This is a genomic window from Bacteroidota bacterium (assembly GCA_016718825.1).
GTDB lineage: Bacteria > Bacteroidota > Bacteroidia > J057 > JADKCL01 > JADKCL01.
On record JADKCL010000002.1, the window covers coordinates 1 to 57671 of the forward strand.

Sequence of the window (57671 nt, forward strand, 5' to 3'; positions counted from 1 at the left end):
TATCAATATTGTTATCGATGGTGGTCATTGAACAATTGTAGGGAAAAGGAAACCACAGACATGAAATCGACTGAAAGACGGTCTAAAATTATCATTTATTTCATTCCGCTTAACATCGAAGGGAAAATGAAGATATGAATTTTCTTGATTCCCGCCATAGGATTTTTAGTCGCGGTTGAAATACTCCTTGAGATTCAATGCCTCTGTTGGCTTCAACCGTCCTGCACTGACCAACCGCAACTCCCGGCGACGCTGTGCACCCTCGTAAAACTTGATTTCCTTCTCCGTTTCAGGCTCCACAGGGATTACCGGAATCGGGCGGCCGGATTGATCCACTGCCACAAAGGTATAGTAGGCGCTGTTGCAGAAGCGTTTGCCATTCACCTGCTGCATGTTCTCGGCCCAAACATCGATGCGCACTTCCATCGAGGTCGTAAATGCACGTGTCACAAAGGCCTCCAACAAGACAATTTCGGCGAGGTGAATCGGCGAATTGAAATCCACAAAATCGACCGAAGCTGTCACGCAAATGCGGTTGCAATGCCTGGAGGCCGAAATTGCCGAGACAATGTCCATCCAATGCAGCAGTTTCCCACCCATCAGGTTGCCGAGAATGTTGGTATCGTTCGGGAAGACCAGTTCGGTCATCGTGGCAAAGGATTCACTGGGTTTTTTCGATTTCATGCTTCATTGATTTACACCGCAAATCTAGCAGGAAGTCTGGAGAAACGCGCATTCTGGACGGGTGATATGCCTCATCCAACGCATAACGCCCTTGCTGTGGAAAACGGACGTTCGTGGAGGCGGATTTGTGGCTAATTTTGAAGCCTTTGTAAAGGAATAGATGAAAGCATATCTGGACTTGCTCCATCATGTGATGGAAAATGGAACCGACAAGGGTGACCGCACCGGAACAGGGACAAGGTCGGTTTTCGGCTATCAGATGCGGTTTGACCTCGCCAAGGGCTTCCCGCTCGTGACCACCAAGAAGGTGCACCTGCGCTCGATCATTCACGAATTGCTTTGGTTTCTCAAGGGCGATTCCAACATTGCCTACCTCAAGGAAAACAATGTGAGCATCTGGGACGAATGGGCAGATGCGAATGGTGATTTAGGACCTGTTTACGGTGTGCAATGGCGGAGCTGGCCCACGCCAGACGGTCGCAAAATCGATCAGATCAGCCAATTAATCGACCGGATCAAGAAAAATCCCGATTCCCGCCGCCATATCGTAAGCGCTTGGAACGTGGCAGAGGTCGACCACATGGCCCTTCCGCCTTGCCATGCATTGTTTCAGTTTTATGTGGCGAATGGCAAGCTGTCTTGTCAGCTGTATCAGCGCAGCGCGGATTTGTTCCTCGGCGTTCCGTTCAACATCGCAAGTTATGCACTGTTGACGATGATGGTCGCGCAGGTTTGCAACTTGGAACTGGGGGACTTCGTACATACCTTCGGCGATGCACATATCTACTCCAATCATTTTGATCAGGTGAGACTGCAGCTGAGCCGGGAGCCGAGGCCGCTTCCACAGATGCAGCTCAATTCTAGTGTTCAATCCATCTTCGACTTTAAATTCGAGGATTTTGAGGTTGTGGGATATGACCCGCATCCGCTCATCAAAGCACCGATTGCAGTATGATCGTTTCAGCAGTAGTAGCCGTATCAGAAAACGGCGTCATCGGCAAAGACAACCAACTTCCTTGGAGGCTGCCCGCAGACCTTCGTTATTTCAAGCAGCTCACGACCGGGCATACCGTGATCATGGGACGCAAAACCTTCGAAAGCATCGGCAAGCCGTTGCCAAATCGCCGCAACATCGTCATCTCCCGCAATCTTGATTTCAAGGCGGATGGTATCGAGGTCATTTCCAACTTCGGCGACGCCCTCAAGGCCTGCATTGGCGAAGACGAAGTGTTTATCATCGGCGGCGCCACCATCTACGAAAAGGCTTTTGACCTTGACGTCGTAGATCGCATCTACATGACGATCGTCCATGCCGAATTCGAAGGCGACACCCGTTTCGAGATTCCAGGCGGCAAAAATTGGCTGATCGACCACAGCGAGCGCCATCCGGCCGACGAGAAGAATGCCTACGCGTTTAGCTTCGTTACCAAAGTCAGGCAGCGCGAAGCGCCGCTGCAGCGTGCTTCGGGCTTTGCTGGGTAGCAGCACACTTATTTACATTGCGCATTGTAGATCGTGATCAGTTCGTAAAAACTGGTTTCGTCGGCCTTATAATTGCCTTTGTAACGTTCCGTAAAGTTTTTGCATTGTTGTACATAAGGCTTGATCACTTTGTTCACATTGCCTTGGGTCACTTTGTAAAAATTACCGTCGGGCATTTGGAAAGTAAAGCGGTAATAGCCGCCAGTGTTTCCTGCGTCATTATAAACATAAGTGGTATTCACGAAATAGAGTTTGATTTTGCCGTCTGCCATGCGAGGTGCGTACCAAACAGGGCCATCGGTCTTATCCGCGAAAATGGGTACGCGGTCAAAAACAGTGTCTTTGGTAAAAAACGAGGTCACGTTGGGCAGGCCCTGCTCGGCCTCTGATCGGACTTTGCGTCCTTCGACATCAATGTATTGGGCGAATTCCAACGCCCCTCTGCGTGAATACCCAAAAGAGATTGATTTGCAGGGTATGGTATCGCCGTTTTGGATGACATAGGGACGATTGGATTGACCTTGAACCCATGAAGCCAAAGCGATGATGATTGCCACGATAGAAAATGCTTTTGATTTCATGATCCCTTTCGGTTTTTGGTAAATGGTAGTTCAAGTCTTTCTCAACAATGATCTTCCACGAATTTAGGCAGTGATTTGCGAATTGCAAGAGGTAGGATCTTGCACCTGTGGCTTGTGAACGCTCTACGATAGATTGGTTTTCGTCGCATGAACTTCCAAACACTTTCTTTCCTTTGCAGTTGGATTGATTTATCTCCTATCGCAGCACCTTGGAAGCTTCAAAAACCGGCATTCTTCTCGTCAATCTCGGCACGCCCGACAGTCCAGCAACGGCAGATGTGCGCAAGTACCTCGTTGAATTCCTCACCGACGAACGGGTGATTGACATCCCCGCCCTGCAACGCAATCTGTTGGTTCGCGGCATTATCGGTCCGTTCCGCGCTCCGAAATCCGCCAAAAGCTACCGCGAAATCTGGACCAAGGAAGGTTCTCCGCTGATGACGATTTCCGTCGCGTTGCGGGAAAAGGTGGCCGAGGCGCTCGGCGACAACTATCAGGTCGAATTGGCGATGCGCTATCAAAGTCCGTCAATTGCGAGTGCTTTGGAGCGCTTCAAAGGCAAGTTTTTGAAGAAATTGCGGATCATTCCGCTGTTTCCGCAGTACGCATCCGCCTCGACAGGCTCCGTGCACCAAGAGGTCATGCGCCTGCTTTCCACCTGGCAAGCCATCCCCGACGTCGAATTCGTCAACAGCTATCCGACCGATCCGGGGATGATTCAAGCCTTCGCCGAATTGGGAAGGGTGGAGAAACCCGAGACATTCGACCACGTCTTGATGAGCTTCCACGGACTCCCTGAGCGTCAATTGGTCAAGGCCGATACCCAAAACCATTGCTTGAAGGCCAAAGACTGCTGCCAAGTCTGGAACGAGAAGAATCAATATTGCTACAGCGCACAATGCTACGCAACGGCACAAGCACTTGCCAAGGAGCTGAACCTCAGTCCCGAACAATACACGGTTTGCTTTCAATCACGTCTCGGGAAGACCCCTTGGGTCAAGCCCTATACCAGCGAAGTCATCCACCAAATGGCCAAGGAAGGCAAAAAGCGCCTTCTCGTTTTCTGTCCGGCATTTGTTTCCGATTGTCTTGAAACCATCTTTGAAGTCCGCGTCGAATACAACGATGAATTCAAAGCCGCTGGCGGTGAGGAGGTTGTGCTTGTAGAGGGCTTGAACACTCATCCGACTTGGGTGAACGCACTTTCTGGGATTTGTCGAGGCTGATGGTTTAGCCTCAAAGGCACGAAGGCACAAAGATGAAGCCTATCGCTTCGTGTCTTTGTGCCTTCGTGGCAAGAAAACAGCGTTAACCTTGACCTTAGTTTCCGGTGCTTACGAGCTTCACGGCCCGTGCTACGCCATCCGACTCGTATTGCAAGAGCAGCATCCCGCTGCCGAGTTCAGGCAATTGCCAATCCAAGGCTTGGATTCCTTGTTGCACCTCCTTCGTTGCCAAGACGCGTCCCTGTAGGTCAATGAGGCGCAAAATGCCTTCCGATTCGCTGGAAATCCCCCAATCGATATGCAATCTGTCGTTGAAAGGGTTGGGACTGACCTCCATTTCGAAGGGAAGGTTTGCTTCTTCATTCCCGACAAACGTGCAGATCATCGTTGCTTCACCCGGCTCCATGAAGGTGGCGTAGTTGAGGGCATTGGCGATAATCGTGCTGTTGAATTGTGTCACCTGCGGCGTTACAATCGGGGGTTGATAGGAGGCAGGCGAAAGTTGCAACGGGCTTTCCGTGCAAATGCCGACGCCGGTCAGCGGGCTGATTTTTGCGATGGTGGACTTGTGCGTGAAGTCCCAAGCGCTGAGGTACATCATGCCCCCGGGAGCGGGCGCGACGCCAAAACTTTCTTGCGTGATCGCGCCGGTTCCCAGTTTTTGCCATTGGATATTGCCGGTGGCATCTGTTTTGACGAGCAATGCCTCCAGACCGTACGTCGAACCGGTGAGGAAAAATCCGCCGTCGGCCGTTTGGGTCAGCTTGCGGGGCTGCAATTGCTCGAAGTAGTCATAGACATGGTAGCTCAACCGGTTGCCGGTCGCATCAAAGGTCGTGAGCGTCATCATGCATTCCAGGCTTGCACCTTGGTAATTGGTGGTGATGCCCAAAACTGCCGTGCCGCCATCCTGCGTCTTTACGATGTCATAGGCTTCGTCTCTCGAAACCCCTTCGTCCATCATTTTGGCCCATTGGAAAAGGCCGTTGTCGTCCAAATTCAGGATGCCCCAGTCCAAGTCGCCGTTGGCCAGCGTACTGTACGTGGCGACATATTTGTTTCCGGGAGCCTGCGTCATCGCAGAGAAAAAGCCCGTGGCGGATTGCGTTAAGCCAGAATGCTCCTTGGTCCAGAGGATATTGCCAAGGCTGTCGCAACGTGTAGCGTAGAATTGAAGCGCGCAATTGCCACCGCCAAAAATGAAGCCTGCGCCATCGTGGCTCGCGCAGACAAACTGTGTGGTGAGGTCCCCAAATTGATGGGTATAGAGCTTTTGCCACTGCAAAGTGCCGTTTTCGTCCAGTTTGAAGGCACAAATACCGTCAAAACCTGTTGTTGCACCCAAGGCGATGAGGCCTCGGTCGGAGGTTTCTGCGATGCTGGAGAACTTGACCATGGCCGAAGTGTCGACAGCAAATGTCCAGAGCAAGTCGCCATTTTCATCCAGCTTGTGAATGCGGTGTTGCAAATAGGTGACGACCGCCACGCCGCCATCCGAAGTCGCAATGCAACCTTCGACGTAGGCAGTGCCGGGCAATTCCTTGTTCCACGTCGCTTGAGAAAATGAAAGAAAGGGAATGAGCAAAGGAAAACAGAAAAGGAGAAATTTTTTCATTGGATCAAATCATTCTAAAGTGGGTTCAATTTGGGCATTGCAAGCAACTGTAGCACCGACTGACGTTTGAAAGGAGAAAAATGGGGGTCAGCGGCTTTTCACCTTTGTCCAGGCAAAAGAATCTCGCGTCGGCCACAAGGAAACCGAGAAATCGCGTTCAGGCAGTGTCTTTTCTCATTGAGGCTTTCGAAGAATCCGCTGGATTGACTGCTTCGACTAAAATCCTGCATGCACCAATTTCAAAGTCCTAACAATTCCTTCATTTTCAAGCGTCAACAGCAGCATTCCGTTGGGCAGATGGGGAATGTCCATTTCCAATGAGGAAATCCCGGACGCAACTATAGCTTCGTGAACGATGCGGCCCTGCAAGTCATGGATGCGAAGGTGGCCTTCGGTCAACAGCGCGTCTCCGAATTCAACATTCAATGTGGAAGTAAATGGATTTGGACTTGCCACGAGCGGCGGAGTCAAGACCACCGGATTGTTGCTCACTTTGGTACAGAGAAATGTTGGCTGTTGCATTTCCGTATGGCTCAAATCCGCCATCGGAATTGCGTTGACAGTGCCATTCCACGGAGAACATGTCGCGGTCAAGATGGGTGTCGCTGGACTTGTGACCGTCAGTTGCACCGTATCTTCCGCGCAAAAACCATCCCCACCGGCTACACTCATCATATTGAGAAAGGACCAATGAACATCGTCATGGCCCGCAAGGTAAAACATCTCATCGCGCGCGGCCGCTAACCCCATACCAAATTGCCAAGCATATCCTCTTCCTGCCTTTTGCCAGATGATTCCGCCGAGGCTATCCGTTTTGACCAACAATACCCGCATGGTCGTAGCAACACAGCCGGTAAGGATGAAGCCTCCATCGCTGGTTTGGATGATCCCCTCCGGTTGAATACTTTCTGGATAATCATAGACATGGTGGCTCAGTCGGTTTCCTGCACTGTCAAAAGTGGTCAGCGTCATGTTTTGTTGTGCACCATTGGGAAGCTGTGTATTGTAGCTGACTCCCAAAACTGCAACTCCGCCTGTCGTCGTTGCTACCGTGGCCTTCACTACGTTGTTATACACTACATCATCAGAAACTTTTGCCCATTCAAATGCACCGGATCCATCGATTTTGATCAAACCCCAGTCCAAATCAGGCGCCACATAGTTGTTGAACGTGGCGAAATAGCCTCCGTCAGCGGCTTGAACCATGCAGTCCAAGTAACCCCCAAATTGTCCGGCAAGCCATTGATATTCACGCGTCCACATCACGGAGCCATTCGCATCACATCGGGTAGCGTAAAATTTGAGTCCGCATTCTCCACCTCCGAATAAAAAGCCACCGTCACCGTGGGCCGGACAAGCCCACTGGGCGGTCAAACCTCCCGCTGTCGTGGAATAGGCCTTTTCCCAAAGCTTATTGCCATTTTCGTCAAGCTTGACGACATAAGTCGAGGAATAGTCTGCGAAATTCCCAAAGGCGACAATCCCGTGGTCTTCGGTTTCCGTCAATGAAAACAACATCTGAAGTGAGCCACTGTCAATCACATAGGACCAGACAAGTGCCCCCGATTCATCCAGTTTCATGATGTTATTGGGCTGATAGGTCACAACGACCACGCCGCCGTCATACGTTGCCACCGACTCCCGGATGGGAGCTAAACCAGGCAAATCCACCGACCACGTGTTTTGGGCAACGAGAATGGTCGGAAACAAAAGTATGAAAATGAGGGCCTTAACCATGATGGGAACAGCTAATGTTAAAAGATGATCGAAAAGTTGGACTTTTTTTAGATCGCGTGGTGATTGAGGGCGTGAATGGTCTAAAATGAAGGACAATTTGTTCATTCGCTGGGACTCGCCCGCAGAGCGTTCAAAATTCAGGCTGATCAGAGAAACCCATTCGAAGGCCCTCTACCCCCATATCTCCGCCGCCAACCGGAACGTATTGCAATGCGCCTCCACGATGTCTTTGATGTGGGGACTATAGCCGCCGCCCATGGAAATTGTGAGCGGGATGCCCGTGGATTTCATCGTTTCCATAACGAATCGGTCCCTTTGTTTGCAACCTTCGCGGGTCATCGCCATCCTGCCCAGTTTGTCTGTCGCGAGCACGTCCACGCCCGAGAGGTAAAAGGCAAAGTCCGGCTGGAATTGGTCGATCAGCCTTGGTAAAGTCGCCTTCAATTGGCTGAGAAACAGTTCGTCGGTGGTTCCGGGAGGCAAGGCGATGTCGAGGTGACTTGTTTCCTTGTCCATGGGATAGTTGCCGGCGCAATGCATGGAAAAGGTGAACACATCCGTGCGGTCGTTGAAGATCGCTGCGGTTCCATTGCCTTGATGCACGTCGAGGTCCACGATCAGGATGCGGTGAGCGATTTGGTCCCGAAGCAGGACGTTGGCCGCCGTGGCAATGTCATTCAACAGGCAAAACCCCTCGCCACGGTCCGCGAAGGCATGGTGGGTGCCCCCGCTCACGTTCATGGCCACGCCGTGCGCCCGTGCATAATGCGCACATGAAAGCGTGCCTTGGTTGATGATACGCTCGCGCAAGACCAATTCTTCGGATTGCGGAAAGCCGATTTTACGGGCCTCTTTGGTGGTCAAGGTTTGGGTTTGCAGCTTTCTGAAGTAGTCTGCTGAATGGGTAGTGAGAATATCTTCTTCAGATTGAATGGCGGGCTCGAAAAAATTGGCCTGCGTCAACGTTCCTTCATACAGCAATTGCTCCGGGATCAGATTGTACTTCTCCATCGGAAATCGGTGGCCCTCCGGAAGGGGATGGGCATAAACGGGGGACCAAGCGACTTTGAGCATTGGGCGAATTTACATCAGACCCTGAAAACCTTGTGTATATGCAATGCTTGTTTCCATGCAATCAACCTTATCTTTGCGGCCAAATGCAGTTTTATTACCTGAAATAAGCGAATGGAAATCGATCAATGGATGCTCGAAAGGCTCCGTAGCTATGTAGCGCAGCGGATGACAGGTGTTTTTGACCTCGAATTTGAAAGCGAAGACCCTGAATTTCTGGCCTATATCGAGCGGATGGTGGACTTTCTGCATTTTCTCGCCGAATCGGAGCCGCCTGTGCAGCGGGTTTGCAATTACAAGCCGACCTCGTTTGCGACCTCCAAGCTCGCCCCGATGTTTGTCGAATGGTCCAAATCCAAGGAGCCGATGAATTTGGAAGGCTTGCCGGCACAGCTCCGCGCAAGATTCCCAAAAATTCCTTCAAGTTTTCCAGCCGGGCGAGATGCGTTTTTCATTCAGCAGCAGCGGTTTGAAGACAAGATGGATGACATCAAGCAGGTGCTTGGACCCGACTTTGAACCCGAACAACTGCGTCCGGATTGCGGTAGTTACCGCCACATGACCTTTCCGGCTCCTACGACTGAGGCCGACTTCAAGTGGATGGCGGAAGACTTTGTGGACGCCCTGCAAATCAAAGCCTTCGACTTCGGGCAACTGCGTCTGCTGGACCACAAACGCCGCATTCCCGGCCAACCTTCGGAGGTTGGAGCGGTCTTGGAAGCCATCGGCGAACGGTACCTTAAAACCATTCGCAAGGAAAAGGAACGCGTCCAAAAGAAGGAATTCCAACGCGTCCAAGCCGCCATCGAGCGCCTCCTAGCTGCCACCAAAGGCTTCAAATTCTACAGCAACGCCAACCCCGCCGACAACGGCCTGCCTTTGGAAACGGAATATACCTGTGAGACCGCCTCTGGCGGACAAAGTGCTGGTAAGTGTCTGTTGCTCATCGGGGTAGGAGCGGAGGAGTTGGTTTATTTGGCTAGCTTTTGGGGGTAGTTTTTTGGATCGCGTTGCCAACCCTATCGGCGCGCGGTGTTTGGGTTGGCAACGCTATTTTTTGTCCCCCGCGGTGCCAACCCTCTCAGTACGCGGTGTTTGGGTTGGCAATGTCATTTTGATGGCTCTATTTCAATACATCCTATAACGCCCGCTCCCAACCCGGATTGGCATGTGGTGGTTGGGTTGGCGCCGCTATCTTGACAACATTCGATTCTGCGCTCCAGCATCGCCGCTAGGTGATCCACCCTGCCATTTCATCCGCCGAATTGCCCGTTTATTCATCCAACCTGCCCGTTCATCCGCCAGGATGCCCGTTCATCCAATTTGGCGTTTTGGAAATTTTATCTGTTGCTCCTTTGCCTCGACGATCACAGGAAGTGGGACCGATTCCGGAAGATGTCCTGCCGACTGTGACCGCCAACAGATTTTATTCACCCAAAAACGCATTTTAAAATGAAAAAGCTATTACAAATCCTTGCTTGCCTCGCTTTACCCTTTGGGGTTCAAGCCCAGACCATTGACCTGTATCCAGACTACGATGCGGCACTTGGTTACCACGACGGTTACAATACCTCGAGTCAGAATTACGGAACGGCCACGCAAAATTCGGCCTACTGCATTCCCGGCGCGATCGGCGGTCTCAACATGAACCGCGCCTTGATCCACTTTGACCTCAGTCAGTTTACACCTGGCACCACAATCGTTTCGGCCACGCTTGATCTTTACGCTTTGGGCCCCAATGGCATTCTTCAAGGGCATACCGGCGCCAACAACGGTGCTTTTGTCAAGGCGGTGACTTCGGCCTGGCAAGAAATGTCGGTGACTTGGGACACGCAGCCGACCTATTCCAATACCAATCCTGCTGTTTTGGCCGCAAGCACGAGCATCACCCAAGACTACACCGGCATTGATGTCACGGACATGGTGCGCGACATGGTCAACAATCCCCAAACCAACTTCGGATTTGGCTTGATGCAGCAAAACGAGGTGGTGACAAATGCGCTTTGCTTCGCTTCGAATGACCATCCCAATCAACTCATCCGGCCGATTTTGCATGTGACACTTTGCAATGACAACTTCAGTTTTATCGCAGATTACGATGCTGCACTTGGCACGCACGATGGACAAAATACATCAGGAAACAACTACGGAACAGCCCCACAGAATGCAGCGTATTCGGTCACAGCGACAAATGGAACGCCGAGCGGCAACAGCAATCGGGCCTTGATTCATTTTGACTTGACCAGTATTCCTTCCAATTCTGTGGTCACTTCGGCAACGATGAAGCTCTATGCACGTGGCCAAAATGGCAATCTGAATGGCCATGCCGGGAATGCAAATACTTCGACCATTTCGACGGTTGCAAGCCCTTGGTCCGATGCAACGGTCACTTGGGACAATCAGCCCGCCCCTGGATTTGTGGTCGCCACATTGGCACAAAGCACAGGTCCACTTCAAGACTACACCAACATCGACGTGACGGCAGCAGTGCAAGATATGGTTGGCAACCCATTGACCAACAATGGATTCATGTTGCAATTGCTCAACGAAGTGGAGACTAATGCATTGATTTTCCAATCCCTCGAATGCGGTGACCCAACGAAATTTCCTGCGCTAGAGGTGACCATAGCCTGCGGCAAAGTGACAGCTGCGGATGCAGTGGTACACATTGAAGAAGGTATGCAATTGTTCCCGAATCCTACAGCTCAAACGCTGAGCCTTCGCCTCGACTTGGAAAAGCCATCTGCAGTCATGGTCCAATTGATTGACCTACAAGGCCGTGTGATTGGTCAGCATGAAGCTGGAGTACAATCCGCCGGGAAACAAATTTTCAACCTTGACACCTTGGTGTCGCAAGCTGCCGCAGGCATGTTCATCGTACGCGCACAGATCGGCGAGCAAGTTATCGACCGGAAGCTCGTCTTGACGGGGAATTGATCCGTTTTTTCTTAGCAACTATTTAATAATAAGAACCTTATGAAAAAGTTTAGCCAGTTTTTGGCAGTGATGCTGCTTGCCTTTACGCAGGTATTTGGGCAGAACATACAGACCTTCATTGCAGACTATGATGCCGTCATAGCTTTAACAACGAGCAATAATCCGACAGTACAATTTACAAATTATAGCACCCTTGACAAAAATGCAGCCTATAGAATTTGGGGTCCGAATCCAGTAGAAGTGCATTACAATAGGTCGTTGATGCATTTTGATTTCAGCTCAATTGCACCTGGCACCTATATCGAATCAGCGAAAATGGATCTGTTTTCTTACTCTGCAAATGGTGGTTGGCCAACACATTATGTTAACGTGAGTGAATCCAGTTTGCGGAGAATTGATGCGCAATGGGATGTGAATACAGTGACTTGGAATAACCAACCAATAGTAAATCCGACCTTTTTCCAACAATCCTACCTGCTCCAACTGATCCAGACCAGGATTATTTGGGAGTAGATGTAACGGAGATTGTAAGGTACATGATTAACAACCCAACTCAAAATTTTGGCTTTCTTTTGCGTTTAGAAAATGAACAACTTGACGGCGCATTAACTTTTTGTTCAAGGGATCACGCGAATCCTAGCAAATGGCCAAGAATTCATATCAACTTCTGCAAACCAGACCTTGAGGTTGTTGCCAATAGGGACGCAGCAATTGGTACCAACCCTGGGATGAACACCTCTGGTAACAATTATGTGGGAGCGGTACAAAATGCAGCCTACTGCATGACATCTGACGATGGCACGACCAATGGCCATTTGAACCGCGCATTGATCGGGTTTGATCTCAGCGATTTGCCAACAACTACTGTCATTAACTCTGCGAAGTTGAACTTGTATGCTTTGGGTGCAACAGGAGTACTTCCAGGGCACGATGGTACGGCAAATGCTACTGAAATTCGACGCGTTCCTGTCGCTTGGGACCAAACACAAGTCACTTGGGACAACCAACCTAGCCTTGGTACGCTTGTCACGATTTTGCCCCAAAGCACAAGTCCGACACAGGATTATCTCGATATTGATGTCACGCAAGCTGTACGAGAAATGATTGCGTTTCCTCAAAACAATCATGGATTTTTGCTCAAGCTTGTCACCGAATTGGAACAGAATGCGATGCTGTTTCATTCCATCAACTCTGGAGATCCCTCAAAAGCGCCGAAACTGGTATTGGATATCGATTGTAGCTCGATTGTAGGTGTAGAGGAGAAAAAAGTAGTTGATTTTGCCTTGTTCCCCAATCCTACAACGAATTCGGTTCATTTTAGAGGCACGATGGACGCTGACGGCAAAGTCGAATTCAAAATCTACGATCTAAGTGGACGGCAATTGGCAATCCAAGATGCGGGCATCATCAACGCAGGCTCCCATACCCTCGACATTTCCACACTCATCACCGATCAACCCGCTGGGATCTACATCGTGCGGGCCAAGTTTGGCGAGCAAGTCATCGACCGGAAGCTTGTCCTAACCGGCAACTAACCCCCAAAAGTCTAAACCACCATTTCTCAGAAACCCCGGAGGTCCAATCAACCCCGGGGTTTCCTTTTTTCAACCTCAAAACTAAGATCAAAAGGCTATTCCTTCGCCAATTTCAAAGCCACCAATCGACCATTGAGCTCCAATCGCAGGAAGTACAAACCAACAGGAAGGGCTCCAAGGTCCAAGTCCATTGCGCTTGCATCCGTCTCCTGTTGGATGACAACCACCCGTCCGTCGACGGTCATCAACTCCACTTGGCCAATGGCTTGCAAATCAGTACGGCGCAAATGCACGATGCCCGAACTGGGGTTCGGATAAACTTCAAGGATTGCATCCATTCCATTCGTGACGCCGACGGCCAATACAAAATGGCAGCCGGAGGTATCGCTGCAAATGCCATCTGAGACGATGACGGCGTAGTTGCCATCCGAACCGACGGTAAAGCTTTGACCGGTTTGGCCTGGAATCACGCCAAAGCCATTGTCGCAAGCCAACCATTGGTAGGAGGGAGAATTGAGATTGGCAGTCAGCGTGTTTCCGTTTACCGTCACGCTGGTATCAACCAAATGAATTCCCAAAGAGAGCACGACCACGGAATCACAGCCGTCGATCGCCGAAAAGGTCTCCGAGTAAGTTCCTGGCTGTGTAAGCGATTGCGAACCAAGTGTATAAATATCTCCATCGCAGATGGTATCGCTGATCGACATTGTCATCGGAGGGTTGACGGTGAGCGAAAACGTGACCGTTGAGTCACAGCCGCTTTGTGCTTGGAAAGTTTCGGTAAACACCCCGGTCGTCTGCAAAATTTGGTTACCAAAAACGACCGAATCCCCACTGCAAATCGTGGCAGAGTCGCTTCCAAATACCGTTGGCGTTACCGTGAGCTGAATTCCCGAAATGGAATCGCAACCATTCGGACCCGTGGTTACGTGGCTGTATGTTCCTGCCGAGGTCAATTGTTGCCCGAAGTAGGAGAGTGTATCTCCTTGACAAATAGTAGATTGTGACATGGCAAAACGCAAGGAATCGAATCCTGCCGCAAATTCACGCCGGCCCAGGATCCCGCAGCGGTAAACGGTATTGGCGAGGGTATCCACATGGAATTGATTCCCAAGCCTGGACCACAAGATCCCTTCATTGTCTGTCCGGTAGGCCAAACGGATATTTTCTTCCTGCGTGCTTGCAGCTAGGCCCGCTACGCCGGTATACGCGTAGGTAGCTGTGTAGGAGGGATTTGTGCCGCCAACCAGAAAAGTGCCGAAGTAGTGCGTTGTTTCCAAGCTGCCAGTCAGATTTTCATTCGTCGAATTGGGCGTTTGATGTACGGCATAGACATGCAATGCTGTCGGATTTCCACTGTTGATTTGGGCTGTGAATGCGCTGCCATCGAGGTTTGTGACCGTGGCGGAGGTTGGTGAACCGTAAATTACGGTATTGTCATCTCCGATTGCCGCGCCAGAAACGGCCCAAGTGGTTCCGTTGCGGGTACCTGTGAGGCCGTTCGGGCCACTGTCGGCGGTGGACAAACCCGTGCCTTCGTCCATTTTCCAGTAACCGGCGAGATTGGCATAGTTGGGGTGGGCGGGATTGATCTTTTTGGTCATGTATTGCTGGATCGTTGCGGCCGAAAGTGCTGTGGACCAGACGCGTACTTCGTCGATTTTTCCGTCGAAGTTCCGGGTGCCACCGGCGGTATAGGTGATGCGTCCAATGGCAAGGTTGTAGGTCGAAGGCAGCATTGGTCCGGAGAAAAGGAAAGTGCCACTGGCAACCCCGTTGATGTAGACGGTCAACCGGGTTCCGTCGTAGGTGCCGGCGACGTGCGTCCAGGTATTGAGGGCCATTTGCGGGGTGGAAACGGCTTCTTTCCAGCTTGTCGTCGTCCCAAACATAAATGACAATGTGCCGTTGGCACCGCAACGCAGGGTATATCCGGCCTCGCCCGAACCCCATCCATCCTTGCTGATGATCACATTTCCCCAGCTGTTGGGGCTCCAACTATCTGCCTTGATCCATGCCTCCAGGGTCAATGCCGTTGTCGGATTCAATGCCGCATGGTTGGGAATGGAGACGTAATCCGTGGAAACGTTGCAATCGATCGCGTAACCCGAGCCAGGAGCCTGTGCGTTTGCCGCGGTTGTCCCAAGAGCAAGGAGCAGGACGAGTAGAAAATTTTTCATGGGAAGATCAATTCTAGTCTAGCAGAAAACTGCAATAATACCAAGAATTCGAATGATTATCAGCTTGTTACTGTAAGTTGGCCGACCAATGCAACTGCAAGTGATCCAAAGCGTATCTGATTTCCGAATCTTTGAATAGAAATCATTCCTTCAAAAACCGCCTGCAAAATCCATTCGCCTCAATCAAATAAACACCCCTAGTGAGCATGGAGACATCGATTCCAGCTTCAGAAGCCACGTTCCCAAGCACCAATTTTCCTTGGCTATCCCAAATGGAGCAGGTTTCGGCAGCATCAGCGTTTAGCCAAAGTCGATCGTGTACGGGATTAGGAAAAACTGCAAATCCAGCATTGGGAAGGGAAGGGGATTGGCTCATGCTGTCCAATAAAAGACGAATGATTACCAAATCCGTATAATTTCCTGGACCAGATGAAGCGGTGTAACCCGCGACAACGAGTTTCCCATCAGGCGATTCAGACATCGCGGTCGCGCCAGATTCCATGCCATTTTGGATGATTGTCATCGATTTACCGTTCTCGGCAAATTCTGAGGCCAATGTCCTGCTATCCTCCAACGCAGCTACGGCGAAGGCATCGCTTTCATAGCCAGGGCTTTGGTTATCAGGTGATTTGGAAAGCCCACAGGTTAGGATTCGGTCATTGTGGTCGATCAGCATGTCTTGAAGGCGGTCTTCGTTGCTGTCAAAATCCACGGGATCATAGTCCAAAAAGGATCCGGTGCTGTCTAAGGTAAGCAGGGCAAAGTCCTCGCCACCTTGGTAAACATCCAATTTGGCACCGAGAAAAATCTTGGGGCCTCTTTTGACAGAATGTGTGACGGTGCAGGTAAATCCAGGACTGATGTCTGGAAAAAGCAGCCCATTTTCGCCAAATCCATCGTCTAAATTGCCATTTTCGTCCACCATCATGAACATGGCCCTTCCGTAACTGCTGGTATAAAAAACGCCTCCAAGCAACATCCCTTTTCCAACGGGAAGCAGTGTCTCAAACCTTCCACCATCGCTATGCGGCCCTCGCGCATGGGAGAGTCCATGCGCGAGGCTCCACGTAATACAGCCCGTATTTCCGAAGCTGCTATCAGGAACGCCATTGGGTAGCAACCTCCCCGCCATCGGCAGTTCGATATGCCAGGCATTGGTGTCTGTGGTCATGCCACAAAAGGCGATCCTTCCATCGTCGAGGACCCTGATTGCACCCGCGGATGCCCATTCGCCGACAAATTTTCTGGTAAAGATCCCATCATTGCCAAATCCCGCATCCCAATGCCCATCCAAATCAAGTTTGCCGATGAAAACTTGCTGGGTATCGACGCTGGCGAGATCGTTCGCCTCACCAATGACAAAAAGTGCATTTCCCTGAAGGTCAGCATCCAATATCCGAGAATTGCCAAAAGTTCCGAAGTCACCCGTCAGAATCCCGTTCGCTCCAAAGGTGGAATCCAACTTTCCTTCTGAGGTGCATTTCCCAATGAGAAAATTTAGGTCTGCTACCGAATCGTAGCGGGTAGTATTCCCAACAAAATAGAAATTACCCATTGCATCGGTGAGCAGCCGCGCGCACGTTTCGTCCGGAGCGAAATCGAACCTGACTTCGCCCTTCAAGCCAAAGCCTGTGTCACGACTTCCTGTCCCCTGACCCACAGTAGGGAGGTATAGGCAAGCCAATAAGCCGACGAATAGGAATAAGATTCGCAGACTGCTCATCCTCAGTGCTGTACTACGATTTTTAAACCATGATTTGCCTCGGCGGTAACCAATTGGCAATGGTAAACACCCGCAGCCCAGTCGGCCGTCTCGATTTCCACATGGTCACCTTGAGGTTTTTGCAGGTCGACAAGAATGCTTCCCATTGCATCCAAAACGAGGATTCGGTCAATCTTGGCCTTTTGCCAAGTCAATGTAAATCTTTGATCTACGATACTTGGTGCGACCGACATGGTCGCTTCACTTGGATGCGCTTGAACAATAGAAGTTGCACCGGTGAGACAATTTACGCCGCCGGGAATGGAAATCGTTGCCTGTGGATCAAGGTTGTCTTCGTCGAGTGTTCCATAGTACTCTGCACCAAGGTAATAGGGGAATGCGGGGTCGCCATTGGCATCGGTGGTCACAAAGTAGGCATAGGTGCCACCTGGATATTCTGGCGTGATACAAGTGCGGCCATTGTTGGCGTCCAAATCTCCGAGGTTGGAAATGTATTCGTAGTCTTCGATGTATTCGCCAAGCGGATGCGTATTGCTTACCGTCGGACCATATTCCTGCGGCTGCAAGACTGTGCCGTCAGGCAAAGTTTGGCGCGTGGTCATGCTCCGAAGCTGGTAGCTACTTTCCATGCGAGAAACGCCACCGCTTGCACTGTTGGGATTTGTATAGCCATAGGGGCCGTAAATGGGGTAACCGTCAAATGCAAATCCGACGATCGGGGAGTGGCTCGTACTTGGAAAATCGTAGAGGCGATGCGGTGTCGCGTGGCTGTGATAAGCCCCATCCTGTTGCGGATGTGCGGCAAAAGCGGTGTCCAAAACAAAGCCCTCGCCGTACCATGCATCGACGTTCCAGACTTGTTGACCTTGATTCGTGTTGGTTTGCGACTGTCCACTCCAGGAGGTCGCATCGCCGTTTCCAAACGCTGGAATGCCATTGATGAGTACACCAACGGTGAAAGTCGTCGGCACAGTCACGGGAGATGTGGCGGCGGAAGACGTTTTTGGGAAGCTGAAAACATAGCCCTGCGATGTCGGTGAACCTGGATTCAAAAATTGGCCCATGTCGGTGGTCATTCCTTCGGAACGCACATAAACCCACGAATTGTTGTAACACACCGAAAGCACGTTGGCGCTGTCAGTCGTGGTATGGAATACAAAATTCGGGGACGTCGGGTTGCCATTGGCATTTTCCCAATAGCTCGCAGTGAGGCCGGTGGTGTTGCGGATCCATGAATCCAGAATGGGTGTTTGTGCTTTGACAATACCGAAAGCAGAACAGAGAAGAAGGAGAAAACGGATCTTTTTCATTGTAATTGTGTTGGATGACAAGTTTCAGGAAGAGTACCAAAGATATCCTCGGAACGCATTCAACGTTATCCCAAGGCCACATTTTCGTGGCTTGTTTACACTTTGTAAACGCTCAATACCATCTTGGATGCTGTTTTTTCCACAGACTTGCGCTCAGAAATGAAAAATTCTCCGTCCTGAAATGGACCCTCTGCAGGATTGATTTGGAAAGCATGGAAGCGAAAAGCCGGCAATCCAACCTTTCAATACTTGATAATCGTCAAAGGCTCCAACTTGGTCGGTCCATCGAAAGTGAGGCGGTAAATCCCTGTAGCCAAAGAAGTGAGATCGACGTCCATTTTTCCATAGGTGAAAGGAATTGTTCGGCGAATCACTTGACCATGGTTACCATACAACGTGCCGGTAAATTTCTTGGCAGAGGGATCATCCCATTCGACATGGAAAATCCCGGAAGTCGGATTTGGAAATGCTTGAATAGTCGGTGAATCGTTTGGTAAGATGGCTTCAGGGGCTGCAGTCATTGGAAATCCGGTGACTTCAATGGTTACACTGCCATAGTGGTAGCATTGAATCCCACCGATACCATAAATTCCTTGAAAATAGATGGTGTAAGTCCCATTCTGGGAAAATTGAAACACCGCAGTATCGCCCGATTGAACGGTCGCGTAGTTGTTGACATCAATGTAAAAATCCCCTTCGATGAACCATGTATTCGTGTCTGGATCTTCAATGTGGATGAGCAAAAACCTGCCGGGAATGGTATCGGCAATCACCAACGTTTGAGCTGCCGGTGGCCCTCCACCCATGCCGTAGTAGTCTTCGCAAGGGGTACAGCCGATTTTTTCGGTCACCGTCAATTGCCCGTAACTTTGATAAGAACCAAGGAATGCGACGAACAAGAGCAGGATGATCGGGAACTTAGAATGCATTTTTGAGAGATTAAAGCGATGAAATTCCGCATTTTACAATCGAAAAAGGGTGCAAAAATCCGTGGACTTTGCACCCTTTCCTAATGTAAAAACAGAATTACTTCTGAACGTTGCCTTTGCTCAAAGCGCTGTATTCCATGAGATAAGCGCGCACAAACATGTCGATGTCGCCGTCCATGACCGCCTGCGTGTTGCTCGTTTCCGCACCTGTACGCACATCCTTGACGAGCTTGTAGGGCTGCATGACGTAGTTGCGAATCTGCGAACCCCACTCTACACGAAGTTTTGTGCCTTCGATCGCATCGCGAACCGCATTTTGTTTCTCGACTTCAACTTGGTAAAGGCGGCTTTTCAGCAATTGAATGGCCTTTTCCTTGTTTTGGTTCTGACTACGCTCTTGCTGACATTCGACGATGATCCCCGAAGGGCCGTGGTGCAAACGTACTGCCGTTTCGACCTTGTTCACGTTCTGTCCACCCTTGCCACCTGCGCGGTAGGTGTCCCAACGGATGTCGGCCGGATTGACCTCGATTTTGATCGTGTCGTCGATTTGCGGATAGACATACACCGAAACGAAGGACGTATGCCGGCGTGCGTTGCTGTCAAAAGGGGAGATGCGCACCAAACGGTGCACGCCATTCTCACTTTTGAGGTGGCCGTAGGCAAATGGTCCCGAAATTTCGATCGTCGCGCTGCTGATGCCTGCCACGTCGCCGTCTTTTTCGTCCACGATGGTGGTCTTATAGCCCATGCGGTCTGCGTAGCGCAGGTACATTCGGAAGAGCATGCTCGCCCAATCGTCGCTCTCGGTGCCGCCGGCACCTGAGTTGATTTCCATCACGCAATCCATATTGTCTTGCGGTCCGGAAAGCATGTTCTTGAATTCAAGATCCTCAACGGCCTCCACAGCAGCGTTGTAGGCCTCCTTTGCATCTTCTTCAGAAGCATCGCCAGCCTTCCAGAATTCGAACATGACCTCGAAATCCTCAATCTTGGTCTCGGCGTTTTTGAATCCGTCGGTCCAGATTTTCAGGGTTTTCGTTTCCTTGAGAATGCGTTCGGCCGCCGCCGGGTTGTCCCAAAATCCGGCAGAAACTGCCTGATTTTCCATGTCGCCAATCAGAGAAAGTTTATGGTCGACGTCAAAGGTACCCCCTCAGCGCTTCCTTTCTTGCGCTTAAATCTTTTAATTGTTCTGCAGTCATTGCTGATAACGTGTAAAAAGTTCAAATTTTGAAGTGCAAATGTAGTGCGTAAAAGCATTAGTTTTTACGGAATCGAACGGATTCTCGGTTAGTGGGCATTGTTTGCCTCTAGAAACCGTCGGTAACGCAACTGACTTTTCAGCAATTGCAATGCTTTTTGCCGTAACAAATACTCCTTTTCGAGCCCATATAGTTCGATTTGGATCCCGGATGTCTCATGCAAAACGCGGACACCGTTTTTATTGCCGCTGGAACAGAAGCAACAATGGCCATGGTTCCGATATTTGTCCCATTGGAGGTCGTCGAGCGAATCAAAATCCAAATCTCTTTTCTTCCACAGCGGATAGACAGTGAGTGAAATCTCGCCAATAAGATGGCTCGCATTGAACCAAGCTTTGGGCGGAACAAAATTCATTTTACCGTTCAAATGGGCAAAGTGCCCCATGGCAAGCCAACCTTTGACTTCCAGGATACACAAGTGTTCCTCATTAGCAAGGAAATTCACTTCAAGCCCATGGCCATTAGCTAATTTTTCGAATACTGAAGCTTGATAGCCAGTAATTTGTGCTTTATTTGAACGCATTTCGATGACACAGTCCCGCTCTCCAAAGGGAGTAGCGCAAGGAACGATGGCTTTCAAATCACGCAGCAATGTGGCGGCTTTCTCACGCAAATCTTCAGCAATGGCTTCGGCCGATGGGTCTTCTTCTGCAAATTTTGCCCACTCAAACGCCTCCTGCACTGCCCGAGAAGCAGCATCGTAGCGACCTATTCAGTATTCGTGGGTCTTGAGGGTATGAAAGATGTCCCTCAATTCGGAATCATCATTCCAGAATTCAGGTTTTTGGAGGCGTTTTTGCAAATCGGAAACGGTGATGCGCCTTTGAACGATGTCAAAGGCACCTCCTCAGCGCAGACAATCGCGCTTGCATCACACTCAATGGCATGAAATTTAGGTTTTCCATGCTGCAAAACTAGGGCAATCACTTCGAAACCATGATCGGTCTTGAATCAATCGAATAAAAACAGGCCTGAATTGCGCGTGGCCGCTGCTGTTCTGCAAAAGCGAATCAGTCCGCCACCGAATCCATGATTTCGTAATCGCCGTTCTTGTCGACACGCAAGCTCGTTCCTTGCATTTCGTCTTTGGAGCTGCAGTCCAGGTCCTCCTTGTCGACGTCGCAGTTGCAAGTCATCGGATTGGCAGGGTCATTTTGCAAGGTCGCCATCGCGAGCAGGTAGGCTTCCTGAAAGGAAACCAAGCTTTTCGGGAGGGTCAGCGTAGCCGAATTGCCTCCGACATATCCTTGGTCGGTGAAGGTTACCCCATTTTCCCAAACGGTGCTTTTGTATTCGTAGTATTCAACATCGGCGTGAGGACCTTTGTCGCTGGTACTTTTGACTTTCGAAACTGTTGTCCAATAGGCTTCGGGGTCCAAAATCGCATCAGGATCCAAGGTGAGCAAGTAGCCATCAAACAAAAAGCCTTCTTTTTGGCCGGATTTGACCCTAACCCAATGTCCGGTCATCTCGAGACCACAGGGTTCCTTGGTGGTGTAGGGATCGGATTCCAAGTCTGCATCGACCACATTGACTTTGGAACCGAAGGGTAGGGTAGAGACCTTTTCGCCCTCTTTGTCCGGCGTTTTACGCAACGTGAGACCCGATTTCGCAAAGACAAAAAGGTCGTCACCCGTTTTGTAGCGTTCCTGAGAGGTTGCTTCTTGTTTATCGGTAGAAGAAGCTGCCGTCGAATCCACGGATGAAGGTTTCGCGCCACCGCCGTCTTTTTCAGCTGGATTGCTACAGGCGACCATGATCAATGCGATCAAGGCCAGTAGAATAAGTCTTGTGTTCATAGAATTGAAACCGTTTCAAAATGCGAATGTCGCTTTTTTATCCAAACATGGAACGGATATCTTCGATCCTTTTACGAATCATCGGAATTCAAAGTGGCTGTATTGGGAGTGCGATTCTAAGCGATCAATACTTGGTCTCCGGCCGCCAAGCATCCTCGAAATGGGTGATTTCCGGATTGGATGGATCTTCCAACACGACCGAAATCACGTCAAAAACAGCAGGAATGTTATGCAACTGCCTTTCCCAGCAGTAGAATTGGGCGACTTTGGCCATGTTGCGCAACTTGGCCGAGTCCACTGCATTCTCCGGATTCGTAAACCTGGAAGTGCTCAGTGTTTTCACTTCCACGAAATGCAATTCGGCAGTTGCCGCGGGATTGGAAGGATTTTCCCAATAGGCTACGATATCAACCTCGGCACGTTCGGCCTTGTAGTTGCGGTCAAAAACGCGGAATCCTTGAGATTCCAGCCATTTACAGGCCAAGTCCTCGCCCAATTTGCCAACCTCGTTGTGCTGTGCCATGATTTAATGGAGAATTGAGAATTGAAAATGGAGAATGATGAATTGAAAATTGAGAATGCTTCAATGAAAATAGAAAACGACCAACTGTGAATGAAGGTTTCCCCAACTTTTCACTTTTCACTTTTCACTTCCTCGGGTCTCTCTTTTTGATTTTGAATCCTGCTGGAATTTGGAAGTTTTCGGGGGCATGGGTGGTCTTTTTGACGCTCATCAGGTCCAATTCCGTGGTGAGGTAGGCCGTTTTCATGACCTTTCGGAGCGGAATCCTTCCTTCGAGACCGTTGGTGAGAAAGTCGGTTTTTGCCTCCGTTTTTCCAGCGTAGAGTGCCATGTCGACGCGGTACTGATCATTGACATAGTAATAGATCTTCTCCTGAAGTTTGGGTTTGTCGACCACGTATTCTTTGCAAGGAATGCCCTTAATCTCAACGATTTTGCCTGTCGGAACCGCGGTTGGCACCGTTTTGACGGTATCCAAGTAGTAAGTTTCCTTGAATGCACGGCGGTTGGCGGCATCTATGATATAGGTTTCGTTGCTGTCGGCGATGAAAAGCATCGTGCGGCCAATTCTACCACCTGACAGGCTGATGATGAAGTTTCCTTCCTTCACGTGAAGGTCCATTTTCTTTGGAGGTTCGTTCTCCAGGAATGCCTGCGCATCCTTGCCCGTAACCCGGATTGCGTAGGAAACGGATCCTTCAAAGCTTCCTTGAGCCTTCGCAAAGGTGTAAGTCAAAGCAAACAATGCCAAGACTGCCAAGGATTTACCGAAAATAGAAGCCAGATTTTTCATAAAGTTCCAATACTAGTTGATACGTCACACAATGTGCATTGACGATCGATGTGTAAGTCTCCGAATACCCGCCGCCCATTACGACCACCAAAGGTATTTTCAGTCTATGGGCCTGCGAAATTACCAAAAGGTCCCGTTCGCGGCAACCTTCTTTTGAAAGGCCGAGTTTACCGAGCCGATCCGTTGCCAAAACATCGACCCCGCTTTGGTAGAAAACGATGTCAGGTTGGAATTCTTCTATCAACCGCGGAATATGTTCCTGCAGCGTCGTCAGGTAAACTTCATCCCCGGTAAATGCCGGCAATTCGATGTCCAGATCGCTTTTTTCCTTGTGGAGCGGATAATTGTCGCGACAATGCACCGAAAACGTGAACACCCTTGGATCATTCTCGAAAAGGCTAGCCGTTCCGTTGCCTTGATGGACATCGAGATCGACGACCAAAATCCGCTGGACCAAACCGCGATCCAAAAGGTAATTTGCGGCAATAGCAATGTCGTTCAGGAGGCAAAAACCTTCTCCACGGTCAAAGAACGCATGATGGGTACCACCTGCAAGATTCATGCCAGCGCCATCCTCCAAAGCATTGAGGGCACATTGCAAGGTCCCTGATGCCGAGGATATGCTCCTGGAAACGAGTTCCTCGCATTTAGGGAATCCTATCCGGCGATACTCGCGGTCATCGAGTGCATGCGCCTTGGCGCGCGCCCACCACTGCGGGTCATGCGTGAGACAAATCACATCATCATCAATGAACGAAGGGGCAAACAGTTGTTCCCGCTTGATCAGGCCCTGATATTCCAGCTGCTCCCGCACCAACTTGTACTTCTCGATCGGGAACTTGTGTCCCGCCGGCAGTGGAATCGGATGGCGTTCAGAGTAGCTGAGTCTGATCATTTTCTATAATCCCAATTCCAGAATTGGTTACAACGACGCGATTGAACCTTCGGTGCAGGAAATTTCATGATTCTGACGCAGCTTCAGCAGGGATGAGCATCACCACGTAATATCTTCTTTGTTTAAGAACGCCGCAATGCCTCTTTTGCAATCTTCACTGCCGCGGGCGCGGGCATTCATACGTGCGGCGAAGGTGAGGGCCTCGGAAATTGGGAAATGTTGGACGTCGCCGATCATTTTCTTGGTGATGGCCATGGATTGACCGCTGTTTTGGCTACACAGGCGGGCTGCGAATGCGGTGACATGGGCTTCGATTTCGGCAGCGGGGACAACTTTGTTGATCATGTTGTACTTTTCGGCGGTTGCAGCATCGACGATGTCGCCGCTCAACAGCAGTTCTTTGGCGCGGGTTTCACCGATCTTCCGGATCAAAAACACCATCACAATCGCTGGAATGAAGCCGATGCGGACTTCCGTGTACCCAAACTGAGCCTCCGGGACGGAAAATGCGAAGTCACAGACCGTAGCAAGGCCGGCACCGCCCGCAATGGCATGACCTTGAATCATGGCGATCACGGGTTTGCCCATTTTGTAGATCCATTCGAAGAGGCTTTTCAAATGGCTGGAATCTTGCAGGTTTTGGTCAAAATCGTAGGCTTGCAACCGCTTCAGGTAGTCCAAGTCGGCACCTGCGCAAAAGGCTTTGCCATTGGCTCGGAGAACGCAGACCTTGACCTCTGCGTCGAGTTCGGCAGTTTTGAAGGCTTCCAGCAGCTCGGAAACCATCGTGAAATTCAAGGCATTGCGCTTGTCAGGGCGGTCGATCGTGATCCAGGCGACGCGATCGATCACCTCATAACGTACATATTCGTTCTTTTCCATCGGGACTATTTTCCCGAAAGTTAAGCAACGGAGCCATTTGGCGGCGGATTCAGTTCAAATTCTTCATCATCCCAAATTTCCAAGCGCTTTCAAGACAGCAGGAACAAAGAATTTCTCAAAAAGCGAAGAATCCAGCCAGCAAACAACCGGCAACGACAGCGGCAGCAACGGCGGGACGCTGAAAGTTCTGGACGATTGGAGTGGCGATCCGAGGTTGGCCATTCAGCGCGCTGATGTATTTCCGAATGCGCTTCCGTTCCAAGATTCCAAAACCCGCGACCAATTGCCCAATGAGAACCCAGATGCCAACTTGGCTGCTGTCAATGGCAGAAATCGTTGCGCCGGGAAGCTGCGCCATCAATTCGGCGAGGCTCGTGATTGACCAAAGAAGGAAATCCATGACTCCACCCCAAGCAGTGCTGATACCGGGTATCCAGGCCAAAACGAAGCCTGCAAAGCCAATTTGCACCACCAGAGTTACCAAGGGTAAAACCACAAGATTGGCGAGCAGGAAGTAGGTCGGGAAAGATTGGAAATGCCAGGCTACAAAGGGCGTTGTAGCCAATTGCGCCGCCAACGTGACGGAAAGGGCAGAAGAGATTAGCTTCGGAAATTTTGGAATTCTGACGTGCAGATAGTGCAAGATCGGATTTTGTAGCAGCAGGATCCCCAGCACAGCGGCATAAGATAGCTGAAAATCAGGGGTAAACAGTGATTGTGGATCATAGGCCAGAAACATCAAGGCAGAAGTCGCCAAGGCATTCAGCGAATTGTTCTTGCTCCAGAAAGACTGGCTGATGTCCAACATCCCAAGCATGATCGCAGCACGTACCACGGCTGGATTTCCGCCTGTGAGCAACGCAAAAAATGCAAGGAGTGGCACCACGATGAAGGTACGCATTTGACGCCCACGTCGCACATAAAGCATTGGGGAGAGGAGCAAATTGAGAACACCATAGATGATCGCAAAGTTCATTCCCGAAATCGCGACAATATGGCTCAAACCTGTAGCGGAGAAATCCTTACGAATTTCACCGTCCAGGGCCGTGCGATCGCCAAGGAGCATCGCATTGCTCAAACCAGCGGTTTTTGCATCCGGAAATGTCGATGCAAGTTGATTGGAAAGGCTGTTTCGCAGGTTGTGCAATTGGGCAAGAAAACCTCTTTCTTCGCCTATCTTTTTGAATTCCTGCCCCTTAGCCGTCGAATGAATGCCTTGATGATGAAGCCAATTTGCAAATCCGAGGTTTTTGGATGAAAGTTCATTGAATGTGACCCTTCCAGACAAAATGTCGTTCACCTGAGGCTTCTCTGACTTGGATGGAAGGTACAGCATCACTTTCCCTTGGACGGGGTTGGTGATTTCCAGAATTGTCTTGTATCCAAACGCCGTAGTCTTGACATCGTCCACCACGGTACCTTCTACTTCGATTTCCTGGCCAATAAATCGGGAAGGGTCCATGGCAGGGACAACGGCAGCATGTTCCCCCAAACACCAACCTGCCAAAACAAAACAAGTGTAGATGGAAATTTGAGAGACCTTCTGAACCTTCAGGGAGAGTTTCCTTCGTGACCCCAAAAACAGTACCGTTGCAAAAATGAAGGCCAAAGCGAGTCCCCAAAATCCTGGCGAGGGTACAAAAGCAGAAATTGCAATTCCCGCAGCAAAGGTCAAGGCGACAAGCAGCAGTGGATTCTTTTGAAAGTAGATCATCATGCGTTTAATGGTTGAATGCATTGCAAATTTGGCGCTTGCATAGGTGCGCGCAATGGAAAAATCAACCAAAAGGTAACGGAAGGTCAGCCTGAAATTCTGCGAAGATCAAGGCAAAAAGATGCTTTGTGCGGTAAATTCGATGATTATCACTTGGAAAAGAAGGCATCCAAGGTAACGGGATCAGGCCTTCAACTCCATCCGCAAATGTGGGAATCCTTGAAAATCGAATTCGTCCCCGACCACCAGAAATCCGAGGTCTTCAAAAAAACTAGCTTGGTCGACCAGGCATTCCAGGTAGGTGGTTTTGTTTTTGGGGATGTGCGTCAACATTTTTTGCATGAGCGCCTTGCCAAAGCCTTTGCCGCGGTATTCTTTGAGCACAGCAAGTCGATCGAGCCGGATGTTTCCACCCAAAGTCACCCGCCACCTTGAAACACCTACAGCACGATCGTTGTACACCATTATATAATGATGTGCCACATGATCAAAGCCGTCGATCTGCTTTTCCTCCGCCAATCCCAATTCGCGTTCAAACACCGCCTCGCGAATGGCAAAAATCTGATCGAAATCGGCATCTTCCTCAGCGTGGACAATTCGGGTATTTTCCAGTTCCATGTTCACAAAGATAGACTTTTGGTGGTCATTCGGCTGCTCATTTGTCCAAGTTGGGAAGCACTTTTCGCATGGCGTTGAATCGGACTGCAAGCTCTTGGGTGTAGGGCCCAGCGCAAACCTTTCGTAGGTGCTTCCTGTCAAAAAAGCAGGTATCCGGCCTCGGATTTGGGGTAATCACTGGAAATTTCGGTGCCGATTCAAACCTTATCAGTGCATTTTGAAGCGGCGGCAAGATCAAAATCATTTGGTGTCCTGCCTTGGTGAGGCTATCGTAAAGTTCTTCGAGCAGTTGGGTGGCAATGTAGGGGTAGGGAGTAAACTCAAATGAACCAGGTGATGCCGGTGGGTCTACTGTTACGGTCGCGTATCCGGGGGCGACCATCACAAATTCGTGCGGTTTGGGGTTGATCGAGGATTGGTCATACGGTTTGATGCCAGTTCCGATCGCACGTGCGGCCCAAAGATAATCGGTGGTAGGCGAGGTGGGGTCAACCGACAAAATTGTCCTTGTTAACTCCGTCGTCGCATCGGGCGCATTGATGACCGCCCTTTCGATCCCTTCCTCGGTGACACCTTTTCCTAAACGCGGGTAACCATCGATAAGGATATACTTCGGCTCAAATTTGGGGGCCAAGTAGGTCGCAATCCTTGCGGATATGTCAAGCGTCTGTGCGCCAGTCACAAACTTGAACACAGAAAGTCCTGTAAGTTCTGAAAAGGCAACTGGGTCGAGTGCATTTTCGCAAGTAGAGCTCCCAAAAATCAAAACATCAAACTTCTTGCCTTCGGCAAGCGCCTTTTCGGTCTCCATGAGGGTGAAGAAGACACGATCATGGTCGTTTTTCTGGAAAAAGAACCAGTTGATCGGTTCAAAAAACCTCGCCCCAATTGCGAGCACCACAAAGGCAATTGCAAGCTTTATAAATCCCAACCCGATTTGACCAAGGAATTTTTTCATCAAAATTGGAAATATATGAATGAGGCCTCATTGGAAAACATCCAACGGATCACGTTCAGGGTCAAGATGATCAAAAGAAGTTGATTCACCAACTTGGGCATGCCATTCCTTGCCAATGGGGATCGTTCATCATTGCGGTACCACCAGTCCAAAACCAACAAAATACTAAGGTAGCCCAATGTACGTGTCGTCGGGAAATAGTTGGATCCACCCGCATTGTTTGCGATATTGGAGAGGTAATGGAAGGCTGCAGCGACAGAATTTGCCCGAAAAAATACCAAGCCAAGGCAAACCATGAAAAATGTCCCCAAGATCATGGGAATTTGGCGGAAACGCCATGGGGACTCAGCTTCGGGCAATCTGCCCGGAAAAATCGTGCGTACACCTTGCTCCAAGACCAGCAGCAGTCCGTGATATGCTCCCCAGATCACAAAGGTCCAGTTGGCACCATGCCAGATTCCTGAGGTGAGAAAGGTCAAAAATACCGCAATCGCAACTCCCCACTTCCGCAAATTCCTGAACTGCAATGCCATTGGCATGAAAAGATAGTCTTGGAACCATGTGGAAAGCGAAATGTGCCATCGCTTCCAGAACTCCGAAATCGTGCGTGAAAAGTAAGGGACCTTGAAATTGCTCATCAACTCAAACCCCAAAAGCTTTGCCGAGCCGATTGCGATGTCGGAATAGCCGGAAAAGTCTCCATAGATTTGAAATGCAAAGGCCAAGGCGCCCAAACAGAGTGTCAAACTGGAATAACTGTCGGGGGCACTGAATACGTCGTCAACGAAAACACCACAGTTGTCTCCAACGGCTACCTTCTTGAAGAGTCCCCAGATAATGAGTCGCACACCTTGGATTGCTTGGTCATATCCAAACACACGGGGCTTCATGAACTGAGGTAGCACCCTTGATGCCCGCTCGATCGGGCCGGCCATGAGTTGTGGAAAGAAGGAAATGAAGGCGCCGAATGATATCAAGTCGCGACAGGGTTCCATTTTGCCGCGATAAACATCAAGCACATAGCTCATTGTTTGAAAGGTATAGAAGCTGATCCCGACCGGCAAGACGATTTGAAGCGTCTGCACATCCATGGTCACGCCAACGGTGGCCCAGGCATCTACCCATGAGGTGATAAAGAAGTCGAAATACTTAAAAACACCCAGCATTCCCAATTGGGCAACCAAGGACACCATCAACCACCGCTTCCGTGGTGCTTCTTCTTCGTGTTTGCCAATCTGTTGGGCAACAAAGTAATCAATGAAGGTCGAAGCTGCCAGAAGCAACAGAAACCGCCAATCCCACCATCCATAAAAAACGTACCCGGCTCCCCAAAGAAACAAATTCTGAATCTTGAGACTACGTTGAAGTACAAACCAGTACAGTATGAATACTGCTGGCAAAAACAACACAAATTCGATCGAGTTAAAAATCAAGGTATTCTGATCAAGGTAGTTTCAACCCAAAAAACCGTTACTCAGACTCAGTATTTACCCAAGTAGGGTGCAATATGTAGGACAAAATTGAAATTAAGAAATTGGATAATCTCTGAAAGTTGCGTTGCGATTGGAGTTGTTTCGGTGAAAATGGCCGTAACTTTCTTTCTTGAGCTCAGAGCTCCAAGACGTAGAAGAACGAATTCGCATTCGTAGCTTTGAACGAATGCCATCGCGTGGCTGTGCGCGTCAATGTATCAGAATCTCCTTGCCACGCCAGAAAAAAGTTTTTGTATAATTGCGCCGTTTTTCTTTAAATCCCTCTAAAGTTTAGTACATGGCCAAAAAGAACCTCATGATTGTCGAGTCGCCTGCCAAGGCCAAGACGATCGAGAAATACCTCGGCAGCGATTTTGTCGTCAAGGCCAGCTATGGCCACGTACGTGACCTCCCCAAAGCCGATGACGCCATCGACATTGAGCATGGCTTTGAACCCAAATACATCGTCCTTCCTGACAAAAAGGATGTGATCAAAGAGCTGAAGCAATTGGCCAAGGAAGCGGAAACCGTATGGTTGGCGACTGACGAGGACCGCGAAGGGGAAGCCATTTCTTGGCACCTCGCCGAAGTCCTCGGACTGGATACCAAGCTTGCCAAACGTGTGGTTTTCAATGAGATCACCAAAAAGGCCGTCGTCGATGCCGTCGCCAACCCGCGACTCATCAACCTCGACCTCGTCAACGCACAACAGGCTCGCCGCGTGCTCGACCGCTTGGTAGGTTTCAAATTGTCGCCAATCCTCTGGTCCAAAGTGCGTACAGGCCTGAGCGCAGGCCGTGTGCAATCGGTCGCCGTGAGGCTCATCGTCGAACGCGAACGCGAAATCCAAGCCTTTAACTCCGAAAGCACTTTCAAAGTCGTCGCCGAATTTGGACTTGCTGCCGGTCAACGGTTGCTTGCCGAGACCCGGGGAAAATACGTCGCAGAGGAAAAAGTCAGGAAATTCCTTGAAAGCTGCGTGGGTGCAACGTTCACCATCACCGGACTTGAAACCAAACCCGGCAAACGTTCGCCAGCCGCTCCTTTTACCACCTCGACCTTGCAACAGGAGGCGAGCCGCAAGCTCGGCTTTGGCGTTTCGCAGACCATGCGCGTTGCGCAGAGCCTCTACGAAGCGGGACACATTACTTATATGCGTACCGATAGCGTCAACCTGAGCGGATTTGCCATCGCAGCAGCCGAGGAGGTGATCAAACGCAAGTATGGCCCTGAATACCATAAGGCGCGCCAGTACAAAAGCAAGAATTCGAGCGCACAGGAAGCCCACGAAGCCATCCGTCCTTCGGAAATGGCAGCTTCAGAAATTTCCGGTGAACGCAACGAACAACGGTTGTATGACCTGATTTGGAAGCGTACGGTCGCGAGTCAGATGGCGGATGCCGTCACCGAGCGCACCACTGTGACCGTCGGAATCAGCACCAACCCTGAAGAACTTGTCGCAACCGGCGAAGTCATCAAATTTGACGGCTTTTTGAAGGTGTACATGGAAAGTCAGGACGACGAAGAGGAAGAAGAGGGCGGAAGCGGTGTTTTGCCTCCGATCAACAAAGGTCAAGTCCTGAATCTGACGGAAATTGTTGCAAGGGAGCGGTTTACAAAGCACTTGCCCCGCTATGCAGAGGCAAGCTTGGTCAAGAAACTCGAAGAGTTGGGAATCGGAAGGCCTTCGACGTTTGCGCCTACGATTTCGACGATTCAAAAGCGTGAATACGTCACCAAGGAAAATCGCGAAGGCTTTGAAAGAACCTTCAGGGTGATCAAACTCCAAGGTGCCGAAATCAAAAGCACAGAAGGAAAGGAAGTATTTGGCGCTGAAAAGGCCAAGCTATTCCCGAGCGATTTGGGAATGCTTGTGACAGATTTTTTGACCGAAAACTTCCCCAAAGTCCTTGACTATTCGTTTACAGCCAAAGTCGAAGAGGAATTTGATGAGATTGCGCTAGGTACCAAAACCTGGAACAACATGATCAGCAGCTTCTACGGCGACTTTTCCGAAACGGTAAAAGATACCAAGGACAATGCAGCAAGAGTTGGGAAGGAACGCGTATTGGGCGTTCATCCGAAGTCAGGAATGGCTTTGATTGCAAAATTCGGTCGATACGGGCCCTTCGTCCAAATGGGCGAGACCGTCGAGGGAGGTGCAAAACCTACCTACGCAAGCCTGCGCAAGGATCAATTGTTGGACACCATTACCTTGGACGAAGCCGTGGAACTGTTCAAGCTGCCACGCGACCTCGGCGAATTGGAAGGGCTCAAAGTGAAGGCCAACATCGGCCGATTCGGACCCTACATCCAACTGGGCAAGGAGTTTTTCTCGATTCCAAAAGGGGAGGACCCTTACGAAATCACGCTTGAGCGTGCCGCGCAGGTCATCGACGACAAGCGCAATGCAGAGAAAAATAAACTGATCAAAGAAATTGCACCTGAAATCCAGGTACTCAACGGCAGGTTTGGCCCTTACATCAAGATGAAAGGCGCCAACTTGAAAATTCCGAAAGGGATTGAACCAGCGTCAATTACGTTGGAGGATTGTGAAAAATATTTTGAGGAGCAAAAGGACAAGCCCAAAGGCCGTGCGCCAAGAGGGGCTAAAAAAGGAAAATAAGCTGCAACGTTGTCGGTAGTAAAGTTCCGCACATCCTTGAGAAAGCCGCTGAGGTTCCTTAATTTCGATTTTTGCTGTTTCTAGATGAATAGAATCTGAAATATGAGTTGGTTCAAACGCGTAAAGGACGGGATTCTCACCCGCACCGAAGATAAAACCGAAGCTCCCGATGGGATGTGGTCCAAATGCCCCGAATGCAAGAAGGCCACCCATCACCGTTCGTTGGAAGAGCATCATTACGTTTGCCCGGAATGCGACTACCATTTTCGGATCGGAAGTGCCGAGTACTTCGGTGTCTTGTTTGGTGACAATCCATTCACGGTTCATTTCGCTAATCTCGCCCCCGGAAACCCGCTGGATTTCGAGGATTCCAAGAAATATCCTGACAGGATCAAGGAAACCATCGAAAAAACCCATCTTCCGGAAGCTATCCGTGTCGCCGAAGGCGTCATTGAGGACGAGCCGGTTGTCGTGGCTTGTATGGACTTCCGGTTCATCGGTGGATCCATGGGCAGCGTGATGGGGGAGGCGATCTCAAGGGGAATCGACATTTGCCTGGAGAAGCGTATTCCCATGATTATCATCTCCAAAAGTGGTGGAGCGCGAATGATGGAAGGTGCATTGAGCCTCATGCAAATGGCCAAAGTCAGTGCAAAGCTTTCCGTACTTGCCGATGCACATATTCCCTTCTTTTCGTTGTTGACGGATCCTACAACCGGGGGAGTTACTGCGAGTTTTGCCATGCTGGGCGATTTCAACATTGGTGAACCCAATGCCTTGATCGGCTTTGCCGGCCCAAGGGTGATCAAGGAAACGATTGGAAAGGACCTTCCAAAGGGCTTCCAAAAGTCCGAATTCCTTTTGCAGCACGGCTTCCTCGACTTTATTTGTCACCGACGCGACCTCAAAAAGAAGCTTTATACCCTGATCAAACTCTTGAAATAACGTTGATCAGCACCGGGAAATGCCATGCGCCTTTTTAAAAAGCCGGTACTCTGCAATTATTACGTGACCTACCGCTGCAATGCGACCTGCAGCTTCTGTGACATTTGGGAAAGGCCTTCTCCATATGTCACGTTGGAAAATGCCAGGGAAAACCTCACTGATCTTGCGAAGCTCGGGGTCAAGGTCATCGACTTCACGGGTGGCGAACCTTTGCTTCATCGACAGATCGTGGACTTGTTGGGAATTGCAAAATCCTTGGGGTTCATCACCACCCTCACCACCAACACGCTGTTGTATCCCAAAAATGCAGAGCGGCTTCAAGGATTGGTGGATATGCTTCATTTTTCGCTGGATTCAGTGGACCGGGCAAAACACAATGCCTCGAGAGGCGTCGATTGTTTTGACCATTTGCAGCGCAGCATCACACTTGCGCAGGAGCTTGGGGAGCAACCCGACATTCTTTTTACAGTCACCGATGAGAACGTCGCGGAAATTCCTGCCTTGTATCAGGAATATGTACAGGAGCAAAAGCTGCATGTGATTCTCAATCCCATGTTTGAATACAATTCCGTGGGGAAAAATCTGGATGAAGCCACACTTCAGTCGCTTTATGATTGGTCAAAGCAGCCTGGCATTTATCTGAATACCGCATTTTTGGACCTTCGCAAGCGCGGAGGGAACCAAATCAATGATCCAATATGCAAGGCTGGCAGCACAACAATCGTGATCAGCCCGGAAAATGAATTGGTTTTGCCTTGTTATCACTTGGGATTAAAACAAGTTCCCATTGCAGGGAGGCTTTTTGAATTGTGGAAAAGCCAGGAAATTCAGTCCCAAATTGCAGAAGAAGGCCGGTTGCCTGGTTGTCAGGGCTGTGTCGTGAATTGCTATATGGAACCCTCCATGGCCGTTGAAACAGGCCCGTATTTTCTGAAATCAGCGGTTTCTACCCTTAAGTATGCATTGGAAAAATGGGTCTATGCGTAGCAGAAACTCGACATCTGTGCAGAATGTGAATGAGAGAAAGGTGAAAAACTTTTTGGATTATAATCCAATCTCCCTATATTTGCCGTTCGAATAAAAAGTAAGAATTTTAGACGTAAAGACGTATGTACCTCAATACTGAGATCAAAAAAGAAATTTTCGGCAAATACGGCCACGGTCAAGTAGTGACTGAAACCGGTTCGCCAGAATCCCAAATTGCCCTGTTTACATTCAGGATCAATCACCTCACGGATCACCTCAAGGCTCACAAGAAAGACGTTAGCACCCGTGCAGGATTGCTTCGCTTGGTAGGTAAGAGAAGACGGTTGTTGAACTATTTGATGAAAAACGACATCGTGCGTTACCGTGCCGTCATCAAAGAATTGGGAATTAGGAAGTAATTCCTTTTTCTTTTTTAGTACCTCCCAAGTTCAACGAAGTTAAAATCGAATGGCACATATAGTGAAGACGATCACTTTGCCCAACGGCAAGGAGATTCATATTGAGACGGGTCGTCTTGCCAGACAGGCAGACGGCGCCGTTGTCGTGCGTTGTGGTGATACCATGCTGTTGGCGACTGTGGTTTCCTCCAAAGAAACCAAAGACGTTGATTTCCTCCCACTTACCGTGGAATACAAGGAAAACTTTGCAGCTGCTGGCAAAATTCCAGGTGGCTTCTTCAAACGCGAAGGCCGCTTGGGCGAAAGTGAAATCCTCACTTCCCGGTTGATTGACCGTGCCTTGCGTCCGCTTTTCCCAGATGACTATCACGCAGAAGTGCAAGTGATGGTGCAGCTGATTTCTGCTGATGAAGAAGAACAAGCCGACGGCTTGGCCTGCTTCGCAGCAAGTGCAGCCATCATGGTAAGCGATATTCCTTTTCCTGATGCAGTTTCTGAAGTGCGTGTTGGCTTGAAAGATGGCAAGTTCATCATCAATCCTACCCGTAGCGAAATGGCCGGTTTGGAAATGGACATCATCGTCGCTTGCACCAATGACTCGATCATGATGGTGGAAGGTGAGATGAAGGAAGTTTCTGAAGAAACCCTCTTGAACGGCATGATCGCCGGTCACGAGTCTTGCCGTGCCATGAATGCAGTACAAGATCAGCTCCGCGCTGAACTTGGCCTGACGATCCGCCCCTACGATACCTACGATCCAACCCCTGAATTTGTCGCCAAGGCAACCGCCCTTGTCACCGACAAAATTCGTGTGGTGACTGACTCACTCGCCCCTAAGCAGGAGCGGAGTGCGCAGATCGACGCGATTAAAAAGGAGATGATCGAGGCGATGAGCGAAGGCATCACCGACAAAGACGAATTGACCAAAATCAAGAACCACGCTGGACTGGTGTTCAAAAACGCCCAAAAAGATGTGGTTCGTGGCAAAGCTTTGAAAGAGCGTATGCGCTTGGATGGACGTGGTCTTGCAGACATCCGTCCAATTTGGGGCGAAGTCGGCTATCTGCCACGCAGCCACGGCAGCGCGATTTTCACCCGTGGTGAAACGCAAAGCCTTTGTACCACCACTTTGGGTACCAAATTGGATGAGCAGACCATCGACCGCGTGACGGAAGAGGGCAAAAAGCGTTTCATCCTCCACTATAACTTCCCTCCATTCAGCACAGGTGAATCCAAGCCTTTGCGCGGTCCAGGCCGTCGCGAAATCGGTCACGGTAACCTTGCTGAGCGTGCACTCAAAATGATGATGCCAGAAGGATACGACTACACGGTACGTATCGTTTCTGATATTCTCGAATCCAATGGTTCCAGCTCGATGGCCTCCGTTTGCGGTGGTTGTATGTCGTTGATGGATGCAGGTGTTCCAGTCATTCGCCCGGTTTCCGGCATTGCGATGGGCTTGATCACCGATAAAAAGACCGGCGAGTTTGCTGTTTTGAGCGATATCTTGGGTGACGAGGATTTCATCGGTGACATGGACTTCAAAGTCGCAGGCACCACCAATGGACTCACCGCTTGCCAGATGGACATCAAGATTCGTGGCCTGAGCTACGATATCGTCCGCACAGCACTTGAGCAAAGCAAAGCAGGGCGCGCCCACATCTTGCAAGAGATGTTGAAAGTGATCCCTGAGCCTAAGAAGGAATTGTCTCCTTATGCGCCACGCATCGAGGTGATCGAAATCCCCAACGATATGATCGGTGCGGTGATCGGCCCAGGTGGAAAGATCATTCAGGAAATGCAGCGTGTTACCGGAGCCACGATCAACATCGAGGAAATCGGCAACAAAGGCGTCGTAACCATCTATTCAACGGAGTTGAAAAGCTTGGAAGCTGCGCGTAAGATGATCAAAAACATCGTTGCAGAACCTGAAATCGGTGAAGTCTACATGGCGAAGGTCAAATCCATCAAGGATTTTGGCGCATTCGTCGAGTACATGCCTGGCAAGGAAGGTTTGCTTCACATCTCCGAGATTTCCTACGAGCGTCTCGCGTCCATGGACGGCGTGCTTGAGGTCGGTCAGGACATTGAAGTGAAGCTTGTGGGTGTCGATGAAAAGTCTGGCAAGGTCAGGTTGAGCGCCAAGGCGCTGTTGCCAAAGCCTGAAGGCTATGTCGAGCGTCCAGAACGTGGCGAGCGTGGCGAACGCGGCGGTGATCGTGGTGGCGACAGAGGTGGCCGTCGTGACGACCGTGGTGGTGATCGCCGTGGCGGTGGTGGTGGCGGTGGAGACCGTCGTGGTGGTGGCGGATTTGACCGTCGCTAAGCACTACCCAATTTTTGAAATAGAATTCCAGTAAGATCGCAAAGCAAATGCGTGTACTAGTGACAGGTGGCGCAGGGTTCATTGGTTCAAATCTTGTCAAAGGTTTGCTCGCCGAGGGCCATGAAGTCAAAGTCTTGGATAACTTATGCACGGGACGGATCGAGAATATCGATCCGTTTCGTTTGTTACCCAACTTCGAGTTTATCGAGGAGACCGTTGCAAAACGCGATCCTTTGAGGGCATTGATCGAATGGTCGGACCATGTCTACCATTTGGCCGCCCCCGTCGGGGTGAAGTACATCATGGACAATCCCGTGATTACGATCCTCGACAACGTGCGGGGCATTGACAATGTCATGGAGGCTGTGCATGAATTCAAGAAGCGGGTGATGGTGGCCTCTACCTCAGAGGTTTATGGCCGTAGCTTGGACCTGCTCGATCCGACCCATTCGCGCAAGCTCAAGGAAGACGATTACCGCGTCGAGGGTTCGACGCAAAATCATCGCTGGGCCTACGCCAATACCAAGTCCATGGATGAATTCCTGGCATTGGCTTATTACAAGCAATTTGGAACCGAAGCCGTCATTGTGCGGTTTTTCAATACCGTTGGACCTGATCAACTTTCCAATTTCGGCATGGTGATTCCCAACTTCGTTGAAAAGGCGTTGCGTGGTGAAGAAGTGCTCGTTTTTGGATCCGGAGAGCAAAAGCGCAGCTTTTTGCATGTCAATGACGCGATTCGGGCCGTACGCGGGCTGATGGATACCGGAAAAGGGATTGGCAGGGTCTTTAACGTCGGAAATCCATTCGAAGTGTCCATGAATGAACTTGCGACCCGCATTATTGCCAAAACAGGCGGTAACAGCGTGCTCAAGCATATCAGCTACCAAGAGGCCTATGGAGGCGGATTTGAGGACATGATGCGTCGTACAGCCGATATCGGATTGCTCAAAGAAACGCTCGGATTCGAAATCGAATACGACCTTGACCGAATATTGGACGACGTCATTGCACGCAAGCGTACGTTGATGCATGCTTGATAATGAGCAGTTTGTAGTTTGTTCTTCTGTTAAATTGAATCTCGATCATTCCGAAATGTATGCAGCCCATGTTTGAAAACGCAGCGCTCATCAAAATCGCAGAAGATGTCGTGAGCAGGGAAGAGGAGCAGTCCCATTTAGAGGAAACCGGAATGGAATTGGTCCATTTCGATTTCGAAATAACAAAAGCCGAACAACCGATTCTTTACTCAGGCAGGGGCGGGGACTACTACAAATTCAACTTCGAATACCAGTTGACATCGTTGGACGAGTCCGGACTCGACAGCCCTGAGGATACTGTCCGGAAATTCAAGCGCTCCGTGCGACTTACGGCGGAAGGAAAAGTCTCTGCGATTGGCGAACGCGTGGAGATTTTGGACTGACAAGCTGCTATCTTGCAATGGTTCATTGCTGCGGCGAGGACCAATTTGCTGAATGGCGAGTTCGACACGACAACTTTTGATGGACACGAAGATTCCGGCCTTGGACGGAGTTAGGGGAATCGCCATTTTTCTGGTGCTGACTTATCATTTTGGCCTGCTCCGCTTCGGTTGGCTCGGCGTCGGATTGTTTTTTGCACTTTCGGGGTATTTGATCACCAATTTGTTGCTTGAAACGAAGGAGATGCGGCTTTCCTCATACTTAGGGAGGTTCTATTGGCGGCGTTTCCTTCGAATCTTCCCCTTGTATTTTGGGTTTGTGTTGGCGGTGACGCTGGTTTATTTGGCCACGGGTTGGCCAAGTGGTGTCGGCGAACAATTCCCATGGTTGGCGACATTCACCTACAATTTTTACATGGGACTGGAGCATCAGGCAGGCCTGCAGCAGGTGTTTCATGTTTTGTGGAGCATCTCCACGGAGGAGCAATACTATCTCATTTGGCCATTGGTGGTTTGGCTGTTGCCAAGAAAATGGCTGACGGTCATTGTTTTGTTGTTGATTTTTGCTGCGCCGGTTATTCGGTTCTACGAGCCGGATTGGGTGAGGAGTCTCGGAATCGTCGTCGCCTCGGAAGGGAAACTTATCTATTATTTTCCATTTGGGCAGGTGGATGCTTTTGCGATCGGCGCCTTGATCGCCTTGGCCAAGAATGCTCCCTGGAAGAGAAAGGCAATGTGGTGGGGACTTGCATTGATGATTCCCGCCGTTGCCGTGATCGTACGTCAACTCTTCTTGAGTATAGGACCGAATGGAATTCCCATGCCAATCCACCTTGGATTCCCGGTGAATTCAGTTGAGGATGGATTCCATATTTGGGGCTATACCGCAGGTTATCTGGCCTTCGGCGGCCTTCTGATCCTGGTCTTATTCGGTGGGCCAAGTCTCTGGATCCGCAAATTCACCGAATGGGGACCCGCCCGCTGGTTGGGGAAAATTTCGTTTGGGCTTTATGTTTTTCATTGGCCGCTGCTGCTTGCAATGGAATTGATTTGGCCACTTTCGGAGAATCTCATCATCCGAATACTTCAGTTTTGTGTGTATGGCTTTGTGCTCTCGGCCCTTGCCTGGGCGAGTTATACGTTTTATGAATCTTGGTTTCTGAGGAAAAAGAACCTTCTTTTTGCTGAAGCAGAAGCTGCTATTCGACGATAATCTTTTTGCTCCTTATCCCGCCTCCATCTTGGACGGTGAGAATGTACATGCCTGCGGCAATGCTGCTCAGGTTCATCGTCGATTCCAAAACGTGGTCAAGCTTTTGGTGTGTTTCGTCCAGCAGCTTGCGACCTGTCACATCCGATAAGGAGATGGAGATTTCGCCCATGGAGTCATTTTCCAGCTTAATCCTCACCCTATCCTTTGCAGGATTGGGATAAACCGTCAGGTTGCCCAAATCGATTGGATGAACGATGCCCACAACCGTATCGACAACGACGGAAAAACAAGCAGTAACAGCACAGGTTCCATTTCCAACGGTCAAGCAGACATTGTAAACCCCTGGTTGGGTGAAGGCATGAACGGCCGTACTCGTGATTGGGCATTCCGTGGAACCATCGCCCCAGTTCCAGCACCATTCGATGGCAGCGGGGCTGGTGCTGGTAAAAGTCACGGTATCTCCAACGAATATTTGCGTAGGGTTTATCGTATAGGTTGGCCCAATTGCCGCGCTAAGCGTCACTGAAATGCGGTCATAGTCCTCGCAACCCGTGCCATTCGTCGTCTTGACCCAATACTCGCCGGTCGTAGCCGATATCGTCTGCGAAGTTGCCCCGGTATTCCAGAGGTAGCTGTTGAATCCAGCGCCTGCGTCAAGCGTGACCGAATTTGGATTGGTGCAATTCAAAATGTCAGGTCCCAGATCGGTCTGAGGATTCATTCCGCCACGAACCACGCACCAATACTTGTCGAAGGCTGCTTGACGGGCGTTGCGCATGCCTTGCAAACTGTCGCCCAGCAAAATCGCAAAGGCCACGACATGGCTGTCACCTGCTGCAATGCTGAAGGGGCCGGCCCCTGCAAATTGCGCCACATTGGCTGGACCCAATTCGGCACCCGTCGGCGGACTCGTCAAGGCTGCCCACTTGTCGGCTGTAGTATATCCCCAAGTGGTTGTATTACAGGCAAATCCTCGCAGACTGTCGGGAGTAAGCAGCGAAACGCCGATGTCCCAGAGAGACACCCACGTGGTATCCATGTTGTAGATGGTGCGGGAACCAGGGTCATAATGACTTCTGTTTTGAGAGCGCCAGAATCCGTCGAGGTCAAAATACATTCCTGCATAAAGTCCATTCTGCGTGGAACCGGTGGTGTTTTTGAGGGTGTATTCTTGGATAATGTAGTTGTCATCGCCTTCCATGCTCCATTGATAGCTGCGCTGTGTGACATTCACGCCGATGGCGTTTCCGCCGGCGCCTGCATCACTGAAGGTCGTCTGGGCCTCCACATCAGCGAGCACCCCGCCATTCGTTTTCTGAATCGGATCGACATTCGTGAAGTGAACGTCGCCACCACCCAAGGCATTTTCAATGTTGTTGGAAACATGGCTTGCATCCTTTCCTACCAAAAAGCCAGCGTCATTCATGAGGCTGCCGACCCCATCCGCCAGCAAGCCCAAACCTTTGTTCAGGGCCGGAAAGCTCGTAAATCCCCACCGACCTCGCCCATCGACGGAGGTTTCTATGCGATTGGCGTCAAGATTGACATAAGCCGGTTGGACCTTGATGCCGTAATATTCCCAATCGGAGTAGCCATTTCCTGTGTACCCAAACCTCAAATAGCCAAGTACCCCCACGGCAGCTGTAGAACGGATCACAACTTTAAACGGACAAACCCAAGTACTGACGGTGTCCAAGGTGCCGACCGTTCCCGCATAGGCGGAACCATGCACAATCTCAAAATCTCCAAAATTGGGAGTTGTAACTGTGATTTGAAGGTTGTTGACGGGTTCAAGAAAGTTCGCGAACCGCACGCGAACGTCCACCGTGTCACCTGCATTCAACTGTCCGTCTTCGGTATCATACAGCACTTCGACCGCACGAACCGCAGGCCCTGAATAGGTCAGTGCTCCCAGTGCATCTGACCTTCCCTTGCCCATTTGTTCAAACCGGTTGTTGGAATTGAGCACGTAGACATTCTCATCAGCCCCCATTCTCACCATTTGGCCCACTTGCTGCATATTGAGGTTGGGGAAGTGTTCTTTGACCAATCCTGCGATGCCACAGACGATGGGTGCACCAAGAGAAGTGCCCGTTGCAACGTAAGTGCCAACGTCAGTTGTGGTGGTCCTGATATCGCGCGATGGGGCGCAGACATCGGCAAAATAGCTGAAGGTAGACCCGAAATTGGCGCTACTGGACCAGTAGGCATCGTTCTGTTGCGTTCCAGGGACCGAAAGCACTTTTGGATAACTTGCAGGGTAGAAATTGATGTATTGTGGTGTATTGCCGGCTGCGCCAACCACAAGCACGTCTTTGTTGATCGTTGCGTACCGAATTGCCTCCTCGCACATCCGGCATTCACCGCCTCCACCGCCGCCCCAACTCAGGTTCATGATGTCCACGCCCATGTCGGCAGCGTACACGATGCCTTGGTAGCCCCTGTAAATCAGCGGACTCTCGTTGATAGACACCTTTACGGGTAGCAATTTGCAATTGAACCCAATCGCAGCCACATCGAGTCCGTTGTTCGTGAAGGCAGCCGCGGCTCCTCCGACGAGCACACCGTGGTCGGATCCTGCTGCGATTCCGGCCCATTGGGCGCTGCTGTCGCCATAAGAACCCCAAATATCACCTCCGAAGTCCCATCCACGGTAATCGTCGACATAACCGTTATTGTCATTGTCGAGTCCGTCGGCGGGGTCTGCCCAGTTGTATTTGATTTTTGGCGCGTAGTCCGGGTGAAAATAGGAACACCCGGTGTCAATGATGCCAATGACCACGGAACTGTCCCCTTTGCTAATGTCCCAAGCTTCCCGTGCATGGATCAAATTCAGGTAATACTGTGAACCCGTATCGGGGTCATTGGGATCAAACAACGGTTTGTAAACGTAGGAAGGCTCGGCATATTCAACGATACCCGTTTCAAGCAGGAGGTTGACCGCATCCTCGATGCCAATCTGTAAGGAATAATCCAATTCGTAGATCAGGCTGAGGTCCGCGAGTCGTTCTCCAAGGACGTTGAAGGATTCGCTTGGCGGTGCCGACTTGGGGAATGACTTCTGAATTCCCGTAGCTTGAAGCTCACGGGTATAAAGATCCAACGCAGGAATTGCCACCTGATTTTCCGAACATGCCGACCGGTATTGTTCCTTGACTTTGAAGATGATTTTGGATTGCCAATAATCTTCAGGTCCAATGCCTGCAGGTAGTTGAAATGCTTTCCGTTTGGAATGGAGGGAAGCATTGCCCTGCGCAACGGTCAGGCAGGGGAGAAGCAGCAAGAAAACGAGAGTGGCAACGCAAATATTCTTCATACAACGCCTTGGATATGCTATTGCTTAAAAATAGGGATAGATGATTGTTTATACAAGTAAATTGAAGGACGATGGAAACGCATAGCGAAAGTCTGTCGGCTGTAAACACAAAAATCCCCTCGTTGGAGGGGATTCTGTTATTGCTTAGTTGAGCGAATTGATCAGGCTTCAGCCGTCACAACATGCACAAACTTGCGGTCATTTTTGCCGGTGATGAATTTCACCACGCCGTCCATTTGAGCAAACAAGGTATGATCCTTGCCTACGCCTACACCGACACCTGCATGGAAACGTGTTCCGCGCTGACGAACGATGATATTGCCTGGGATCACGACTTCGCCACCAAATTTCTTAACGCCGAGGCGCTTGCTATGGGATTCGCGTCCGTTTTTGGAACTACCTACACCTTTTTTATGTGCCATGACTTATATGCTCCCGTTTCAGTTATTGATGGATTCAATTTGAATTTTGGAAAACTGTTGGCGGTGACCGTTTTTCTTCTGATAGCCCTTGCGGCGCTTCTTCTTGAAAACGATGACTTTGTCGCCTTTGAGGTGTGAGAGCACTTTGAAGCTCACAGAGGCACCACTTACGACAGGGGTACCCACCTTAACGGCGCCGAGGTTGTCAACCAACAGCACTTCCGATGTGGAAATGGATTCGCCTTCGGCGTTGGGAAGGCGGTGGACAAACAGCTGCTGGTTTTTTTCAACCTTGAATTGCTGTCCTTGGATATTTACAATCGCGTACATTGTGAACTCTTGTCGTCTAAATTCAAAAGGAGTGGCAAAGTTAAGCATTGATTTTATTCATGCAAGCCCTTGATTCACTTTTTTTCAAGTCAGACCCTTTTAGAGGTGGTCTTTGTCAACAGAGCGAAAGGATTGCTGCATAGAATTCAGGACATAGTTGGCTGGGGATTTGTTGTTCGCCTTCACCCATTCTTCCAATGAGTATTCGTAATTTTCCGCATTTTACGCTGATATTGAGGTGTATATGGGTTTAAATCTGCCCGCTTTCTGCGCTTCAATTTGAAACTCCCGTGTTTTGGATTGGGTGTTTGATTGTTTGCAACTTCAGCGGAACAATACTTAAAGTAATTCGGCTGAAGGATGATTTTTTGGAATATTAGAGCTTCTAAAGGTGTTCACCAACGGGAATTCTCTGTGGAATTGCTATATTTGGTCATGCGCGCCTTCCAAATCACCCCTTTCTTGCTACGCTTTCGCCATGCTGGAGCCTTGATCCTTTTCCTGAAGATCCTGTTTTTATCCGCCGATGCACAGATATATCTAGGTGCAGACGGAGCCCACAGCTTTGAAACCATCACCCTTCGTGAGGCCACGATCACGCGCGGATACAAAGTGGCGCTGATGTCACAGGGTTCGCTCCGCCTGCGTTATAGCCCAAGTGAAAGATTCGGACTGCGACTGGGGCTGGGATGGATGCCAAAAGGGGCGAGGGTGTTTTTTGCAGCGGATTCGGTGAATGGCTATCCGGAGGGATGGACGCAAATTCAGGCTCGGTATGTCGCCGGACGATTTGGGGTCGAAATTGGAACGAATATCAAAGATGGATTTTCGGTAGCCGGAACCATGGATTTCGTATTGGGTAAGTTGGCGCAATCGCGCAGGAAATTGCCCGAGACCCGCAAATACGTTTCATTCAATGACTTTTTCACAAAGTCCTTCTTCGGGCTAGATTTTGGGATTAGCCTTCAATACAAGTTGCCAAGTGGATTTGGCGTGAGATTCGTTCCTACTTTGGAAATACAGCTCAATCAAGCCTATCAATCCAACTTCTTCTTTCCAGAATTCAGAGGTTTTGCACCCAAATTTGAAATTTTCATTCCGCTGATCAAGGAATAGGCATTGCTGAATGGCTACCCAAAACGCTGAACGGATGCTTTTGGTTGATCTAGCTCCTTCTAAAAAGGGGTTGCCAATTGGACGCATCTAGAATGCGCACGTGCATGCTGCGAACGGATCCGTTTGCCGAGATCTGGGAAAAAATGGTGCGGAAAGGTTGGGATTATTTGGGCAATACCTTGATTTCCAATTGCGAAGCGTTGATTGCAAGTGGGACCCTTTTGTTTTCGAAAACCGCCTTGACCCCATCCATTCTAATTTTGAATCCCTGGGGATAAGTCTGCAAAAGGTTCTGCCTCAATGAATAAACCGAATTCGTCTTGTTTTCGACAGTTGCTGCGCGCAACACGACAGATGCACTACCATCGTTGGGAATCAATTGAATGGCTCCAAACTCATAGGCAGGTGCTTCGTCTCCAACCACGGATTCGTGAACGATAAATGTCAGTCGCTGCGTCCCCTCAAGCACCAGATTTCCAGTGACTTCCTTGGAATTTGCCAAAATCTGCACACTTGTCGTTTGTGCAATGGTCTTGGAAGCAGCGAAGGCAACAAAGCAAATCAAAAAGAATGGGACCAATCGTTTCATGGGTTCAATTTCATTGTTTTTGTTGGGAAATTCAAGTTTTCGCTCCTTCGAATGCTTTAATGGACAAATTTTGAGGCTGAACGGCTATCCACATTCTGGGTTGGTTTTGATTCACCAGGATCCTTTGGTGGAGAGTGGAGAGAGGAAAGTGGAGAGTTGTTCTTGGAGGCTTAACATGTTTTGAAGGCTCGATTTCACGATGAATCCCGCAACGTAGCGTTGGAGAACTCCATTATATATATGTCATTTGTGCTTGTGAAGTTGATCCAGTGTTTTTTTATCCTTTTCGTTTTCTCGCTGACGAATGCGATGGCTCAGGAAAATCCGAGTCCCTACCGCATTGCGCGCGCCGAAGCTTGGGCAGCACCCTTGACCGCTGTTTTCGCAGGGGCAGGATGGTATGTCGAGCATCGTGTGGAGGGATTTACGGCAGCTGACCTTGCTCTGCTCGATCCAAACGCCATCCCAGCATTTGACCGTTGGAACGCCGGTGATTGGCGGCCAAAAGCCGGACGGGCCAGCAATATTGGCGTCGGACTTGCATTCGCAGCTCCCGTGGCCATTTTTGCAGCCCGTGAACCGCGGCGCGACTTTCTCAAAATCGCCTTGATGGCCTCTGAAGCCGGACTCACGGCCTACGGCCTCGTCAACACCACCAAGGGACTTGCCCAGCGCACGAGACCTTATCTATATGGTACCGCGGCGCCGCTCGACGAACGATTGGCTGACGACGGACGGCTTTCCTTTTTTTCTGGTCATACCGCATTTTCTGCGACGGCATGTTTCTTCGGGGCCAAGCTCTTCCACGATTATTTTCCCCAAAGCAAGCTTCGCCCATGGGTATGGACGGTCGCTGCGCTCGCGCCCGCGGGCATCGGCTACCTGCGCGTACGCGCAGGCAAGCATTTTTTGAGTGATGTCCTCACCGGCTACGCCGTCGGTGCGGCAGTTGGGTACCTTGTACCACGTCTGCACCGCAACAACGTCGCCCGCACCCTGTCGGTCACACCCAGTTTCTGGAAGGGCGGGAGCGGGGTAGTGGTGAATTTCGGGTTTTAAGGCTAACTCAAGTTGGGGTTCGAAAAAGTGCAAAAGGTGAAACAAGCAAATCTTGTTTTGGCGTCTCGTCGTCCGTAATTTTGCCCCATGTCCAAAACCATCATCAAAAATGCCCGCATCGTCAACGAGGGCAAGATTTTCGAAGGCGATCTTCTCATCGACAATGGCCGTATCGCCAAAATTGCCCCCTCGATCGCCAATCAAGAAAATGTCTTGGAAGTGGATGCCAAAGGCAAATACCTCTTGCCCGGTGTGATCGACGACCAAGTGCATTTCCGTGAACCCGGGCTCACGCACAAAGCGGACATCTTCACCGAGAGCCGCGCAGCCGTCGCGGGCGGCATCACGAGTTTCATGGAGATGCCCAATACCAATCCGCAGACGCTGACGCAGGAATTGCTGACCGCAAAGTACGCGATCGGCGCGGCGCGGTCCATCGCCAATTATTCGTTTTTCATGGGCGCGGCCAACCACAACTTGGATGAAGTCCTGAAAACCGATCCGAAAACGGTTTGCGGCATCAAGGTATTCATGGGCAGCAGCACCGGCGACATGCTCGTCGATGACCACAAAGTCCTCGAAGGCATCTTCCGCAATGCCCCGATGCTCGTCGCTACCCACTGCGAAAAAGAGGAAATCATTCGCAGGAACCTTGCTGAAGCACTTGCATTCCATGGCGTCGACGACATTCCGGTGATGGAGCACCCCGTCATTCGTTCAGCTGAGGCCTGCTATGCAAGTTCGTCAGAGGCTGTGGCCCTGGCAAAGTCGTTTGGAACGCGTTTGCACGTGTTGCACATCTCCACGGCCGATGAATTGGCGTTGTTTCGCAATGACATTCCCCTGAAGGAGAAAAAAATAACCGCCGAAGTCTGCATCCACCACCTGTTTTTTGATTCAAGCTGGTACGCAACCAAAGGCAATCTGATCAAATGGAATCCGGCGGTGAAGACTTCCGAGGACCGGGCAGCGATTTGGGAGGCTTTGCTCGACGACCGGTTGGACATCATCGCCACAGACCATGCCCCGCATACGCTCGACGAAAAACTGCATTCCTATACCAAAGCGCCATCAGGCGGCCCCTTGGTGCAACATGCCTTGCCGGTGATGCTGCGATTTTGGAAGGAAGGGAAGATTTCGTTGGAAGATGTCGTACGGAAAATGAGCCATGCACCTGCCGAATGCTTTCAACTCCACGAACGCGGTTACATTCGCGAAGGCTATTGGGCGGATTTGGTGCTCGTGGATGAAAACCGTCCATGGACGGTCACCCGCGAAAACACATTATATAAATGTGGTTGGTCGCCATTGGAAGGGGAGAAGCTGCCCGCCTCGGTGACCCATACCTGGGTAAGCGGGCATTTGGCTTACCGTGATGGGTTGTTGGACGATTCAAAGTTGGGCATGCGCCTGACATTTGATCGCTAGAAAACCATGCCGAAGCGCTGAAATTCGCATTCGCAGCTGCATTCCAAAAGGCCATTATTCAGAAATGATTGCTTAATTTCGCCAGACTCAGCATTGACGGAAAATTCATGAAAAGAAAATACTACATCATCACGGGAACTTCACGCGGCATCGGTGAGGCACTTGCCAAGCAGGTTTTGGGCAATGGAAATGTGCTGTTTTGCATTTCCCGAAATCAAAATCCGCGGTTGTCGACCGAGGCACACGTCAAACATTGGCCGATGCGCGACATCGCCATCGACCTCAACGACACGGGCAAAATCCATGAGATGATGGGTGATATTTTCCGCAGCATCGATCCCGACGATGTCGAGGAAATCGTGTTGGTCAACAATGCGGGGATCATTCACCCGATCCGTTTGATCGGTGAACCCGACGCCTCCGAAAAGATTTCGCGTTCGATCAACGTGAACCTGACATCGGCCATGCTCATCACCGACCGTTTCGTAAGGGAAACCGAAAGCTGGACGGTTCCGCGCAAGATCATGAATTTGAGTTCGGGGGCAGCCTCGCATACGGTCGAAGGTTGGAGTGCCTACTGTGCGGCGAAGGCGGGTTTGGAAATGTTCACACGTTGCTTGGTCGACGAACAAAAGCATGCCAAAAACCCTGTTAAGGTCGTTTCCTTCGCACCGGGCGTTGTCAATACTGAAATGCAGCAAGAGATCCGCAACGCGAATCCAGAGAATTTCCCTGAGTTGGCGCGTTTCCTCGACATGAAGGAGAAGGGCCGATTGCTCGAGGCCGATTTTGTGGCGGAACAAATCCTGAGTTTGTTGTCCATGTCCAGCTACGGTGATCAGACGGTGCTGCATATCAACGACTTTATTTGAGTTTCGCGCATCAAAAACTTGTTGATTCTCCCTCCGAATTTCCTTTGATTTGAATCAGGTGCCTGCTGCAACCTTGCGGCGGGGATCGTGTCTTTTTTGCGTTGAAACAATTGGATTCCAAAGCTGAAACGGGTGAGAGACGGTTTTACGACCGTTTGCGATTGCTGAGCATCGATGTGGCGATCGGCGCTTTGGGAGGCGGATGCATGGTGGCTGCCTATCTCCAAGAACCGATGCGCTGGGCTTGGTATGTGTTGTTGCCGTTGGCAGTTTGGACGATTTACACGTTGGATCACCTTTTGGATGCGCGTCGCCTTGGCGAGCGTGCGAGCACGGATCGGCACCGGTTTCATGTGCAGCATTTTACTGTTTTGGCTATCCTTGCTGGGTTGAGTGGCATTGCCTGCCTGGTTTTGGCGGTCATTTTCCTCCGAATCCAAGGCATTTACTTTGGACTGATCATGGGAGGAGTCGTGTTGGTACACCTCCTGTTGGTCAAATTGGTTGGCGAACGTACATCTCCGCTGCTGATCAAGGAATTTGGCGTTGCCTTTGTTTATGCCATGGGAATTTGGGGGTTGCCCTTGATCAATTCCGGCGAATGGAAAACAATGATCGGCATTTTGCCGTTTGTCCAGTTTCTGTTGCTCGCCTTGATCAATCTTCTGGAATTCAGCTTGTTTGAAATCGAAACGGATGCCCGCGACGGGCAAACATCCTTTGTCAGGGCATTGGGGAAAGTCAAATCGATCCGGCTCATCCGCGTTTTGTTGGCGATCGTGGCTGCAATCGGCGTTGTGCTGTTGATTTTGGAAGACTCCATGCAGGTCGTGAGCATCGAATTGATTTTGGGCTTGATGGCGGCAATCCTCGCCTTGTTGTTGTACCGGAAGGCCTGGTTTTCGCAGTTTGAGCGTTATCGTTCTTGGGGCGATGCCGCCTTTATGCTGCCATTTTTCTACCTCCTGATTTACTTGCGATGAACCGTAACCGCATTGCAGGAGGTTACGACGGACTCGCCAAAGGCTATGATTTCCTCGCGCGCATCGTCTACGGCAATGCCTTGCGCAAGGCACAAACCTGCTTTTTGACTTCGCTACCGCCGAATGCAGATGTTTTGGTAGTAGGCGGCGGATCGGGATGGTTTTTGGAGCAGTTGCTGCGCATCTCCAAGCCCAAATTCGTACTCTACGTCGAATTGTCGCCCAAAATGCTCGCACTCGCCAAGGCGAGGATTGCGAAAAATTGCCCAAGCCAGCTCGGCAAAGTCGAATTTGTGCAAGGCAATGTCGAGGACATCACCGAGGAGGGCAGTTACGACGTGGTCGTCACCCATTGTCTGCTCGACATGTTTGCCGGTTTGCAATTGCAAGGCATCGTACGGCGCTTGCGCAGGACCTTGAAAAACAATGGAATCTGGTATTTTTCGGATTTCAGGCATGCGGAGAAATGGCCCATGTCCTGGATCTCGAAGGTTTTGATCTGGATGATGTACCGGTTTTTCAAATGGTGGTGCGACATTCCGGCGACGCGCTTGCCAGATTTTCAAGCCGCTTTTGACCTTGCAGGACTGGAACCCAAAGCGACCAAATTGTTTTTTGGGGGAATGATTCAATCCAAATTGCTTCGTAAAGCTTGAAAAAAGAACAGGGGCCAAAAGAGCCCCTGCTTTCAATAACCCCGACCACTTGGATTAAATCTTGATATTCAACTTTAACTGGAGACAGTCATCTTCAACTGATGATTCAAAGATGAAGCAAGAATCTTGCGTTTGGAAATCGGATTTATGTAATTCTTACGCGGGAGAAATGAGATAAAGTCACTGAAAAGTCCTCAATCTTTGTTTTGGATTTGTAGAATGGAGAATAGTCTTACGCGTTCAGGGTGTTAAGACCTCCTGTCAAGCGCTCGATTTCGTGCAGAAAATTCAGCCGATTGAGCGAAGTCGCCTCAAATCAACCCGATTTTGTTGCTGAGCCATTCGTGGTAGTCGATGAATGAGAAATCCTCAAGTTCTGGTTTTGGCGTACTAACCAGAAACTGCTTGATGTTTTCTATCAAAGGTTTATCAGCTCTTATCGCCATCGATTTATTCATTTCGCCCAGGATATACAAGAGCTTATTTTCCGTGACAACGGTAGGCTTATCCAATATTTCGTGATAGTCTCTTTTTACTTCGCCGATTCGCCTTTCCATGACCTCAAAATCACCCGATTCTTGGCGAAGAGTGAGTTCGAAAATTGCCAATTTTAACTTGAATTCTTGGCTAGCAGCATGGTATCCGTCGTGAATAAAGGCTTGAACCAGTGCTTTTAATGCTTTGGTTATTTTTTTAGTTCGGAAATAGCAGATCGCAAGGTTTAGCATCATTAGGAATTCATTGTATGGGGTGTCACGAAACGTATGATTGCCTATCACCTCCTCCAAAATCTGAGTGGATTTAGAAACGTCAAGAATGGAGTAGTTGATAATGAGGGCATTGTAATAGTATGTTAGATACTTTTGATAAAGTAGCCCATGGAATTCTTCCATACCTTGGCGCAAAAACTCGGCATACTGAAGGGATTGTTCAAGTTTCCTATTCTTATAGAGTGTATTCACTAGATAAACCAACATTTGCAGTTTGGTATCGTGATTGGAACGATTAAACAGGCTTTCTTTGGCAAACTCATCATAGGTTTGAAGCAAATATGTTTCTAGCACCAAGTATTCCTTCCTTGCAAGGAGAATGCGACTTACAGCATGATAGATCGTGAAACGAAGTTTAGAGTCTCCTTTGAGCTTTGGGTTTTGTGAAAATTCATTCACTGTTTTCTCAAGGAGGTCAAAAAGTGGTGTCTGCGACGCTGATAGTTTTGGTGACGATCTTACCCGGTGCACGACTGCCGCTAGGATGTCATCTATATCCCGAAGGGCTTGTAATTTTTGATGGTTTTCCTTCCGTTTCCTGATATACTCTTCAGGATTTATCGCAACCATTTCAAGTGATAATTTGATCATTTCGCTGTACAAAAGGTCCAGAAGTTCAAATTGTTCAAGCTTGATGGCCTTTTTCTCAGCCTTTCGAAGAAAGTGGATTGCTACTTTATATTTTTGGCGACTGTGAAAGAATCTACCCAAAGACAAAAGATGAAATAGGTAAACTACTTCATCGTCTTCCATGTGCTGTAGGTTCAGGCTTTTGTTCATGTCCTGCATCAGCCGATTCTTCAGCCGATAGAAGGAATTCTTATCGTCACCCTCGTAGAGTTTTGCAAAAATCTCTCCTTCGTTGTAATCCTCTCCAGATTTGCGAATGTAATCGAACAATGCAAGGTCTTTTCGATCCGCCTCTACCTGGGTTCTGCTTGCAAACAACTTGAAGTGCCTTACTTCCTCCTTGCTCATTAAACCAACTATTCGATTCAGGATGTCCATTGCCTCAAAAAAATTAGTGACTGCGTAAGAAATCAGCTAAAAGTAAGGATTTAGTTTTGAAAAAAGGGACTACCTTGGACATAGGAAAAATATGAATTTGATGAGTAAGAACTTGAACCGTAAAATTTCCTTGCTTTTAATGCTGTTGATTCCAATGTTGGGGTTTGCGCAGCCCAAACTTTCAATCAATTCGGCCAGAAGTTTCCCTCCCGACACGATCTATTATCCAAATACTGGCTCAATCACCTATACACTAGTTGTCGAAAATATCGGGGACAATCAGCTCACTTCTCCGTGTCAGATCAAATTTAAATACAATTCGGCGACAACGGATACCATCATGTGGTCCTGGCTTGCCTTTAATTTTGAGGTTGGGCAAACAGACACGATCATTTTTACGGATTCCATTGGGCCACTCGGAGGGACTCGCTACAAGGGCGGTGACAATATTATTGTAATCTGGCCCAACAGTGACAATCCCAATGTGCAGATTCCAGACACCGTCGACTTTCCCATTTGGATACAACAGTTTAACGGTGTAATCGATGAAGAAACACTCGCCCAACGCGTGGAAGTATTTCCGAATCCCGTTACCGATAAGCTGAATATTCATTACAAGGATATGCGCCAAAAAGTTGAGTGCGTAAGAATCATCGGGTTGGATGGCAAAAAACTCTGGGAAAGCTACAACCCTGTCGACGAAATCGATACGCAGCAGCTACCCGCCGGAATGTATCTTCTCCTGTTCAAATACAAGGACGGCATGGTGGGAGCGGTTCGCATCACCAAATAGCGATCCGTCCTTCATTGAAAATCAAAACGTCGAGCAAAGGAAATTTTGTTCGACGTTTTGTTTTGATGTTGAAGATCATTGAGACAAGGGTTGGCAGTATTGTCCAGATCGATAGATTTGCTTCGTTTAAGATTTCTGCCTAAATTGTTTAGAATTAGCATTGTTGCATCATGAAAACGACGGTTTTGTTTCTGATTGGGATGTTCTTCACGCTAGGCGGTTTGCTTGCGCAAGCGCCTGCGGAACAATCTGTTACGTCAAAGACTGTAAATACTACCCCAACGAAAGTGGCGGAAAAACCAGGTCCATTCGACAACAATGGCACGATGCAGCCGCTCGGTGGTCCTGGTAAGCCTGCTTTTGCGCCCAGGACAGAAGCGCTTCCTTCCAATAACTCGACAGTTGTGCAGCCTGCAAATGGCACATTGCCGAAACAAGATATCCCGCGATAAATTTGCGATGCTGCACTGAAAACAGCGCAGGTTTTATCTCTTCAATAAGAATCAACGATCACCCAACACTGATATGAAAAAAGTATTTCTCGCCGCCCTTTGTTTTGGTTTTCTTTCATTTTCCGCAGTTTATGCGCAAACGGGAGATGTAAAGGGCTCCTCCGAATCGATTTCAACTCCTGCGGTTTCCGGCAATGCCGCGCGTCAAGGCAAAACACCTAGCAAGGGTAGCCCCCTCATTCAACGTCAGGCAAACGAAGCTCCAGGTTCAGGGGCCGGCGATGCACCTTCCAATTCCAAGGTTGCACCTGCAAATACCATAAGGCCGATTCCAGATTCACTCGCGCCTTCGTTTAAAAACCGTCCGCAGACGGTTGCTCCCGTCAATTCGACGACCACCAAGCCGCAACAATAGAGATTTTACCGCGGTAGAAGACGCTTCTGCTACGCCAAATACAGGAGTCAAAGCCGATTGTCTCAATCTAGACATGGCCTTGACTCCATTTTTTTTCAGACAGAACCTAAACCAACTTACTTTTGTGCGGTTTTTCGAGGGGGCTCAATAACGATTCCCCAAGTTGACCCAAGGCCCAAGGTGAAAATTCAAGACATTCTTAAAATCTACCGCGAGCATCCGGAATTGGTGGAGCTCGCGCTCAAGATCAAGGACGATGCCAACGGCGTTTTCCAAATCAAAGGCCTTGCGGGCAGCCAATCGGCATTCTTGCTCGTTTCCTTGTTTCAAAACGTGCACCGCAGCGGATTGATCATTCTCAATGACAAGGAGGAGGCGCTCTATTTCATGAACGAACTCCAAACCTTGATGCCGCAAAAGGAAATTCTCTATTATCCAGCGAGTTACAAGCGGCCTTATCAACTGGAGGAAATCGACAATGCCAATGTCTTGCAACGCGCCGAGGTACTCAATCAGCTGAATCATCAACAAACTGGAAGGCAGCTGATTATCACATTTGCCGAGGCCCTCAGTGAGCAAGTGGTCAACAAACGTTCCCTCGTCAAAAACACGCTCGACCTGAAAAAGGCGAAACCTGCGGAATGGATTTCGTCGTGGATGTCTTGGACGACTACGGATTCGATCACAGCGATTTTGTTTGGGAACCAGGAACTTACAGCAAACGAGGCGGTATCTTGGATGTCTTTTCCTTTGCGAATGACCTCCCTTACCGCATCGAATTTTTCGGGGACGAGGTCGAATCCATTCGCACATTCGACCCGGTCGATCAGATTTCCAAGGACGAGCACACCCATGTTTCGCTGATCCCAAACATCCAAAAGAATCTCATCAACGAGGAAAAAGTCCATTTTCTAGACTACCTGAGTGACCGCACAGTTGTCTATATACAAGGTATGGACTTCGTGACCGCCGATTTGGATCGCCAATACGAGCGCGCGAGTAAATATTGGCAGGAGTTGCAAACCCAGAGTGGGGGAGCAGCCTTGAGCCGCGGTCCCGAAAGCCTTTACACCGACGCCAAAGCCTTCAAAAAAGGCATGGAAGGCTTCACCCGTGTGGAATTTGGAGGCAGATTTTTTTTCAAAAACCCCATCCAATTGGTCGAATGGGCAGGTTCGCCACAACCTGCATTTAAGAAGGAATTCAACCTCCTCGCAGAGCACCTCCATAAGAATCAGGAGATCGGAATCCAGAATTTCATTCTCGCCGACAGCGAAAATCAATTCGTTCGACTCCACGAGATTTTTGCAGCGATCGACAAATCCGCGATGTTCACCGGCGTCAATGCCGTCATCCACCGTGGCTTCCTCGACAAGCGCCTGAAGTTTGCGCTTTACACCGACCACGAAATCTTCGAGCGTTATCACCGCTTCAAGAGCAAGGCACAGACTTCTCGCAGTCAGGCAATTACCCTCAAGGAGCTCAAGGACATCGCGCCGGGCGATTATGTCACGCACATCAACCACGGCATCGGCAAGTTTGGTGGATTGCACCGCATCAAGGTCGGCGAACACGAGCAGGAGGCCGTCAAGATCTTTTACGATGGCGGTGACGAGATTTTTGTGAATGTGAATTCGCTGTACAAAATCTCAAAATATACAGGCAAGGATGGTGAGCCACCCAAACTCAGCAAGCTTGGTTCCGGCGAATGGGCCAAGAAAAAGGCAAAGGCCAAGAGCCGCATCAAGGAATTGGCATTCGACCTGATTGCCTTGTATGCACAGCGGATGTCACAAAACGGATTTGCCTGTCAGCCAGATTCTTACATGCAGCAGGAGTTGGAGGCGAGCTTCATGTTTGAAGACACGCCCGACCAAGTCAAGGCGACGGAAGACATCAAAAAGGACCTCGAAAGTCCCGTTCCGATGGACCGTTTGATCTGCGGCGATGTCGGCTTCGGCAAAACCGAGATTGCTTTGCGCGCCGCATTCAAGGCCGCCGAAAATGGTAAACAAACTGCCGTGTTGGTGCCAACGACCATCTTGGCCCTTCAGCATTACCATACCTTCCGGGACCGTTTGAAGGATTTTCCGGTCGAGGTGGATTACATCAACCGGTTCAAGACGCCACAGCAGCAGAAAGAAACACTCGAAAGGCTCGCGGCCGGGAAAATCGACATCATTATCGGTACGCACCGCGTGGTCAGCAAAGATGTAAAGTTCAAGGACTTGGGTTTGCTGATCATCGACGAGGAACAGAAATTCGGGGTGGGAGTGAAGGAGAAGCTCAAGCTGATGCGGGTGAATGTCGATACGCTGACCCTGACGGCGACGCCGATTCCGCGGACCCTGCAATTTTCCCTCATGGGCGTGCGCGACATGAGTGTGCTCGCAACGCCTCCGCCCAACCGGCAGCCGGTCGAGACGATCGTCGGTACATTTGATCAGGGACAAATCCGGGATGCGATCGCTTACGAAATGAAACGCGGCGGACAGGCATTTTTCGTGCACAACCGCGTTGCCGACCTCGACGAAATCGCCTCCTTGGTCAAAAAGCTGGTACCTGATGCCCGCGTGGGGATCGCCCACGGGCAGTTGAGTCCGGAAAAAATGGAGAAAATCATGGCTGACTTCATCGAAGGAAGCTTTGACGTCTTGGCCTGTACGACGATCGTCGAGTCAGGGCTCGACATCCCGAATGCGAATACGATCCTGATCAATGAGGCACATAACTATGGGTTGAGCGACCTCCATCAAATGCGTGGACGCGTCGGTCGCAGTAATCGCAAAGCATTTTGCTACCTCTTTGCCCCGCACGAAAGCGTGCTCTCGCGTGATGCGCGCAAGCGCTTGAAGGCCATCGAGGAGTTTAGCGACCTCGGCTCAGGATTCCACATCGCCTTGCGCGACTTGGACATCCGCGGCGCAGGCGACATGCTTGGCGGCGAACAAAGCGGTTTCATCAATGAAATTGGCTACGACATGTACCAAAAGATCTTGATCGAGGCCGTCGAGGAACTCAAAGAAGACCAATTCCCAGACCTTTTCCGCGATGAAATCAAGAAAAAGCAGGAAGAACGGTCCTTCGTCGATGACACCGTTGTGGAAACTGATCAGAATATCCTGATTCCGGAAAGTTATTTGCCAGTCGTATCAGAACGCCTGAACTTCTACAACAAGATTGCTGCAAGCGTGAATGAGGAGGAAATGCGCGAGATTTCCCGGCAATTGATTGACCGATTTGGACCGATTCCGGAGGAAGTGCTTGGCTTGTTTGACACGGTGCGCTTACGCCGTGTTGGCAAGAAGCTGGGCTTTGAAAAGGTCGTGTTGAAAGAAGGAACAGGACGGCTCTACTTTCCGCAGGATAAAAAAAGTGCGTATTATTCATCAAGTCTTTTCCCGATGCTGTTGTCTTGGACACAGCACAATTCAAGGCGTGCACGCTTCAAGGAAAGTCCCAAATATTTGAGTTTGGAGGTAAAATCCGTTGAGGGCATCAAAGGCCTCCTTGTTTTGCTGAAGGAAATCGAGGCTTATACAAAAGAACTATCCACCCATCATGGCTGAAGAAAGTACAGAACGCGACGACATCAATCGCCTGCAAGAACGCTGGGCA

51 protein-coding genes and 1 pseudogene (1 of these 52 running past the window's edge) are annotated in these 57671 nt (G+C 49.8%); 27 read left to right on the forward strand and 25 right to left on the reverse strand.

The genetic code is table 11. The features are described 5' to 3' along the window. Positions 1-165 precede the first annotated feature (165 nt). The gene (locus tag IPN95_01975) at positions 166-684 is read right to left on the reverse strand and encodes an acyl-CoA thioesterase (GenBank protein MBK9448186.1); all 519 of its coding nucleotides are present in this window, start codon (positions 682-684) and stop codon (positions 166-168) included. A 160-nt stretch (positions 685-844) separates the two neighbouring features. Here IPN95_01975 and IPN95_01980 point away from each other — a divergent pair, with 160 nt between their 5' ends. Both IPN95_01980 and IPN95_01985 read left to right on the forward strand, forming a co-directional pair. Beyond that, complete coding sequence (locus tag IPN95_01980; protein ID MBK9448187.1) at positions 845-1639, forward strand: thymidylate synthase; 795 nt, start codon at positions 845-847, stop codon at positions 1637-1639. Further along, positions 1636-2166 carry a dihydrofolate reductase gene (locus tag IPN95_01985; protein ID MBK9448188.1) on the forward strand — a complete coding sequence of 177 codons (531 nt, stop codon included), beginning with the start codon at positions 1636-1638 and terminating at the stop codon, positions 2164-2166. The genes IPN95_01980 and IPN95_01985 overlap by 4 nt, the downstream gene beginning before the upstream one ends. An 8-nt stretch (positions 2167-2174) precedes the next feature. Here IPN95_01985 and IPN95_01990 read toward each other — a convergent pair whose 3' ends face one another. Then, positions 2175-2747: a hypothetical protein gene (locus IPN95_01990; protein ID MBK9448189.1), complete on the reverse strand. Its 573-nt coding sequence runs from the start codon at positions 2745-2747 to the stop codon at positions 2175-2177. A 209-nt stretch (positions 2748-2956) separates the two neighbouring features. Between IPN95_01990 and hemH the strand changes: the two genes are divergently transcribed. After that, the gene (gene hemH / locus IPN95_01995; GenBank protein ID MBK9448190.1) at positions 2957-3973 is read left to right on the forward strand and encodes a ferrochelatase; all 1017 of its coding nucleotides are present in this window, start codon (positions 2957-2959) and stop codon (positions 3971-3973) included. Between the two features lie 94 nt (positions 3974-4067). Here the strand turns inward: hemH and IPN95_02000 are convergent, their stop codons facing one another. The 3 genes from IPN95_02000 to IPN95_02010 form a co-directional block, all read right to left on the reverse strand. After that, on the reverse strand, positions 4068-5588 hold the full coding sequence (locus IPN95_02000; protein ID MBK9448191.1) for a hypothetical protein: 1521 nt from the start codon (positions 5586-5588) through the stop codon (positions 4068-4070). A 216-nt stretch (positions 5589-5804) separates the two neighbouring features. Continuing rightward, positions 5805-7325 carry a T9SS type A sorting domain-containing protein gene (locus tag IPN95_02005; protein MBK9448192.1) on the reverse strand — a complete coding sequence of 507 codons (1521 nt, stop codon included), beginning with the start codon at positions 7323-7325 and terminating at the stop codon, positions 5805-5807. Between the two features lie 171 nt (positions 7326-7496). Further along, the gene (locus IPN95_02010) at positions 7497-8399 is read right to left on the reverse strand and encodes a histone deacetylase (protein MBK9448193.1); all 903 of its coding nucleotides are present in this window, start codon (positions 8397-8399) and stop codon (positions 7497-7499) included. Between the two features lie 111 nt (positions 8400-8510). Between IPN95_02010 and IPN95_02015 the strand changes: the two genes are divergently transcribed. The 4 genes from IPN95_02015 (at position 8511) to IPN95_02030 (ending at position 12868) form a co-directional block, all read left to right on the forward strand. After that, positions 8511-9392, forward strand: coding sequence for a hypothetical protein (locus IPN95_02015; GenBank protein ID MBK9448194.1), 882 nt, complete (start codon positions 8511-8513; stop codon positions 9390-9392). A gap of 456 nt (positions 9393-9848) precedes the next feature. After that, positions 9849-11333 (forward strand): DNRLRE domain-containing protein, encoded by a 1485-nt coding sequence (locus tag IPN95_02020; protein MBK9448195.1) that lies wholly within the window; start codon positions 9849-9851, stop codon positions 11331-11333. 39 nt (positions 11334-11372) lie between these two features. Next, the gene (locus IPN95_02025) at positions 11373-11846 is read left to right on the forward strand and encodes a DNRLRE domain-containing protein (GenBank protein MBK9448196.1); all 474 of its coding nucleotides are present in this window, start codon (positions 11373-11375) and stop codon (positions 11844-11846) included. Beyond that, entirely contained in the window at positions 11837-12868 is a 1032-nt protein-coding gene (locus tag IPN95_02030) for a DNRLRE domain-containing protein (GenBank protein ID MBK9448197.1), read from the forward strand. Before IPN95_02025 ends, IPN95_02030 begins: the two co-directional genes overlap by 10 nt. A gap of 95 nt (positions 12869-12963) precedes the next feature. On the opposite strand, the gene IPN95_02035 is transcribed toward IPN95_02030, so the two are convergent. From IPN95_02035 to IPN95_02060, 6 genes are all read right to left on the reverse strand, one after another. Continuing rightward, positions 12964-15048 carry a T9SS type A sorting domain-containing protein gene (locus IPN95_02035; protein ID MBK9448198.1) on the reverse strand — a complete coding sequence of 695 codons (2085 nt, stop codon included), beginning with the start codon at positions 15046-15048 and terminating at the stop codon, positions 12964-12966. A 142-nt stretch (positions 15049-15190) separates the two neighbouring features. Then, positions 15191-16771: a T9SS type A sorting domain-containing protein gene (locus tag IPN95_02040; protein ID MBK9448199.1), complete on the reverse strand. Its 1581-nt coding sequence runs from the start codon at positions 16769-16771 to the stop codon at positions 15191-15193. 2 nt (positions 16772-16773) lie between these two features. Beyond that, on the reverse strand, positions 16774-18081 hold the full coding sequence (locus IPN95_02045; GenBank protein MBK9448200.1) for a YHYH protein: 1308 nt from the start codon (positions 18079-18081) through the stop codon (positions 16774-16776). A gap of 242 nt (positions 18082-18323) precedes the next feature. Further along, positions 18324-19010, reverse strand: coding sequence for a hypothetical protein (locus IPN95_02050; GenBank protein MBK9448201.1), 687 nt, complete (start codon positions 19008-19010; stop codon positions 18324-18326). A gap of 97 nt (positions 19011-19107) precedes the next feature. Continuing rightward, a protein-coding gene (gene prfB, locus IPN95_02055; protein ID MBK9448202.1) for a peptide chain release factor 2 occupies positions 19108-20215 on the reverse strand; the annotation gives its coding sequence in 2 pieces (ribosomal slippage) (positions 19108-20154 and positions 20156-20215; 1107 coding nt in all). An 88-nt stretch (positions 20216-20303) separates the two neighbouring features. Beyond that, entirely contained in the window at positions 20304-20957 is a 654-nt protein-coding gene (locus IPN95_02060; protein MBK9448203.1) for a hypothetical protein, read from the reverse strand. A gap of 54 nt (positions 20958-21011) precedes the next feature. Between IPN95_02060 and IPN95_02065 the strand changes: the two genes are divergently transcribed. Then, on the forward strand, positions 21012-21164 hold the full coding sequence (locus IPN95_02065; GenBank protein ID MBK9448204.1) for a hypothetical protein: 153 nt from the start codon (positions 21012-21014) through the stop codon (positions 21162-21164). A gap of 121 nt (positions 21165-21285) precedes the next feature. Here IPN95_02065 and IPN95_02070 read toward each other — a convergent pair whose 3' ends face one another. The 9 genes from IPN95_02070 to IPN95_02110 all read right to left on the reverse strand — a co-directional run bounded on the left by IPN95_02070 (position 21286) and on the right by IPN95_02110 (position 29890). Beyond that, positions 21286-22074, reverse strand: a complete 789-nt coding sequence (locus IPN95_02070) for an SH3 domain-containing protein (GenBank protein MBK9448205.1) — start codon at positions 22072-22074, stop codon at positions 21286-21288. A gap of 124 nt (positions 22075-22198) precedes the next feature. Next, a complete protein-coding gene (locus IPN95_02075; GenBank protein ID MBK9448206.1) occupies positions 22199-22597 on the reverse strand; it encodes a YraN family protein in 399 nt (132 codons plus the stop codon). A gap of 124 nt (positions 22598-22721) precedes the next feature. Further along, positions 22722-23390 (reverse strand): hypothetical protein, encoded by a 669-nt coding sequence (locus tag IPN95_02080; protein MBK9448207.1) that lies wholly within the window; start codon positions 23388-23390, stop codon positions 22722-22724. Next, a complete protein-coding gene (locus IPN95_02085; GenBank protein ID MBK9448208.1) occupies positions 23362-24285 on the reverse strand; it encodes a histone deacetylase in 924 nt (307 codons plus the stop codon). The genes IPN95_02080 and IPN95_02085 overlap by 29 nt, the downstream gene beginning before the upstream one ends. 99 nt (positions 24286-24384) lie before the next feature. Continuing rightward, positions 24385-25167: an enoyl-CoA hydratase/isomerase family protein gene (locus IPN95_02090; protein MBK9448209.1), complete on the reverse strand. Its 783-nt coding sequence runs from the start codon at positions 25165-25167 to the stop codon at positions 24385-24387. Between the two features lie 115 nt (positions 25168-25282). Continuing rightward, positions 25283-26905, reverse strand: a complete 1623-nt coding sequence (locus IPN95_02095) for a ComEC/Rec2 family competence protein (protein MBK9448210.1) — start codon at positions 26903-26905, stop codon at positions 25283-25285. Between the two features lie 159 nt (positions 26906-27064). Further along, the gene (locus IPN95_02100; protein ID MBK9448211.1) at positions 27065-27499 is read right to left on the reverse strand and encodes a GNAT family N-acetyltransferase; all 435 of its coding nucleotides are present in this window, start codon (positions 27497-27499) and stop codon (positions 27065-27067) included. Positions 27500-27536: 37 nt separating this feature from the next. Further along, complete coding sequence (locus IPN95_02105; protein ID MBK9448212.1) at positions 27537-28457, reverse strand: hypothetical protein; 921 nt, start codon at positions 28455-28457, stop codon at positions 27537-27539. Then, a complete protein-coding gene (locus IPN95_02110) occupies positions 28457-29890 on the reverse strand; it encodes an MBOAT family protein (GenBank protein ID MBK9448213.1) in 1434 nt (477 codons plus the stop codon). The genes IPN95_02105 and IPN95_02110 overlap by 1 nt, the downstream gene beginning before the upstream one ends. 337 nt (positions 29891-30227) lie before the next feature. Between IPN95_02110 and topA the strand changes: the two genes are divergently transcribed. The 8 genes from topA to IPN95_02150 all read left to right on the forward strand — a co-directional run bounded on the left by topA (position 30228) and on the right by IPN95_02150 (position 39844). Then, on the forward strand, positions 30228-32555 hold the full coding sequence (topA, locus tag IPN95_02115) for a type I DNA topoisomerase (GenBank protein MBK9448214.1): 2328 nt from the start codon (positions 30228-30230) through the stop codon (positions 32553-32555). A 102-nt stretch (positions 32556-32657) separates the two neighbouring features. Continuing rightward, entirely contained in the window at positions 32658-33500 is an 843-nt protein-coding gene (locus tag IPN95_02120; GenBank protein ID MBK9448215.1) for an acetyl-CoA carboxylase carboxyltransferase subunit beta, read from the forward strand. Positions 33501-33524: 24 nt separating this feature from the next. Then, a complete protein-coding gene (locus IPN95_02125; GenBank protein ID MBK9448216.1) occupies positions 33525-34487 on the forward strand; it encodes a radical SAM protein in 963 nt (320 codons plus the stop codon). Positions 34488-34609: 122 nt separating this feature from the next. Next, positions 34610-34885: a 30S ribosomal protein S15 gene (rpsO, locus tag IPN95_02130; protein ID MBK9448217.1), complete on the forward strand. Its 276-nt coding sequence runs from the start codon at positions 34610-34612 to the stop codon at positions 34883-34885. A 49-nt stretch (positions 34886-34934) separates the two neighbouring features. Continuing rightward, the gene (gene pnp / locus IPN95_02135; GenBank protein ID MBK9448218.1) at positions 34935-37211 is read left to right on the forward strand and encodes a polyribonucleotide nucleotidyltransferase; all 2277 of its coding nucleotides are present in this window, start codon (positions 34935-34937) and stop codon (positions 37209-37211) included. Positions 37212-37258: 47 nt separating this feature from the next. After that, positions 37259-38251 carry a GDP-mannose 4,6-dehydratase gene (locus IPN95_02140; GenBank protein ID MBK9448219.1) on the forward strand — a complete coding sequence of 331 codons (993 nt, stop codon included), beginning with the start codon at positions 37259-37261 and terminating at the stop codon, positions 38249-38251. 68 nt (positions 38252-38319) lie between these two features. Further along, complete coding sequence (locus IPN95_02145; GenBank protein MBK9448220.1) at positions 38320-38634, forward strand: hypothetical protein; 315 nt, start codon at positions 38320-38322, stop codon at positions 38632-38634. Between the two features lie 79 nt (positions 38635-38713). Further along, on the forward strand, positions 38714-39844 hold the full coding sequence (locus tag IPN95_02150; protein MBK9448221.1) for an acyltransferase: 1131 nt from the start codon (positions 38714-38716) through the stop codon (positions 39842-39844). On the opposite strand, the gene IPN95_02155 is transcribed toward IPN95_02150, so the two are convergent. The 3 genes from IPN95_02155 to rplU form a co-directional block, all read right to left on the reverse strand. Then, positions 39831-43160, reverse strand: a complete 3330-nt coding sequence (locus IPN95_02155) for a S8 family serine peptidase (protein ID MBK9448222.1) — start codon at positions 43158-43160, stop codon at positions 39831-39833. The two genes, IPN95_02150 and IPN95_02155, sit on opposite strands and share 14 nt — an antisense overlap. Before the next feature lie 161 nt (positions 43161-43321). Further along, a complete protein-coding gene (rpmA, locus tag IPN95_02160; GenBank protein MBK9448223.1) occupies positions 43322-43582 on the reverse strand; it encodes a 50S ribosomal protein L27 in 261 nt (86 codons plus the stop codon). Positions 43583-43600: 18 nt separating this feature from the next. Then, complete coding sequence (gene rplU / locus IPN95_02165) at positions 43601-43912, reverse strand: 50S ribosomal protein L21 (GenBank protein MBK9448224.1); 312 nt, start codon at positions 43910-43912, stop codon at positions 43601-43603. Between the two features lie 414 nt (positions 43913-44326). Between rplU and IPN95_02170 the strand changes: the two genes are divergently transcribed. Further along, positions 44327-45028 (forward strand): hypothetical protein, encoded by a 702-nt coding sequence (locus IPN95_02170; protein ID MBK9448225.1) that lies wholly within the window; start codon positions 44327-44329, stop codon positions 45026-45028. Positions 45029-45191: 163 nt separating this feature from the next. Here IPN95_02170 and IPN95_02175 read toward each other — a convergent pair whose 3' ends face one another. Then, positions 45192-45617, reverse strand: a complete 426-nt coding sequence (locus IPN95_02175) for a hypothetical protein (protein MBK9448226.1) — start codon at positions 45615-45617, stop codon at positions 45192-45194. A 309-nt stretch (positions 45618-45926) separates the two neighbouring features. Here IPN95_02175 and IPN95_02180 point away from each other — a divergent pair, with 309 nt between their 5' ends. From IPN95_02180 to IPN95_02200, 5 genes are all read left to right on the forward strand, one after another. Then, positions 45927-46676, forward strand: coding sequence for a phosphatase PAP2 family protein (locus tag IPN95_02180; protein MBK9448227.1), 750 nt, complete (start codon positions 45927-45929; stop codon positions 46674-46676). Between the two features lie 87 nt (positions 46677-46763). Then, complete coding sequence (locus IPN95_02185) at positions 46764-48104, forward strand: dihydroorotase (GenBank protein MBK9448228.1); 1341 nt, start codon at positions 46764-46766, stop codon at positions 48102-48104. A 107-nt stretch (positions 48105-48211) separates the two neighbouring features. Then, complete coding sequence (locus IPN95_02190; protein ID MBK9448229.1) at positions 48212-48976, forward strand: (S)-benzoin forming benzil reductase; 765 nt, start codon at positions 48212-48214, stop codon at positions 48974-48976. A gap of 101 nt (positions 48977-49077) precedes the next feature. Continuing rightward, positions 49078-49959, forward strand: coding sequence for a hypothetical protein (locus tag IPN95_02195; protein MBK9448230.1), 882 nt, complete (start codon positions 49078-49080; stop codon positions 49957-49959). Beyond that, complete coding sequence (locus IPN95_02200; protein ID MBK9448231.1) at positions 49956-50615, forward strand: class I SAM-dependent methyltransferase; 660 nt, start codon at positions 49956-49958, stop codon at positions 50613-50615. The genes IPN95_02195 and IPN95_02200 overlap by 4 nt, the downstream gene beginning before the upstream one ends. 311 nt (positions 50616-50926) lie before the next feature. Here IPN95_02200 and IPN95_02205 read toward each other — a convergent pair whose 3' ends face one another. Further along, positions 50927-52363: a hypothetical protein gene (locus tag IPN95_02205; GenBank protein MBK9448232.1), complete on the reverse strand. Its 1437-nt coding sequence runs from the start codon at positions 52361-52363 to the stop codon at positions 50927-50929. Positions 52364-52493: 130 nt separating this feature from the next. On the opposite strand from IPN95_02205, the gene IPN95_02210 reads away from it, so the two are divergent. The 5 genes and pseudogenes from IPN95_02210 to IPN95_02230 form a co-directional block, all read left to right on the forward strand. Continuing rightward, positions 52494-53186 (forward strand): T9SS type A sorting domain-containing protein, encoded by a 693-nt coding sequence (locus IPN95_02210; GenBank protein MBK9448233.1) that lies wholly within the window; start codon positions 52494-52496, stop codon positions 53184-53186. 170 nt (positions 53187-53356) lie between these two features. After that, positions 53357-53638, forward strand: a complete 282-nt coding sequence (locus IPN95_02215; protein MBK9448234.1) for a hypothetical protein — start codon at positions 53357-53359, stop codon at positions 53636-53638. A 73-nt stretch (positions 53639-53711) separates the two neighbouring features. After that, positions 53712-54053 (forward strand): hypothetical protein, encoded by a 342-nt coding sequence (locus tag IPN95_02220; protein MBK9448235.1) that lies wholly within the window; start codon positions 53712-53714, stop codon positions 54051-54053. Between the two features lie 180 nt (positions 54054-54233). Beyond that, positions 54234-57622 (forward strand): annotated as a pseudogene (mfd, locus tag IPN95_02225) (transcription-repair coupling factor). A 22-nt stretch (positions 57623-57644) separates the two neighbouring features. Next, positions 57645-57671, forward strand: partial view of a hypothetical protein gene (locus IPN95_02230; GenBank protein MBK9448236.1) — the 5' portion only. It continues 312 nt past the right edge of the window; only the first 27 of its 339 coding nucleotides appear in the window; it begins with the start codon at positions 57645-57647; its stop codon lies beyond the right edge, outside the window.

Excerpts from the sequence above, each read along its gene's own strand:
- IPN95_02215 (MBK9448234.1), top strand. The coding sequence starts at position 53,357 with ATGAAAACGACGGTTTTGTTTCTGATTGGGATGTTCTTCACGCTAGGC.
- IPN95_02210 (MBK9448233.1), top strand. The coding sequence starts at position 52,494 with ATGAGTAAGAACTTGAACCGTAAAATTTCCTTGCTTTTAATGCTGTTG.
- IPN95_02050 (MBK9448201.1), bottom strand. The coding sequence starts at position 19,010 with ATGCATTCTAAGTTCCCGATCATCCTGCTCTTGTTCGTCGCATTCCTT.
- IPN95_02140 (MBK9448219.1), top strand. The coding sequence starts at position 37,259 with ATGCGTGTACTAGTGACAGGTGGCGCAGGGTTCATTGGTTCAAATCTT.
- IPN95_02200 (MBK9448231.1), top strand. The coding sequence starts at position 49,956 with ATGAACCGTAACCGCATTGCAGGAGGTTACGACGGACTCGCCAAAGGC.
- IPN95_02205 (MBK9448232.1), bottom strand. The coding sequence starts at position 52,363 with ATGAGCAAGGAGGAAGTAAGGCACTTCAAGTTGTTTGCAAGCAGAACC.
- IPN95_02015 (MBK9448194.1), top strand. The coding sequence starts at position 8,511 with ATGGAAATCGATCAATGGATGCTCGAAAGGCTCCGTAGCTATGTAGCG.
- IPN95_02175 (MBK9448226.1), bottom strand. The coding sequence starts at position 45,617 with ATGAAACGATTGGTCCCATTCTTTTTGATTTGCTTTGTTGCCTTCGCT.
- IPN95_02100 (MBK9448211.1), bottom strand. The coding sequence starts at position 27,499 with ATGGAACTGGAAAATACCCGAATTGTCCACGCTGAGGAAGATGCCGAT.
- IPN95_02145 (MBK9448220.1), top strand. The coding sequence starts at position 38,320 with ATGTTTGAAAACGCAGCGCTCATCAAAATCGCAGAAGATGTCGTGAGC.
- IPN95_02010 (MBK9448193.1), bottom strand. The coding sequence starts at position 8,399 with ATGCTCAAAGTCGCTTGGTCCCCCGTTTATGCCCATCCCCTTCCGGAG.
- IPN95_02085 (MBK9448208.1), bottom strand. The coding sequence starts at position 24,285 with ATGATCAGACTCAGCTACTCTGAACGCCATCCGATTCCACTGCCGGCG.
- IPN95_02220 (MBK9448235.1), top strand. The coding sequence starts at position 53,712 with ATGAAAAAAGTATTTCTCGCCGCCCTTTGTTTTGGTTTTCTTTCATTT.
- IPN95_02020 (MBK9448195.1), top strand. The coding sequence starts at position 9,849 with ATGAAAAAGCTATTACAAATCCTTGCTTGCCTCGCTTTACCCTTTGGG.
- IPN95_01985 (MBK9448188.1), top strand. The coding sequence starts at position 1,636 with ATGATCGTTTCAGCAGTAGTAGCCGTATCAGAAAACGGCGTCATCGGC.
- IPN95_02150 (MBK9448221.1), top strand. The coding sequence starts at position 38,714 with ATGGACACGAAGATTCCGGCCTTGGACGGAGTTAGGGGAATCGCCATT.
- IPN95_02080 (MBK9448207.1), bottom strand. The coding sequence starts at position 23,390 with ATGAAAAATCTGGCTTCTATTTTCGGTAAATCCTTGGCAGTCTTGGCA.
- IPN95_02125 (MBK9448216.1), top strand. The coding sequence starts at position 33,525 with ATGCGCCTTTTTAAAAAGCCGGTACTCTGCAATTATTACGTGACCTAC.
- IPN95_02005 (MBK9448192.1), bottom strand. The coding sequence starts at position 7,325 with ATGGTTAAGGCCCTCATTTTCATACTTTTGTTTCCGACCATTCTCGTT.
- IPN95_01975 (MBK9448186.1), bottom strand. The coding sequence starts at position 684 with ATGAAATCGAAAAAACCCAGTGAATCCTTTGCCACGATGACCGAACTG.
- IPN95_02035 (MBK9448198.1), bottom strand. The coding sequence starts at position 15,048 with ATGAAAAATTTTCTACTCGTCCTGCTCCTTGCTCTTGGGACAACCGCG.
- IPN95_02155 (MBK9448222.1), bottom strand. The coding sequence starts at position 43,160 with ATGAAGAATATTTGCGTTGCCACTCTCGTTTTCTTGCTGCTTCTCCCC.
- topA (MBK9448214.1), top strand. The coding sequence starts at position 30,228 with ATGGCCAAAAAGAACCTCATGATTGTCGAGTCGCCTGCCAAGGCCAAG.
- IPN95_02120 (MBK9448215.1), top strand. The coding sequence starts at position 32,658 with ATGAGTTGGTTCAAACGCGTAAAGGACGGGATTCTCACCCGCACCGAA.
- IPN95_02190 (MBK9448229.1), top strand. The coding sequence starts at position 48,212 with ATGAAAAGAAAATACTACATCATCACGGGAACTTCACGCGGCATCGGT.
- rpmA (MBK9448223.1), bottom strand. The coding sequence starts at position 43,582 with ATGGCACATAAAAAAGGTGTAGGTAGTTCCAAAAACGGACGCGAATCC.
- IPN95_02040 (MBK9448199.1), bottom strand. The coding sequence starts at position 16,771 with ATGAGCAGTCTGCGAATCTTATTCCTATTCGTCGGCTTATTGGCTTGC.
- IPN95_02045 (MBK9448200.1), bottom strand. The coding sequence starts at position 18,081 with ATGAAAAAGATCCGTTTTCTCCTTCTTCTCTGTTCTGCTTTCGGTATT.
- IPN95_02065 (MBK9448204.1), top strand. The coding sequence starts at position 21,012 with ATGAAAGATGTCCCTCAATTCGGAATCATCATTCCAGAATTCAGGTTT.
- IPN95_02105 (MBK9448212.1), bottom strand. The coding sequence starts at position 28,457 with ATGAAAAAATTCCTTGGTCAAATCGGGTTGGGATTTATAAAGCTTGCA.
- IPN95_02095 (MBK9448210.1), bottom strand. The coding sequence starts at position 26,905 with ATGCATTCAACCATTAAACGCATGATGATCTACTTTCAAAAGAATCCA.
- rplU (MBK9448224.1), bottom strand. The coding sequence starts at position 43,912 with ATGTACGCGATTGTAAATATCCAAGGACAGCAATTCAAGGTTGAAAAA.
- rpsO (MBK9448217.1), top strand. The coding sequence starts at position 34,610 with ATGTACCTCAATACTGAGATCAAAAAAGAAATTTTCGGCAAATACGGC.
- IPN95_02185 (MBK9448228.1), top strand. The coding sequence starts at position 46,764 with ATGTCCAAAACCATCATCAAAAATGCCCGCATCGTCAACGAGGGCAAG.
- IPN95_02180 (MBK9448227.1), top strand. The coding sequence starts at position 45,927 with ATGGCTCAGGAAAATCCGAGTCCCTACCGCATTGCGCGCGCCGAAGCT.
- IPN95_01990 (MBK9448189.1), bottom strand. The coding sequence starts at position 2,747 with ATGAAATCAAAAGCATTTTCTATCGTGGCAATCATCATCGCTTTGGCT.
- IPN95_02090 (MBK9448209.1), bottom strand. The coding sequence starts at position 25,167 with ATGGAAAAGAACGAATATGTACGTTATGAGGTGATCGATCGCGTCGCC.
- IPN95_01980 (MBK9448187.1), top strand. The coding sequence starts at position 845 with ATGAAAGCATATCTGGACTTGCTCCATCATGTGATGGAAAATGGAACC.
- IPN95_02000 (MBK9448191.1), bottom strand. The coding sequence starts at position 5,588 with ATGAAAAAATTTCTCCTTTTCTGTTTTCCTTTGCTCATTCCCTTTCTT.
- IPN95_02025 (MBK9448196.1), top strand. The coding sequence starts at position 11,373 with ATGAAAAAGTTTAGCCAGTTTTTGGCAGTGATGCTGCTTGCCTTTACG.
- pnp (MBK9448218.1), top strand. The coding sequence starts at position 34,935 with ATGGCACATATAGTGAAGACGATCACTTTGCCCAACGGCAAGGAGATT.
- IPN95_02070 (MBK9448205.1), bottom strand. The coding sequence starts at position 22,074 with ATGAACACAAGACTTATTCTACTGGCCTTGATCGCATTGATCATGGTC.
- IPN95_02075 (MBK9448206.1), bottom strand. The coding sequence starts at position 22,597 with ATGGCACAGCACAACGAGGTTGGCAAATTGGGCGAGGACTTGGCCTGT.